The organism is Streptomyces sp. NBC_00557 (assembly GCF_036345995.1).
GTDB lineage: Bacteria > Actinomycetota > Actinomycetes > Streptomycetales > Streptomycetaceae > Streptomyces.
This window is the reverse complement of the sequence record NZ_CP107796.1, coordinates 573,803-629,169: the sequence shown is the minus strand read 5'-3', so window position 1 is coordinate 629,169 and position 55,367 is coordinate 573,803. Positions and strand designations below refer to the sequence as shown.

The following is a 55,367-nucleotide window of genomic DNA, read 5'->3' as shown; positions in this document are numbered from 1 at the left end:
CGACGTACTGCGCGTCTGGCGCGAGGCCGACGCGATCCCGCAGATCGAGCACGCGTGGCTGTTCGACCACCTCATGCCGATCTTCGGCGACCCGGACGGGCCGGTCCACGAGGGCTGGACACTGCTCTCCGCCCTCGCCGCGCACACCCGGCGACTGCGCCTCGGCGTGCTCGTGACCAGTAACCGGTTCCGGCCCCCCGCCCTGCTCGCGAAGATCGCCACGACCGTCGACATCGTCTCCGGCGGACGGCTCGACTTCGGCATCGGCGTCGGCTCACGCCCCGGCCATCCCCTGGCCCGGCGCGAGTACGAGGCACACGGCCTGCCCTTCCACGACTCCGCGCACGCCGTGGCGAGCCTCGCCGAAGCCTGCACGGTGATCCGGCGGTTGTGGACGGCGACCGAACCCTTCGACTTCCACGGCACCCACCACCAGCTGAGCGGAGCCTTCGGCAACCCCAAACCCGTGCAGCGCCCCCACCCGCCGATCCTCATCGGCGGCCGGTCCTCCGCGACGTTGCGCGTCGTCGCCGCACACGCCGACCTCTGGAACATCCCGGGAGGCGGCGAGATCGACGACCTGCTCAGCCGCAGCGCCCTGCTGGACCGGTACTGCGCCGAGATCGGCCGCGACCCCGCCGCCATCACCCGCTCGATCCATCTGCCCGTGTCCTACGACCGGCCCGGCGACACCCGGCACGCGATCCGCGAGGCGGTCGACGCCGGCTTCCGGCACGTCGTCCTCGGCTTGCCGGCGCCGTACCCGGCCAAGGTCGCGCAGTGGGCCGCCGACGAAGTCATCACGCCGTCGCTCTGACCGGCCCGACGGCACCGGCGGCCCCGGCCTCGATCCGGTCGTACCGCCGCGGGCCGATGGCGCGCCGTAGCAGGACCCACGGGCTCGTCGGCCAACTGCGCGAGCGGCAACACGCGTTGGATGACCCGGGGGGCGGGAGGCGGCGCCGGCGGGGTTCGGGCGGTCCCGCCCAGGAGACATCAGCCGGTGCCGATCTTTGCATGAGACGGATCCGCACTGCTCGCCTAGTGTTCGGCGCATGACAGAGCGACGTGCGGTCCTGAGCGGATCGACCTTCGAGGAGCAGATCGGTTACGCCCGTGCCGTGGTCCACGGCGAGTGGGTGCATGTGTCCGGCACCACCGGGTTCGACTACACGACCATGACGATCCCGGACGACGTGGTGGAGCAGGCCGAGCAGTGTCTGCGCAACATCGAGGCGGCGCTGGCCGAGGCGGAGTGCACCTTCGCGGATGTGGTGCGGGTGCGCTATCTGCTGCCCGACCGCGCGGACTTCGAGCCCTGCTGGCCGGTGCTGCGCCGCTGCTTCGGCGAGGTGCGCCCGGCCGCCACCATGATGGAGTGCGGTCTCGCCGACCCGCGCATGAAGATCGAGATCGAGGTGGACGCCCGTCGGCAGGCCCGCTGAGCCCGCCGCGGCACGGCCGGGCTCACGCCACAGGGACAACCGGGCGTTCACTGCTCGGTGGCATGTGCCGCCGGACGCAGGAACTCGTTCCAGCCGCCCTGAGGCTTCTGGCCGACCTCGAGGGTGCGCAGCTTCGCGAGGATCGCGGGATCCTGGGCGTCGAGCCAGTCGACGAACTGCCGGAAGGAGACCAGCCGGACGTCTTTCCAGGCGGCGATCTGCTTCAGGGCCTCCTCGGCGGCGTCCATGTAGATGCCGCCGTTCCACTGCTCGAAGTGGTTGCCGATGAACAGCGGAGCCCGGTTGGTCTGGTACGCCCGCTCGAACCCGGCCAGGTACGACTGCGTCGCCTGGGCCCGCCAGTAGGGGTAGTGGGAGGAGGGCGCCCGCGTCGAGTTCTTGGACTGGTTCGCCAGCATGTTGTAGTCCATGGACAGCACCTCGAAGGTGTGCCCCGGAAAGGGGATGCTCTGCAGCGGCAGGTCCCAGATGCCGTTCCGCTTCCGCGGCCACCGCTGCAGTCCGCCCGGCGACGAGGCGTCGTAGCGCCAGCCGAGTTCCCGCGCGACCGGCAGCAGGTTCGTCTGGCCGAGCAGGCAGGGGGTGCGGCCGCCCACGAGTTCCTTGTCGTAGTCGAAGGGCAGCGACGGTTCGTCGTGCCAGCCGGTGTTGGTGCGCCACGTCGTGACGAAGGCCCGCGCCTGCTCGATCTCCGAACGCCACTGCGCCGGGGTCCAGTTGGCCACCGATCCCGGTCCGCTGCAGAAGTGGCCGTTGAAGTGCGTGCCGATCTCGTGGCCCTCCAGCCAGGCCTGACGGACGTAGGCCAGGGTCGTCTTGAGGTGGCCGTCGGTGAGGTAGCCGATGTCGGAGGCGCCGACCGGGTTGTTCGGCGGGTCGTAGAGCCGCTTCCTCTCCTCGGGCAGCAGGTACAGGCCGGACAGGAAGAAGGTCATGTGTGCGCCGTGGTCGCGGGCGAGCTGCAGGAAGCGCGGGAACAGTCCGGCGCCCAGCTCGCCGGCGCCGTCCCAGGAGAACACCACGAACTGCGGCGGGGTCTCACCGGGTTCGAGGGGCAGGGGCGAGGCCGGCTGATGCGGCTGGCGTCCTGTGTACGCCGTCGAGCCGTCCCCGATGAGCCGGATCACCCGCGGTGCGCCCTGCTGGTGCGGGCTTCCGGGCGAGCCGTTCTCGTCGTCCTGCCCTCCGCACCCGGCGAGCGAGGCGGCGGCCATGCCGATGCCCGCGCCGAGGCCGAGGCGTGCCACACTCCGGCGGCTGATTCCCGTCATCGCCATCCCAACCCGCGCCCCTGCCCTGACGCGTTGTGCGGCCCCCTCGATGTCCTTTCTGGCATCTCGCACAATAGATGCGATAAATGTACAAGCTGGCTAATTTGGGGTGGTGCCGCGGGCAAAGGAGCCGTCAGGGATCCTTTCGCCACCCGTTCGGCCGACTGGCGAGCCGTGCCCCGCTCACCGGGCCGTCCGGCGTGTCGGCGCGGCGCAGTCTCGGGCGGGTGCAGCGCAGACGGCGATCGTTGATCAGGGGATGGCCGTCAGCGCCGACGGCGGGGGAGGGGCGGCGGGCGGGAGCACCGCTCACGCTCGACCCGCGTGTACGTGCCCGCGGGGCGCTCGACGCGTGCGGCTCACGTCTCGGCGTGTCGCTGCTTCGGTGCGGCCGGTACCACGGCGATGTGCTGGACGGCCCGGCTGAGCACCAGCACGCCCGCGACGATCAGCAGGCCGCCGCACACCTCCGGTACGAGCCACCAGCCGGTGCGGATGCGCTCCCCGAACAGGGCGATGCCGAGGGTCAGGCTCACCACCGCGTCGCCGATGGTCAGGGCCGGCTGCGCGGCGGCCAGCGGACCGGCCTGGAGCGCGTTCTCCAGCAGGACCACGGCGGCGACACCGGTGAGCGCGAAGGCGTACGTCTGCCAGGCGGTCAGGAACGCCATGAATCCGTGGTCGGCGAAGGTGCCGCTGGCCGTCTTCAGCAGGGCGGCGGTCAGCGCGTTGCCCGTCGCGGAGGCGGCCGCCAGCAGCGCGGCGCGCCGGGCAGGCGGGCCGCTCCTGCCTGCCAGCAGCACGGCCGCGGCCATCGCGCCGAGGCACAGACACAGGGCCGGCGCCCAGCGGGTGAGCGGGGCATGAGCGCCGGCGCCGTGCGGGGCCGCGGCGATGAGCAGGACCGCGAGGCCCGCCACGCAGCCGCCGACGCCCCACCAGCCCGAGCGCGGCAACCGCTTGTGCATCAGCGGGGCGGCGACGAGCAGCGCGAACGGCAGCTCCAGGACGAACAGCGGCTGGACCAGCGCGAGCGGGCCGTTGACCAGGGCCAGGCTCTGGAACAGGGCCGCGCCGATCACACCGCACATGCCGATCATCCAGAAGGGCCGGCGCACCAGCTCCGCGAGCAGCCGGAACCCGCCACGGCTGCTCGTCGAGGCGGCCCTGCGCTGAAAGGCGGTACCCACGGCGTTGCTCGCCGCGCCGGCGACGGCGAACACCGCGGCCAGTTCGATCACGACCGTCTCCTGCCTGCGGGGAGGCCTCCAGGAGGAGGTTCGGGCCCTCTCAGCCTACGAAAGGCGACGCCCGTGCGCCGGACGCGGCCCCGGACAGGAGTCCGGCCGGGCGCTGATCATTCCTTCGTACGGGCGAAGGCGAGCCGGTGGCGCCCTGTGGGACGGACGGGTTGTCGGACGGCGCCGGGACCCCGCCCGTTGATCACTGAGTGGTCTGGACCAAACCGGGGTCAAGTCGAACAGCGGGACGGTCAAGAGCGTTGAGGGCAGGGCCCGGAGTCGGATCTGGGCGCGACCAGGCAGTCTCCCGGCCGGCCCTGCCCTCCGAGTGGCCGCTCAGGTGGCGCGGGTGCCGCCTCCCCGGCGGATGCGGCCCAGCAGGTCCCGGTGGTAGGCGGCGAGTTGCCCGGCGGGCACGGGCGCGGGACTGCCGGCGAGGGTGTACCAGGTGTCGCCGCCGGTGTGCTGGATGGCGACGCGCACGCTGTGGCCGTCGGACAGCAGGATGGTGGCGACGGTCAGGTCGCCGGTGATGACGCCGACCTCGTCGGTCATCGCTCCGCCGGGACCGGCCGTGACGCGGTCGACGTAACTGTTGATGCTCGGTGGGGTGTGCATGGGGCGCAGGGTCGCAAAAACCCGGGCGGCGCGTCCCGCACCGCGCAGGAGTCGCCCGCCCGTGTCCCCGTGTTGGGCGTGTCGGGCGGTGCCGGGAGCGGCTCAGCCGAACAGCGGGAAGCGGTCGGCCGCCGCGCCCAGCGCCGCGCGTTCGGCGTCGGTGAGCCGCGCCCTGCCCGTGCCCACGCGCGCGTAGTGCTCGTCGCTCCACTCCGCAAGCCCCGGCCGGCCGAGCAGACCGTCCAGGGTGGCGCGGACCGCGGCCAGCCCCTCGGGCGCCGGTCCCGGGGCGTGCGGCAGCCGGACGGTCAGGTCCAGGTGGTGGACCGTCGCCTCCACCGCGAGGGTGGTCATCAGGTCCCCGGCCGTCAGGACGTGCCCCTGCGTGCCGACGTGCTGCGCGGGATCGGCCGTCTCCGCCGCGTGCGCGGCCGCCGCCACCGTCTCCAGGTACAGGCCCTGCAGCTGGCGGAAGTCGAGGAACATGCTCCCGTTCACCCGCACCCAGCGCCGGCCGTTCGCCGCACCGGTGGTGTGCGGCTCCCAGTCCTGCCAGTACGTCACGGCGTCCCGGTCCACCGGCCTCGGCGAGGGCGTGTGCAGGGCCACCAGCGCGCGCTGGGCGTCGCTCACGCAGTGGAAGACGAGGTCGCGCACCGCCCAGCCGGTGCAGCCGGTCGGCAGCCACGACTCCTCGTCGCCCAGAGCGGCGACGACCGCCGAGGCCGCCTCGTACGACGCGCGCACCGCCCGCGCCGGGCCGGCGGCGTTTCCTGTGTTCACGCCTCCCCCTTTCCTCCGCCTACAGGGTGTCAGACCCGGCTCGAGGTCGCCGTGTCGGCGGACAGTCGCTGGGCGACGTAGATCGGGATCACCGACAGCAGGACCAGCACCGCGGCCACCACGTTCACCACAGGCGCCTGCTGGGGCCGTGTCATGTTGTCGAAGATCCAGATCGGGAGGGTCTCGATGCCGGGGCCCGCGGTGAACGTGGTGACCACGATCTCGTCGAAGGACAGGGCGAAGGCGAGCAGGCCGCCGGCCAGCAGCGCGGAGCGGACCAGGGGGAAGGTGACGTCAGCGAAGGCCCGGAAGGTGCTCGCGCCGAGATCCATGGCCGCCTCCTCGTACGAGGCCGCCGTACGGCGCAGCCGGGCCACCACGTTGTTGAAGACGATGACGATGCAGAACGTGGCATGGCCGACGATGACCGTGAACAGGCCAAGCCCCACGCCGAGCGGCTCGAGCACCGTGCCGAAGGCGGAGTTGAGGGCGATGCCGGTGACGATGCCGGGCAGCGCGATCGGCAGGACCACGATGAACGACACCGTGTCACGGCCGAAGAAGCGGTGCCGGGCCACCGCGAACGCGATGAGCGTGCCGAGGACCAGCGCGATCGCGGTCGCCCCCAGCCCCGCCTTCACCGAGACCCACAGCGCCTGCCGGGCCCCCGCGTTGTGCGCGGCCACCGACCACCAGTGCCAGGTCAGCCCCGGCGGCGGCCAGCTCGCGCTGCGGTCGGGGTTGAGCGAGTTGACGAGGACCAGCAGCAGCGGGACGTAGATCACCGCGAAACCGAGCCCGGCGCCGATGCGCAGGGCGATGCGCGCGGTGCGGCTGAGATGCATGGCGCTGTTCTCCTCCAGGTCCTACAGGCTGTTCAGGGCGCCGGTGCGGCGGATCGCCAGCAGATACAGGACGATCACGACCACCGGCACGGTGCCCAGCGCGGCGGCCATGGGCAGGTTCAGCTCGATGTTGGAGTACACGAGATTGCCGATCAGCTGCGTCTTGCCGCCGACGATCTGCACGGTGATGTAGTCGCCGAGGCTCAGCGAGAACGTGAACACCGAGCCGGCCGCGACCGAGGGCAGCACCATCGGCAGGACCACCGAGCGGAACGTCCGCCCGGCCCGCGCCCCGAGATCGGCCGAGGCGTCGAGCAGGTTCGCCGGCAGCTGCTCCAGGGCCGTGTGGATCGGCAGGATCATGTACGGCAGCCACAGGTACGTCAGGGTGAGCACGGTGGCCGGCAGGCCGAAGCCGGGGCCGCTCAGCCCGAACGGCGCCAGCATCCAGTCGGCGAGGCCGCCCTCGGACAGGATCAGCCGCCAGGCGTACACCTTGACCAGGTAACTCGCCCACAGCGGGGTGAGGATGGCCACCACGAGCAGCGGACGCCACTTCGGCCGGGCGACCCGCGCCGTGTAGAAGGCGACCGGAAAGGCGATCACGGCGCACAGCACGGTCACCGCGAGCGCGACCCCCACGCTGCGCAGGATCACCTGGCGGAAGACGGGCGTGGTGAACAGCTCGCGGAAGTTGTCCGTCGACCAGACCTTCACCACCTCGGAGGTGAAGGAGTTCGTGGTCCAGAACGCGGAGAGGAACAGGACCGTCAGCGAGCCGAGGTAGAGCACGGCCAGCCAGAGCAGCGGGGCGGTGAGCAACAGCGTCAGCCGCAGCCGGGGCCTGCGGTGCAGGCTTCCGGCGAGCCGCCGGACGGTTCCCCGGCCGGCGGCGGTCGTCGCTTGGGTGGTCACGGTTCAGCCCTTGATCTCGGTCCAGGCCTGCACCCACTTGGCGTACGGCACGCACTTCACGTCCTTGCGGCCGTCCAGGCACTGCTCGATGGGCGTGTTCCAGAAGGCGATCTTCTTCCAGTAGTTCTCGTCGGCCGCGTGGTAGACCGTGCAGAAGTTCTTGTCACTGGTCTGCGCGCACGCCTTGGAGTTGGCCGGCGCCTCGCCGAAGTACTCGGCGACCTCGGCGTTGACCTTGGGCGAGACGATCCAGTTCAGCCACTTGTAGGCGCAGTTGGGGTGCTTGGCCTTGCTGTACACCATCCAGGTGTCGGACCAGCCGGTCGAACCCTCCTTCGGCACCAGCGCCTTGACCTTGGCGCCCTCGGAGGAGGCGAGGTTGGCGATGACCTGCCAGGTGGTGCCGACCACCGAGTCTCCGCTCTTGAAGGCGGAGACCTCCTTCAGGTAGTCGCTCCAGTACTCGCCGACGTTCTTGTTCTGCTGCTTGAGCAGCGCCACCGCCGCGTCGAACTGCTTCTGGTCCAGCGCGTACGGGTCCTTGATCTTCAACTCCGGCTTGGTGGCCTTGAGATAGAGGGCGGCGTCGGCGATGTAGATCGGCGAGTCGTACGCGGTGACGTGCCCCCTGTACCGCGCGGCGTCGTCGAAGACGGCGGACCAGGAGGTGGGCGCGGGCCTGACCTTCTCGGTGTTGTACATCAGCAGGTTGGCGCCCCGGCCGTGCGGGATGCCGTACATCTGCCCCTTCACGGAGTTCCAGGGGCCGTTCTTGAGCCCGGCGAAGACATCCTTGTAGTTGGGCACCAGGGAGGTGTTGACGGGAGCCGCGTCGCCGGCGGCGATCAGGCGCAGGGAGGCGTCGCCGGAGGCGGAGACGGCGTCGTACTCGCCGGTCTTCATCAGCTTGACCATCTCGTCCGAGCTGGCGGCGACCTTGGAGTGGACCTGGCAGCCGGTCTGCTTCTCGAAGGGGTGGACCCAGTCGGTCTTGGGGTCGGTCGAGCCGTCCTCCACATAGCCGGCCCAGGCGATCAGATTGACCTGGCCCTCCGTCTTTCCCAGCTTCGTGGGGGCCTTGAGGTCGGGCGGGTTGAGCCCGGTCGCGGACGAACTGCCCGACCCGGAGGAGTCGCAGGCGGCGGCGAGCAGGAGCGCGGCGGCACAGGCGGCGGCGCGCAGGGTACGGGTGGGACGCACGGTGTTCTCCAGGGGACGTAAGGACGGGAAAGAGGTCAGGAGGGCAGCCGGACGGCGTGCCGGCGGTGCCAGGTCAGGCGCACCCGGCTGCCGCGCAGCGCGGCGACGTCCTCGGAGGAGGTCTCCAGGTTCTGCTGCAGCGCGGTGAGCCGGCCACCGCCGTCGAGGTCGACCAGGAAGCGCGTCGCGTCGCCCAGATAGACGACTTCGGCGACCGTGCCGACGGCGCTGGTGTGCTCGGGCTCGTCCGCGTCGGCGGACTCCTTCAGGACGCGGATCTTCTCCGGCCGGATGTTGTAGGTGCCCGGGGTGCCGACGATCCGGTGGGCCGCCTCGCCGTCGAGCAGGTTCGAGGTGCCGACGAAGGAGGCGACGAAGGGCGTCGCGGGGCGCTCGTATATCTCGGCGGGCGTGCCGACCTGGGCGATGCGGCCCTGGTCGAAGACGGCGATGCGGTCGCTCATCGTCAGGGCCTCCTCCTGGTCGTGGGTGACGAAGACGAAGGTGATGCCCACCTCCCGCTGGATCGCCTTCAGTTCGACCTGCATCTGCTGGCGCAGTTTCAGGTCGAGGGCGCCGAGGGGCTCGTCCAGCAGCAGCACCCGGGGCCGGCCGACGAGCGCGCGGGCGAGGGCGACGCGCTGGCGCTGCCCGCCGGAGAGCTGGGCCGGGCGCCGCTGACCGTAGCCCTCGAGGCGGACCTCGGCGAGGGCCTTGCGGGCGCGCACGAGCCGTTCGGCCTTCGGCACCTTGCGGACCTTCAGCCCGTAGGCGACGTTCTGCTCGACCGTCATGTGCGGGAACAGGGCGTAGTCCTGGAACACCGTGTGCACGTCCCGCTCGAACGGGGCGAGGCCGGTGACCTCCTGGCCGGCGAGTTCGATCCGGCCCTGGTCCGGTGTCTCGAACCCGGCGACCAGCCGGAGGACCGTCGTCTTGCCGGACCCGGACGGGCCGAGCATGGAGAAGAACTCCCCGTCCCGGATCTCCAGGTCGACCCCGGCCACGGCGGTCGTCTCACCGAAGGACTTCCGCAGGTCCTGCAGCCGGACCGCAATTCCCTGCATAGGGGAACCTTTCTGGCGCGCTGTTGCGTTGAACGCTTGACGGTAAAAATATGAAGTCATAGTTCTAAGCTCAAGAGGCCCTCAGGGTAAAGCTTGCGTCAATGCACGAGGTGGTGGCCATGAGGCAGGACGAGATCGAGGGCGGTGCCCGCCGGGCCGTCTTCAGCCCGGTGGACAACCGGGCCCGCGTGGACGCGGTCGTGCGCCGCATCGGCGACGCCATCGAGCTGGGCCTCCTCGCCGACGGCGAGCAGCTGCCCGGCGAGACCGAGCTGGCCGGCCAGCTCGGCGTCTCCACCGTCACCCTGCGCGAGGCGCTCATGGCCCTGCGGCAGCAGGGCCTGGTCACCACCCGCCGGGGACGCGGCGGCGGCAGCTTCGTCTCCCTGCCCGAAGTCCCCGCCGACGACCGGCTCAAGGCCCGCCTGCGCGGCTGGAGCACTGAGGAACTGCGCGACCTCGGCGACCACTGGGCCGCCCTGTCCGGCGCCGCCGCACGGCTCGCGGCGCAGCGCACCGAACCCGAGGACCTTTCCCCACTGCGCCGCACGGCCGAGGAGCTGAGCCGGGCCGGGGACGCGGCGGCACGCAGCCGGCTGTACGGCCGCTTCCACGTCGAACTTGCGGCGGCCGCCCAGTCCGCCCGGCTCACCCGCGAACAGGTCGCCCTGCAGAGCGAGATCGGCGCCCTGCTGTGCCTGGTCCTGACCGACGACACATATCGTGAAGAAGTTGCGGACCGTCACCGCTCCGTAATCTCCGCCGTGCAAGATGGGGCCCACGAAACGGCCGGCACGCTGGCCGAGCGGTGCGTCAGGGAGTCGACGGCGCGGCTCGTCGCCGTACGGCTCACCCTCTGAACGCGCCGCGTCAGGTGCCCCGTCCGCTGGAGGACAGCATGGGCTGGAGCCCCGGGCTCGCCACCCTCGACCCGGACACGGAGACGTGGGTGGCCGCACAGGTCGGCGGTGCGCTGGAGGCCGTCTTCGAGACGGTCGCCGCCACCCGCGCCCAGACCGAGGCCCTGCTCGGCCGGGTGTCCGCCGAGGGCCGGCGGCCGGCCAGCGCCGACCTCGCCGCGCTCCGCCCCGGACTGCATGTGCACCTGACCCGCGAGGAACTCGTCTCCGGCGTCGGCTTCGTCGCGGCCCCCGGCCTGCTGACGGACGTGCCCGTCTGGCTGGAGTGGTGGCAGTCCGGCGCCGACGGCGATGTGCGCCCGCTGCTGCTCGACCTCGATCCCGGCCAGTCGGCGTACTCCGACTACACGCACTGGGACTGGTTCGCGCTGCCGCGCGACACCGGACGCCGGGCGGTGGCCGGACCGTACGTCGACTACCTCTGCTCCGACGAGTACAGCCTCACCCTGTCCGAACCCGTGCTGGTCCAGGGCCGGTTCGCGGGCGTCGCCGCCGCCGACGTCTACCTGCGGCACTTCGAGACCGCCGTCCTGCCCCTCCTGCGGCGCCTGCCCCGCCCCGCCCGCCTCGTCAACGCCCGCGGCCGGGTCGCCGCCTCCGCCGACCCCGCACACCTGGCCGGCTCCCTCACCAAGGGCCCGGACTTCGGCGAACTCCTCAGCACGGCCCGCCCCGGCACGCACGAGGGCATGCGCCTGGTGCCGTGCCAAGGCGTGCCCCTGGTGCTGGTGCTCGCCTGATCCCGGGTCCTCGAAGGCGGCCGGCCCGGTCCCGGGCGCCGTCCCGGTACGCCGCGCCCCGCGGGAAGCCGGCCGTCGTCGCGCCGGCGCCCGGCCGGTGGGCGGGGATCGCGGCGGTGGGACCGGCCTCGGTGGGGGCGACGCGAAAGGGGCTCCGCCGCCGGAGCGCAGGACGGCGGTGATCCCCCCGAAGCCGCTCGGGAGCGAGGACCGAGCGGTCGACCCGGATCAGGGCGGCGCTTCGACTGGCCGCCGCTGTCCGGGCGTTCGCCGTGACCTGCCGCCCCGCGGACCCGCCGAGGAATGCGCCGCCCGGTCACATCATGCGCTCGGCGGTGGCCGCGCGGGCGCGCAGCGCCGCGGCTTCCCGGTGCGCTCCGCGCCGGTCCAGGATGCGCGCCCGGTACTCCATGGCGTAGGCGTCGCCCAGTTCCTCGGCGCGCAGGTACGCGTGCACGGCCTCCTCCTCGCGGCCCTCGGCCTCGAAGGCGACGCCCAGCGCGGTGATGGGGAACGCCTGCCGCTGGGCGAGGACGGAGGGGGCCCAGCGGTCCACCGTGGCCTCGTCGCCGCGCTCCAGCGCCTGTCTGACCAGGCCGAGCATGGCGTCGGGATCGCCGAGCGCCGCCGCCCGCTCCCACATCACCTGGGCGCGGTTGGTGTCGCCCTCCAGGTCGTGCAGCGTGCCCAGGTTGAACGCGGCCGTGACGTTCCCGGCTTCCCAGGCCCGGGTCCACCAGTGCAGCGCGCCGGCCCGGTCGTGCCGCTGGAAGAGGACGGCTCCCCACGTGGTCATGGCATCGACGTCACCGCGTTCGGCCGCCTTTTCGACCCGTGCCACCGAGCCTTGGCCGACCCGGCTCTCCGCATCGAACGCCGACACCGTCCGCCGCCGGAACCAACGACGTATCACGCACACTCCAGTCGAGACGGCCCAGGGCAGGGCTTGGAACACCGCGGTCGGCCACGGGGGACGATGATGCCGAAGGCGCCACCGCGGGTCACGGGCGGGTGCGGTCACGCCGGACCGGAGTATGCCCTACCGTGACCGGCATGGACACGTCGGGACGCAGCGGTCGCAGGTATCGGTATGTCGGTCCCGAGGAGTTCAAGGCCGCGATCCGGCCGGGAGGCACCGGCGCCGACATCCGTACCGCGAGCGAGTTCGCGGAGTGGGCCGCGGGCCGGTCCCGCGAGGAACTGGCCGAACCGTTCACCTTCGTCGTCCGCGGGGAGGGTGTCCTGCGGCTGGCGCCGCGCAGGTCCGAACACGTCGCCTGCGCGGGCGGGGAGCCGGTGCTGAGCGCGGGCGAGATCGGCTTTCGCTGGGACGCCGGGCGCTGGGCGGTGCGGGAGGTGAGCAACCAGTCGACGGGCTACTGCCCGGACACCGGCTCGTGGCCGGCGGTGGCCGTCGCCCTCGACCGCGCCGGGCTCGGCCATCCCGGCCGCTTCACCCATGAGGTCGTCTTCCGCCGGTGTGTCACCTGCGGGCAGCACAACATCGTCCGGGACGGCCATTTCGTCTGCGTGTTCTGCGACGCGGACCTTCCCGAGCGATGGAACATCGACCCCTGAGCGGGCGTCCGGCGACGCGGAGCGAGGGTCACCGGCCGGCCAACGGGCGTACCGTCAGGAGCTGTTCGGCCCGGCCGACCGGGCCGTGGACGTCGTGGAGCACGCTGCTGGTGAGGCCCTGCCCGGTCGGTCCGAAGGTGACCGCGGTGTCCAGGCCCAGCCGGCGGCCCTCCGGCTGCCGGTGCAGATGGATCGTGAGGTCGACGTTGGGGAACATCCACTCGGTCGGCGAGCGGCGTACGGCGATGCCGTTGGCGGTGTCGACGAGGGCGACGTAGGAGGCGAGGGAGCTGCTCGGTTCGCCGGCGACGAGGTCGAGGTCCGTGGATACCCAGACGGCGGCGCGGCCCGGCCGGGAGGGGGTGACCGGGCGCACGTCGACGGACGCGCAGTGACCGCCGGGCCAGACGGCGCCCAGCGACTGACCGGCGAGCCCGTCCGGCGGTGCGAGGCGCGCGTCGGCGCCGCCGGCCACGGCGCCGGTGTCCACCGCGGTCAGCAGCCAGGCCCGGGCCCGTACCACCGGCCGGTCCGCGGTGCGCACGACCGCTTCGAGCAGCTCGATGGTGCGGCCGGGCCGGATCGACTCCACCAGGATCTCGCACTCGTCCAGGGCGATCCTTCCGAGGATGTCGAAGCTGATCCTGGACAGCAGCAGTCCGCTCGGCGGGCGCTCGGCGCGGTACCGGTCGATCGCGTGGACCACGAGTCCGCCGAGCGGGCTGAAGTGCATCTCGTCGGTGTCCCAGGCGCCGCTCGCGTGGGCGGTGGGCTTGTAGCGATGCCGGTCCGTGCGCTCGAAGTAGCTGGCGGCCAACGGGTGCCTCTCCTCACGGTGTCCGAGCGCGCGGGGTGACGCGCAGGTCGTTGTACGGTACATCCGCAACGGGGGGCGGGTCAGGGGGCAGGGTTTCGGCGGTGCGAAGCCGATGTCCAGGCCGCAGCGTCGCGGGACCGCCGACCGGCGTGACCGGCACCCGCAGACGTGCCGCGGCCCGGGCGCCGCGCGGAGGCGGCGCCCGGGCCGGAACGGGACGGCTCAGGCCGCGAGGCGCGCGGCGAGCTGCTTGGCCTTCTCGGCGGCCTCCTCGAAGGCGCGGTCACGGGAGGCCTCGTACAGCGGGACCAGTTCGGCCATCGCCGGGTTCTGCGGGGCCATGGTCAGCTCCGGGACGATGAAGTCGACGTCCAGGCCGAGACCGTCGCCGAGTATGGCCTTGAGGTAGTTCTGCACGTACTCGTACCCCTCGCGCGGGGTGCCCGGCCCGTACGCCCCGCCCCGGCTGGCGACGACGGTCACCGGGGTGCCCTTGGCGGACTGGGTCTCGCCCGCGGTGCGGCCGATGAGGACGACGTTGTCCAGCCAGGCCTTGAGGGTCGAGGGGATCGAGAAGTTGTACATCGGGGCGCCGATCAGCACGGCGTCGGCCTGCTCCAGCTCCTCTATCAGCTTGACGCGCTCGGCGAAGGCCGCGGCCTGCTCCGGCGTGTGCGAGGCGGGGTCGGCGAAGCCGGCGGTGTGCGCGGCGGCCGTGATGTGCGGGACGGGCTGCGCCGCGAGATCGCGGTAGACGACCGTGCCCGCGGGGTGCTGCTCCTGCCAGTGCGTGCGGAAGGCCTCCGTCACGGCACGCGAGGCCGAGGCCTCGGCGGGGAACACGGACGAGTCGATGTGCAGCAGCGTTGCCATGGAGACTCCAAGGAGTGAGCTGAGATTCAGTACTCGACTATATCTAACACAGGAGCTTACTTTTTTTCATCCCCCTACGCCGAGGTAGTACCCTGATCACATGACGGCGGACGTGACCCACGACAGCGCGGCGTGCAAACGGGTGGACGAGGGCATCACCCGTGTCTTCCAGCTGCTCGGAAAGCGCTGGAGCGGGCCGATCGTGGCCGTCCTGGTGGAGCAGCCCGCACACTTCGCCGACCTGCGCCGGGCCATTCCCGGCATCAGCGAGCGCATGCTGTCCGACCGGCTCGCCGAACTCGGCGCGGCGGGCCTCGTGCTCCGAGAGGTGGACGAGGGCCCGCCGCTGCGCGTGTCCTACCGGCTGACCGAGGCGGGGGCCGCCCTGGAGCCGGCGCTGCGGGAACTGGCCGCATGGGCGAAGGCCCACCTTCCGGACGCGCCGCCGTGCCCCGGCGCGGAGCGCGAGCGGTCGGCGGGGTCTGCGGTGTAGGACCGGGCGGGCAGACTCCGGCGGGAGCCGCGAGCCCGTCTTCGGGCGCGCCGTGGAAGGGCTGAGCGGATGCGGGTGCGGGCGCGGGTGAGCCGGGCGCCGGGTCAGTCCACCGGCCAGGTGTGGACCGGCGCGTTGAGGTGCATGTAGTCGATGTACAACTGCGTCATCTGCCGCAGGGACTCGTGGCGGCCGGCGTGCGTCGTGGCCTCCAGGCGGTGGAACATCTCCTTCTGCCACAGGGCGCCGTTGCGTGCTGCCACACAGCGCTGCTCGATGATGCCGAGCAGCGGCTCCCGCCACGCGTCGTCCATGCCGGAGTGCTCAAGACCCCGGTGCGCGAGGGGCAGCAGCCTGCGCAGGACCAGTTCGGACGCGGGCACTTCACCCATCCCCGGCCAGTACAGCAGGGCGTCGATGCCGTGCCGGGCGGCGGTGTGCAGATTGTCCTCGGCGGCCGCGAACGACATCCGCGACCACACCGGCCGGTCCTCCTCCACCAGGGCGCGGGTCAGGCCGTAGTAGAACGCGCCGTTGGCGAGGGTGTCGGCGACAGTCGGGCCGGCGGGCAGCACCCGGTTCTCCACCCGGATGTGCGGGACGTCGTGCGAGACGGCGTACACCGGGCGGTTCCAGCGGTAGATCGTGCCGTTGTGCAGCGTCAGCTCTCCGAGTTCCGGGATGTCGCCGCGGTCCAGCGTCTCCCTCGGGTCCTGCTCGTCGCACAGCGGCAGCAGGGCGGGGAAATACCGCAGGTTCTCCTCGAACAGGTCGAAGACACTGGTGATCCACCGCTCGCCGAACCACACCCGGGGCCGTACGCCCTGCACCTTGATCTCCTCCGGGCGGGTGTCCGTGGCCTGTTCGAACAGCGGGATACGGGTCTCGTGCCACAGCTCCTTGCCGAACAGGAACGGCGCGTTGGCCGCCAGCGCCACCTGGACCCCGGCGATCGCCTGCGCCGCGTTCCAGTAGGGCGCGAACTCCTCCGGGGACACCTGGAGATGGAACTGGGTGCTGGTGCAGGCGGCCTCCGGGGTGATGGTGTCCGCGTAGGTGCGCAGCCGGTCCACGCCGTCCACCTCGATGCGCAGGTCCTCGCCGCGGGCCGCGAAGATCTGGTCGTTGAGGAGCTGGTAGCGCGGGTTCTCCGACAGGGTCTCCCCGCCGATGTCCTCCTGGCGCAGGGTGGGCAGGATACCGATCATGATCAGCCGGGTGCCGATCGACCTGGCCCGCTCGTCGGCGTGGTTGAGCGCGGCGCGGATCTCCGACTCCCACGCGTCGGGGCCGCCCGCCGTGAGCCGCCTGGGCGGCACGTTGATCTCCAGGTTGAACCGGCCCAGTTCCGTGGACCAGGCGGGATCGGAGATCGCCTTCAGCGCCTCGGTGTTGCGCATCGCCGGCTCGGCGTCGTCGCCGACGAGGTTCAGCTCGATCTCCAGGCCGACCTGCGGCCGTTCGGACTCGAACCGTGACTCGCACAGCATCTGCGCCAGCGCCTCCAGGCACGCCTGCATCTTGATCCGGTACCGGCGGCGGTCCTCGCGGGTGAAGACGAGCGCCGGGACGTCGCGTCCCATGGGCCCTCCAGGATGCCCCTCGTCGCAGCCCTCATCCCCAGCGTCGCACCAACCCGCGACCCCCACCAAGCCGGCCCGGCGCGGGCCGCGCGCCCCTCCGGCTCGGGGGCGGCCGGAAGGGGGTGGTTCGGGTACGCGGCGACGGGGAGCTGGACGGCTCGGGCGGAGACGCGGCCGGGAGCGGAGTGCCGGGCACGGCGAGTGGAGCGCCGGCGCCCACCCGCGTGCGGAGGCCTGTGCCGGAGTGCCGGATCAGGCCGTCTTGCGGCCCACTCCGCCGTAGAAGCCGATCTCCTCGGAACCCGCCGGAGGCGTGGCGTCCGGGCGCCAGAACGGAACCTGTACCAGCCCCGGCTCGACCAGTTCGAAGCCGTCGAAGAACCGTTCGACCTGGTGGCGAGAGCGCAGGTTCATGCTGGCGGACGCGTTGTCGTAGACGGCCTCGGCCTCGCTGCGGTCGTCGGCGAAGTCGCCCGTGGCGTGCGAGAGCACCAGGAAGCTGCCGGGCGGCAGTGCGTCGCGCAGGGTGGCCACGACGTGCTCGGGCCCGTCCGTGTCGCGGAGGAAGTGGAGCACGGCGACGAGGAACAGGGCGACCGGCCGGCCGAAGTCGATGACCCGGCGTACCTCGGGGTGGTCGACGATGGACTGCGGCTCGCGCAGGTCCGCCAGGACGATGCTCGTCGTCCCGGCCCGGTTGAGCAGCGCGTCGCCGTGCGCCTTCACGATCGGGTCGTTGTCGACGTACGCGACGCGCACGTCCGGCGCCAGCTCCTGGGCGACCTCGTGCACGTTCGGGGAGGTGGGCAGCCCGGTGCCGACGTCCAGGATCTGACGGACACCGCTGCCGACGACGTACCGGACCGCACGCTGCAGGAACGCGCGGTTGGCCCGAACGGAGATCCACACCTCGGGCGCCGCCGCGGCCAGTTGGCCGGCCGCCACCTGGTCCACCTCGTAGTTGTCCTTGCCGCCCAGGAGGTAGTCGTAGATCCGTGCGGGATGCGGCTTGCTGGTGTCGATGTGCACGGACTGGCCGCCGTCCTGAGTCACGCTGAACTCCTCTCCACGACCGTCACGGCTTGGTTCCGCAGACGGTTGGCCAAAGCTTCGCATATCAACTACCGGGCGTGCGTCACGAGTTCCGGGTCCTGGCGCGGGTGACGACGCCTGTCCGGGCGCGGCGGCACCGGAGCGAGCCGGTCACCACGGTGTCGGACACCCTCACCCGTGCGGCGGGCGCCACCCGAACGGCCCGTCCTGGCACGCCTGGCGTCGTTCCGTCACCCGGCCGGACCGGCTCCGGTGGACTGCGCGCCGCCGGCGTCGGATGGTCGGAACAAGATCGGTGAGTCGATTGCTTCGTCCGACCGGTCGCCGGGTCGTCCCTCCGTGTCCGTGACGAGGCGGGCCGACGCGCCGGGGGCGGGGAACGGTGAATCCATGCGCTCGGGTCGTTCCCCGCCCTTCCCGCCCGGGAAGGCCGGACCCGGTCCTTCGGGGCAGCCTGCGAAGGATCGGTCCAGGCGTGTACGAGCACCTCGTGCGAGCGGCACGAGGCGGCCGGACCGCAGCAGGGGCTGTACCCCGGAGACGACGACCGCCACCGCGGCAGCCCGCTGACACCTCCCCGGACCGATTCCGCGCCCGCCCCGCCCCGCGTGCTTGCGCAGGGGAAACCGATCGGTTTACCGTACGGAGGAGCCGATGGAAACCGATCGGTTTCCCGCCTGTCTGGAGATGCACATGACCTCGATCAAGGACACCGTCGCGCTGGTCACCGGCGGCAGCCGCGGCCTCGGCAAGGCGCTGGTGGAGGAGCTGTACGCGCGTGGGGCGGCGAAGGTGTACGCCACGGCCCGCGACCCGCGCACCGTGACCCACCCCGACGCCGTGCCGCTCGCGCTGGAGGTCACCGACCCCGCGTCGGTGGAGGCCGCGGCGGCGCAGGCCCAGGACGTCACTCTCGTGCTCAACAACGCCGGTGTCTCGGTCGGCGCGCACGCGTTCCTGGAAGCCCCCCTCGCCGACGTGCGGCGTGAGTTCGAGGTGAACTTCTTCGGCCCGCTGCTGGTCACCCGCGCCTTCGTCCCCGTCGTGGAGCGCAACGGCGGCGGACACCTCCTCAACGTCCACTCCGTGCTCTCCTGGCTCGGTGTCGCCGGTTCCTACAGCGCCACCAAGGCCGCGCTGTGGTCGCAGACCAACACCCTGCGTCTCGAACTGCGTTCACGCGGCATCGAGGTCACCGGACTGCACGTCGGCTACATCGACACCGACATGGTCTCCGGCGTCGACGCCCCGAAGTCGGCTCCCCGTGACGTCGCCGCGCTGGCACTGGACGGGGTGGAAGCCGGAGCGCACGAGGTCCTGGCGGACGACCTCACCCGCGACGTGAAGGCAAGGCTCTCGGGAGACCTGGCCGACCTGTACCCGCAGCTGGCCGACTAGGGCGCCCTTCGGGCCGTACCCGGTCACGAACCGGTGATGATCTGCCCGCGGCCGGGGGGAGGCGGGCAAAACCCACTGGTCACAGCCGTCACGACCACCGGCGTTTCGGCCACCGCCTTCCCTCACGGAAGCCCTGCGCCACGGCGGCCGTGCGTTCGACGCCGCGGAATCGCGGGGCCCGGCTTCGTCCAAAAACGCATGCGTTCGAATCGCCCGCGCCCTCGTTGAGTGAGGCACCGCCGGACCACCCAGGTGCGGTGCCGACCCCGAGGAGGGACGCAGGTGACCGTGACCGACGCCTCGACAGAAGACGCTCCACCGCCCCCTCCGCCGCCGGCCACGATCGGCTATGAGGGCAAGTTCGGCAAGAACCCGCTGGAAGAGGCCAGTTTCCGCAGGATGTGCGGGCGGCTGCCGTCCGTGCTGCGCAGCACCGCGGGCATGGCGTGGTCGGTCGACCGGACCGGTGTCGTCCTGCTCCTCGTCTGCCAGCTCCTCACCGGCGTCGCCGCCGCCGTGGTCCTGGGCTGCACCGCACGCGCCATGACGCACATCCTCGGAGCGGGCCCCGTGCCGGAGCGTCTGCACGCCGCCCTGCCCGCGCTCGCGGCCGTCACCGCCGCGGCGGGCGTCGGCCGGATCGCCAGGGCGCTGGCCTCCTACGCCGACGGACGGATCACCCCTCTGCTGATGACCGAGGCCGACGTCGCACTGGTCTCCGCGGTCTGCCGGGTGGAGGCCGCCGCATGCGACGAGGACGGCTTCACCGACCGGCAGGAGGCCGCCGAGGTCGGCGTCACCCGCACCACGACGATGGTCAAGGACGCGCAGCAGTTCCTGGCCTCGCTCATCCGCATGGTCGCCGCCGGCGGCGTCATCACCGCACTGCACTGGCTGATGCTCCCGCTGTTGCTGCTCGCCGTCCTGCCCGCGGGCCTGGGCGCCGTGCTCTCCGCCCGCGTCGACTACGAGACGCACTACGCCAACGTCGGCGACCGCAACGTACGCGGCATGATGCGCTGGTGGGCCACCTACTCGCGGCACGGCGACGAGGTGCGCGCGAACGGCATGACCGACTACCTCGTCTACTGGTACCGCGCGCTGTCCGAGCGCATCGACCGGCGCACCCTGACCGCGGCGCCCCGCATGCTCCGCATCGTCCTCGCGACCTCCGCGCTCGGCGGCGCGTTCCTGCTGCTCACGTGGAGCGCCCTCGCCTGGCTCGCCATCACGGGGCGGGTCGCCCTGCCCGTCGCCGCGACCGCGGTGGTCGCCGTGCAGACCACGCTCGCCGCGCTGTCCCAGTTCGTGCAGTACGGCGCCGCGATGTTCCACACTTCCCTCTACCTCGCCGACATGCGCTCCTTCCTCGACATGGCCGCCGAACGCGCCCCGAAACGCGGTGAGTCGACGATCCCGGAACACGTGGAGGAGATCCGGCTGGAGGAGGTCGTCCGCCACTACCCCGGCAAGGACGAGCCCGCGGTGGACGGTGTCTCCCTCACGCTGCGGCGCGGCGAGATCCTCGCGATCGTCGGCGAGAACGGCTCCGGCAAGTCCACGCTGACCAAGCTCATCACCGGCATCCTCCTCCCCGACAAGGGCCGTGTCCTGTGGGACGGCGTCGACCTCGCGCACGCCCGGCCCGACTCCGTGTGGAAACGCACCGCGCTCGTCCCGCAGAACTTCGCCTGCTGGCCCCTGCGCGCCCGGGAGAACATCACGCTCGGCCAGCCGCGCACCCATGACGACGGTCCCGTGTGGGAAGCCGTGGACGCGGTCGGCATGCGCGAGGCGGTCGAGGGGCTCGCGCACGGGCTCGACACCCTGCTCGCGCGGGAGATCTTCGGCGGCGCCGAGCTGTCCGGCGGACAGTGGCAGCGCCTGGCCTGCGCACGCGCGCTGTACCGCCGTACGCCCCTGCTCATCCTGGACGAGCCCACGTCCCAGATGGACCCGCGCGGTGAGCACCGGATCTTCCTGGAGATCAAGCGCATCGCCGCACAGTGCATCACGATCGTGGTCACCCACCAGCTGGAGAACACCCGGCTGGCGGACCGGATCGTCGTCCTGCGGAGCGGCCGCGTCGTCGAACAGGGCCGCTACGACGACCTCGTGCACGCCGGCGGCCTGTTCGCCGAACTCGTCGCCCTGGCCAAGGACCGGTGACCCCGGGCGCCCGCCCGTGCCGCCCCGTACGATCATGATCACGTTGACCGAGACGAGGGGAACCGAACCATGGACTACGTCAAGCTCGGCACGAGCGGCCTGGAGGTCTCCCGGCTGGCGCTGGGCTGCATGAGCTACGGCGTTCCCGACCGGGGGCCGCACCCGTGGACCCTGGACGAGGAGGCCGCACGCCCGCTCGTCCGCCAGGCCCTGGACGCGGGCATCACCTTCTTCGACACCGCCAACAGCTACTCCGCCGGCACCAGCGAGGAGATCGTCGGCAGGGCGCTCGGGGAGATGGCCCGACGCGAGGACGTCGTGATCGCCACCAAGGTCTACTTCGCGGTGGCGGACGGCGCGGCGCGCAGCGACCGCCCCAACCGGTCGGGGCTGTCCCGCAAGGCGATCATGACCGAGATCGACCACAGCCTGCGCCGTCTCGGCACCGACTACGTCGACCTCTACCAGATCCACCGCTTCGACCCGCACACCCCGGTCGAGGAGACGATGGAGGCCCTGCACGACGTCGTCAGGGCCGGCAAGGCCCGCTACATCGGGGCGAGTTCCATGTACGCCTGGCAGTTCGCCAAGCTGCAGCACACCGCCGAGCGGCACGGCTGGACGAAGTTCGTGTCCATGCAGAACCACTACAACCTTCTCTACCGCGAGGAGGAGCGGGAGATGCTGCCGCTCTGCGCCGACCAGGGCGTCGGGGTGCTTCCGTGGAGCCCGCTCGCCCGGGGCCGGCTCACCCGCGACTGGGACGCCACCAGCGTCCGCAGCGAGACGGACGCCTTTGGCCGCACCCTGTACCAGCCGGACGACAAGCGGATCGTCGACGCCGTCGCCGCGATCGCCGAACGCCGCGGCGTCCCGCGTGCCCAGGTGGCCCTGGCCTGGGTCGCCTCCCGCCCCGGCGTCACGGCCCCCATCGTCGGCGCCACCAAGCCCCACCACATCGAGGACGCGCTCGCCGCGCTCGACCTCCACCTCACCGAGGAGGAGATCGGGGAACTCGAGGAGCCCTACACCGCCCGGGGGATCAGCGGCCACTGAGCAGGCCGCACCCCTTCCCGGCTCAACCGCGCCCGTCTGTCCCTTCCCTGGACTGACGGGCGTGTCCTTTTCCCTGGACAGAGAGGCGCCGCTGTTCATAGAGTTCCTGTCCAGGATTGGAAAATCCGTCCAAGTCGTGTTCCGCGAGGCTCGGCACGCGGACCGCAGGAAGGGAAGAGGTGCCCGTCATGGCCGCCGCTCCACCCGTAACGTTCGACGACGTCCGTGCGGCCGCCGCACGCCTCGACGGGGTCGCGCACCGCACCCCGGTCGTCACCTCGCGCACCCTGAACGCCCTCGTCGGCGCCGAGGTGTTCGTCAAGTGTGAGAACTTCCAGCGCGTCGGCGCCTTCAAGTTCCGCGGCGCCTACAACGCGGCGGCCCAACTCCCCCCGGACCGGCTCGCGAAGGGCATCGCCGCCTACTCCTCCGGCAACCACGCCCAGGCCACCGCCCTGGCCGCCCGTGAACTCGGCACCAGCGCCGTCATCCTCATGCCCGAGGACGCTCCACGCCTCAAGCGGGAGGCGACCGCCGGATACGGCGCCGAGATCGTGACCTACGACCGCTACACCGAGGACCGCACCGCCCTCGGTACGGCACTGGCCGAGCACCGCGGCCTGGCCCTCATCCCGCCCTACGACCACCCGCACGTCATCGCCGGACAGGGCACGGCCACCCTCGAACTCCTCGACGAGACCGGCCCGCTCGGCGCCCTGATCGTCCCCGTGGGAGGCGGCGGACTCATCGCCGGCAGCGCCACCGCGGCCAAGGCCCTGCACCCCGGCATCCGGGTCATCGGCGTGGAGCCGGAGGAAGGGGACGACACCAAGCGCTCCCTGGAGAGCGGTGCCCGCGTCACCGTGCCCGTGCCCCGCACCATCGCCGACGGGCAGGCCCTGCCCACGCCCGGCGAGATCACCTTCGAGATCAACCGGCGCCTGGTCGACGCCATCGCCCTCGTCAGCGACGCGGAGATCGTCACCGCCATGCGCTTCGCCTTCGAACGGCTGAAGATCGTCCTGGAGCCCAGCGGCGCCACCGGCCTCGCCGCCCTCCTGGCCGGCCGCGTCGACCCCCTCCCGTCCCGCGTCGGCATCATCGCCTCCGGGGGCAACGTCGATCCGCGGAGTTTCGCCGAACTCCTCGGCCGGTGAAGGGCGGTACGACCCCGCACCCGGGAGTGTCCCGTGTGCCGGCCGGGCCGTGCCGCGGACCACGGGCCGGTCCGGTGGACCTCCGCCATCCACTGTGCGTGGCGGTGCCGGGCACCTACGACACGGCCGAGCAGTCATGGATCCCTGCTCACCGGAGCCGCCCTGATCGGTCGCTCCGCCCGGCATGCCGTGGCCGGCTACTTCGACCACCACGGTCTGCCACGTCGAAGCAGACCTCGGCCGCGCTGCCGCCGGGCAGTTCGGCGACGATCCGGCTGGGCTCACTGTGCCAGGCCACGGCGCGCTGAAGCCGCTGGTCAAGGCCCGTTGTCAGTGGTCGCTCGTACGGTTTGACCAGTGAGGACCTGCGGGAACGGCCGCGGGTCCGTCCTGGGGAGGGGTGTGCCATGACCACGGCGTCCGCGGTGTCGACGACGTATCTGGAGCTGTCGCAGGAGGGCGGGGGCGCCCACAAGTTCTACGAAGTGACCGTCGACGGCACGGTGGTGACGGTGCGGTACGGCAGGATCGGCGCCCCAGGGCAGACCCAGACCACGACCTTCCCCACCGCCGAGAAGGCCAGGGCGGCCGCCGCGAGGAAGGTGGGCGAGAAGGTCCGCAAGGGATACGCCCCGGCCGTCCAGGGGCAGCGCGCCCCGCGCCCGGTGACCCGGCGTCAGGTCAGTTCCGCCCCCTCCACCGCGCGAGCCGTGGCGCCCGTGCTGTGGCGCTTCCGCACCGGCTCCGCCGCCTTCGGCATCCACGTCGACGACGAGCACTGCTGGGTGGGCAACCAGGCGGGCGACGTCTACACCCTCGGCCACGACGGCGCCGTCCTCGCCCGGTTCAGCCTGCCGGACGGTGTGAAGTGCCTGGTCGCAGACGACTTCTGGATCTACGCGGGCTGCGACGACGGCAAGGTCTACGACCTGTCCTCCAAGCTCCCGTTCGCCGCGTACGACATCTCCGCCGACGTCGACATCTTCTGGCTGGACATCCACGAGGGCATCCTGCACGTCTCGGACCGCGCCGGCCGGCTCACCGTCATCGACCACGAGGACGAACACCAGTGGGCCCGCCGCAGCCAGGGCGAGCACGCCTGGATGGTCCGCGCCGACGACCGCGCCGTCTACCACGGCCACCAACGCGGTGTCACCGCCTACGCCCCCGATGGCAGCGGCGAGTTGTGGCACACCGCCACCAAGGGCAGCGTGCTGTTCGGCTGGCAGGAGGAGGACGCCGTCTACGCGGGCACCGGGCACCGCGTGGTCCAGCGGCTGTCGAAGACGACGGGCGCCATCGAGGCCACGTACGCCTGCGACAGCGCCGTGTACTCCTGTGCCACGTCCCCGGGCGGGAGGTTCGTGTTCGCGGGTGACGCCGCCTCCTCCGTCTACTGCTTCGACCAGGACGGCACGCGCCTGTGGAAACTCGGCACGGGCGGCGGCTCGGCGCTGTCCATGCAGTACCGCGACGAGCGGCTGTACCTGGTCACCACCGACGGCTCGCTGGTGTGCGTCGACGCGAGCGAGACGGCCATCGCCGCCGCCCAGCAGGGCACCGTGCCGGTGGCGCGGGACGTCAAGCCGGCCGCCGCCCTGCCCGCCTACGCCCCCGCCACCGCCGCCACCGCGGTGGCCACGGTCGCCCAGGCTCCGGCCGGAGCCGTGGTGGTCGAGTGCGTGCAGGAGGGCGGCCGGCTCCGGGTGCATGTGGTGTCCGAGGGCTACGACACCTCCTGGAACGTCCAGTTCCCGCGCGCGATACGCCAGCCGGGCGCCCGGTACGTCGTGGACGCCCTGCACCCCGCGGCGGGCGGTTTCTACCGCGTCCGCGGCGACATCCGCCGCCTGCTCTGACAGCCCGGGCCGCCCCACCCGCCCCGGCCTCAGGGCCGCACCACCGCCACGACAGCGACGGCCCCGCCGCCTGCTGTGAGCGACGCCCTCGCCGCCCCACCCGCCCGGGCCTCGGGGCCGCGCGGCCGTCGCCTCGGCGGTGGCGCCCCGCGGCGGCATCCGCCGCCGGGCTGTGACACCCCTGGTCGCCCCCACCCGCCCCGGACTCAGGGCCGCACGGCCGTCGCCTCCGCCAGCACCTCCCGCGCCGTGGGAAGTGCCTCGGCGCGGTCCTCAGGGACCAGGCCGATGCGGGTACGGCGGTCCAGGAGGTCCGACTCGTCCAGGGCGCCCTCGTGCCGGACGGCCCACAGCAGTTCGGCGCGGGTCACCGGGTGGCCGGGCAGCACGGGCCGGGCCAGGGCGGGGTCCTCGGCGGCGAGCGCGTGGACGGCCTCGGCCTCGGTGCCGTAGCGGCGCACCAGGCGGCGGGGCGCGGACAGGGTGCGCAGCCGGGCGGGGGCCGCGGCGCCGACCAGCGGCAGCGAGGCCGTGGGGGAGGGGGGAGCCGGGAGACCGCGGGCTGCGGTCGCGGCGTCCACGGCATCCTGGGCCATCCGCCGGTAGGTGGTGAGCTTGCCGCCGACGACCGTCGTGATGCCGTCGGGGGACGTCAGCACCGCGTGCCGGCGGGAGATGTCGGAGGTGCGGGCGGGCGCCCCGCCGGAGCCGTCGTGGCCGGAGGTGTCCAGCAGGGGGCGCAGTCCGGCGAAGGCGCCGACCACCTCGTCCCGGGCCACCGGTGCGTCCAGGACCGAGCCGAGCACGTCGAGCAGGAAGCCGACGTCGCTCTCGGGCACCTCCGGGACGTCCGGGATGCCGCCCTCGACGGGCTCGTCGGTGAGGCCGACGTACACCCGGCCGTCGCCCTGGGGCAGGACCAGGACGAAGCGGTTGGTCTCGCCGGGGACGGGGATGTGCAGGCCGGCCGGCAGGGTGCCGAGCCGTTCCGAGCGCAGGACCAGGTGGGTGCCGCGGGAGGGCCGGATCCGGATGCCCTCGACGAGGTCGCCGGCCCACACCCCGGCGGCGTTGATGACCGCGCGGGCCCTGATCTCGCCCTCCCCGCCGCTGAGTTCGTCCCGGATCCGGGCGCCGCTGCCGGTCAGCTCCAGCACCCTGACCCGGGTCAGCACCCGCGCCCCGCGCGCCGCGGCCGTGCGGGCCAGGGCGGTGACCAGCCGGGCGTCGTCGGTCACCTTGCCGTCCCAGGACAGCAGTCCGCCGCGCAGCCCGGCCGCGCGTACCGAGGGCGCAAGGTGCCGGGCCTCCGTCGCCGACAGCCGGCGCGGGGCGGGCAGGATCTGGCGCGGGGTCCGGGCGGCCAGCCGCAGCATGTCCCCGGCCCGGAAGCCGGCCCACGCCAGCGAGGCCTGGGCCCTGGACACGAGCGGGGTGAGCGGCAGCACGAAGGGCTGCGCGGCGACCAGGTGCGGGGCGGTCCGGGTCATCAGCACGCCCCGCTCGACGGCGCTCTCGTGCGCGACGTCGAACTGCGCGGAGGCCAGGTAGCGCAGCCCGCCGTGGATGAGCTTCGAGCTCCAGCGGGAGGTGCCGAAGGCGAGGTCGTGGGCGTCCACCGCGACGACGTCGAGACCGCGGGCCGCCGCGTCCAGCGCGACTCCGGCCCCGGTGGCGCCGAGCCCGACGACCAGGACGTCGGCCACCCTGCCGTCGGCGGCCTCGGCGAGTTCCCGGCGGCGGCGGTGCGCGCTGAGGGACGAGCCGGAGTCGGCCCGGGTGTGGCTCATGGCGTGAGGGTCCTCTCCAGAAGGGTCCGCAACTCGCCGAGGAAGGCGGCGGAGTCCAGCTCCGGATCGTCCTCGTCGGTCATCGTGCGCAGGGACAGGGTGAAGGACTGCACGGTCAGCAGCAGGGCGCGGGCCTGCCGTTCGACATGCCCGCGGCGCACGGAGCCGTCCGCGTGGCCGTCGCGCAGCCCGTCGGCCAGCAGCGCCAGCAGCGCCTCCTGGCTGGCTCCGCGCCGGTCGAGCACATAGGGCAGCAGCAGCTCGGGATCGACGTCGACGATCTTGCGGAACAGCGGGTGGGCCCGGAAGGCCTCGACGCCCGCCACCAGTCCGTCCACGATCCGGGTGCGGGTGTCCGTGCCGGCCGTGGGCTCGGGGATCGCCCGGGTGGCGACCTCGATCCACTCACGGGTCATCAGATCGCCGACCAGGGTCCGCAGATCCGGCCAGCGCCGGTACAGGGTCATCCGTGAGACGCCGGCGCGGCGGGCCACGTCGGCGAGGGTGGTGCGGCGGACCCCGACGGCCAGCACACAGTCGCGCACCGCGTCGAGCACGTGATCGTTGTCCGAACCGTTGTGACGAATAGGCGTCATGTGTCACAGTGTAACGCCCCGGGGGTCGGGCGGAGCAGCCGCCGTCCCCCCGGACCCGGCCGCCGGCCAGGCGCGCAACCGAGCACCACCGAGCACACCGAACCGTGAGGACGACCGTTCAATGGACATGCTGTGGAACGGCTGGGGCGACCCGGCCAAGGCGGCGCCCCTGCCCGAGGCGGTGACCGGACTGCTGCGCGACCTGCTCGGCGTCAAGCCCCGCAGCACCCCCGCCCTCCGCCTCGAGGACATCGACCTGCCCGCCCCCGCGGCCCGCCCCGACGCGCTCGCGGCGCTCGCCGAAGCCGTGGGCGGCGAGGACCACGTCCGCACCGACACCGAGAGCCGCGTCCGCCACACCCGCGGCAAGTCCACCCCGGACCTGCTGCGCATCCGCGGCGGGGACTTCTCCGACGTGCCGCAGGCCGTGGTCCTGCCCGGCTCCCACGACGAGGTCCTCGCCGTCCTGCGCACCTGCGCCGCGCACGGCCTCGCCGTCGTCCCCTTCGGCGGCGGCACCTCGGTCGTCGGCGGACTCGCCCCGAAACGCAGCGTGTTCATCGCCCTGGACCTGCGCCGTATGAACGGCCTGCTCGACCTGGACCCCGTCTCGCGCACCGCCGTGCTCCAGCCCGGACTGCGCGCCCCGGAGGCCGAGGCGCTCCTCGCCGGACACGGCTTCACCCTCGGCCACTTCCCGCAGTCCTTCGAGTGGGCCACCATCGGCGGCTTCGCCGCGGCCCGCTCCAGCGGCCAGGCGTCCGCCGGATACGGCCGCTTCGACGAGATGGTCCTCGGCCTGACCCTCGCCACCCCCGAGGGCACCCTCGAGACCGGCCGCGCCCCGCGTTCCGCCGCAGGACCCGACCTGCGGCAGCTCATCCTCGGCTCCGAGGGCGCCTTCGGCGTCATCACCTCGGTCACCGTACGGATCCGCCCGCTGCCGCAGACACGGATCTACGAGGGCTGGCGGTTCGCCTCCTTCGAAGAGGGCGCCGCCGCGCTGCGCAGGCTCACCCAGGACGGCCCCCGGCCGACCGTGCTGCGCCTGTCCGACGAGACCGAGACCCTGATCGGCCTCACCCAGCCCGACGCCATCGGCGGCGACCTGTCCCAGAGCGGCGCCGGCTGCCTGGCCATCACCGGCTACGAGGGCACACCCGAGGACACCGCACAGCGCCGCGCACAGGGGGCGGCCGTCCTCACCGCCTGCGGCGGCACCCTCCTCGGCGCCGAACCCGGCGAACGCTGGGCGCACGGCCGCTACTCGGCGCCGTACCTGCGCGACGCCCTGCTCGACGTCGGCGCCTTCGCGGAAACCCTGGAGACCGCCGCCTTCTGGTCGCGCGTCCCCGAGCTGTACAGGGCCGTGCGCACGGCGCTCACCGACACCCTCACCCAGGCCGGCACCCCGCCCCTGGTGATGTGCCACATCTCCCACGTGTACGAGAACGGCGCCTCGCTGTACTTCACGGTCGTCAGCGCCCAGGGCGAGGACCCGGTGGCCCACTGGACGCCCGCCAAGCACGCGGCCAACGAGGCCGTGCTCGCGGCCGGCGGCACCATCTCCCACCACCACGGAGTCGGCACCGACCACCGCGACTGGTACGTCCGCGAGGCCGGACCGCTCGGCATCTCGGCGCTGCGGGCCGTCAAGCGCCGCCTGGACCCCGAGGGCCTGCTCAACCCCGGCGTCCTGCTCCCCGCCGACTGACCCCGCGCCGTACGACCGGCAGCACCGCCGTACGCCGGCCCGCCAGGCCCGGCCGACCCACCCGATCCGCCTGCTTCGGAGGCACACCGATGCGCCAGTTCACCGCCGTCGTCAACCCCACCGCGGGCGGCTCCACCGGGGCGGCGACCCTGCTGCACCTGGCCCGGCTGCTGCGCGAGGCCGGAGCCGAGCTGGAGACGGAGTACAGCCACAGCCTCGCGCACGCCCAGGACATCGCCCGCCGCGCCGGAGAGCGCGGCCGGATCGTGCTGGCCGTCGGCGGCGACGGCATCGCCGGCGGCATCGGCGGCGCGCTCAGCGGCACCGGAACCGTCCTCGGCCTGGTGCCCGCCGGACGCGGCAACGACTTCGCCCGCGCCCTGAACCTGCCCGCCGACCCCACCGCACTCGCCGGCATCCTGCTGCACGCCGAGCCCCGGCCGGTCGACACCATCGAGGTGGAGTCGGCCGGCCGCCCGCCCACCGTGGTCCTGGGCAGCGTCTACGCCGGCGTGGACGCCGTGGCCAACCGGTACGCCAACCACGCCCGGCTGCTGCGCGGCTCCGCCTCCTACTACGCGGGCGGCCTGCGCGCCGTCGCCGCCTGGCGGCCGGCCGACTACCGCGTCACCGTCGACGGCGAGGAGCACACCCACCGCGGCTACACCGTGGTCGCCGCCAACTCCCCCTACTACGGCTCCGGCCGGCTCATCGCCCCCGACGCGCGGGTCGACGACGGACTGCTGGACGTGGTGATGATCCGCGAGGCGCCGCGCAGGCTGTTCTTCACCCTCATGAACGAACTGAAGACCGGCGGCCATGTGCACCGCCCCGAGGTGCGTGTGCTGCGCGGCAGGGACCTGCGCATCGAGGCGAACAGACCCGTCCCCTACGGCGCCGACGGCGAGGTCGACGCCACCCTGCCGGTCACGGCACGGGTACGGCCCGCGGACCTGCCGATGCTGTACTGACCACGCCCATGAACCAGCGGACCAACGAGGCAGCTCACCCCGGGAAGTGACACCGCGTCGGTGCAGGACCGGCCGGCCGTGGGTAGGGGAGGGGCACCCGGCCGAGTGCGCCGGGGGAGGGGTTGGTCGGTCATGACGCTGGAACCCGCCGCAGGCGCGGTGCAGGCGGTCGTGCTGTACGACGGACGGCTGCTGCTCGTGGACGACGGCGGCGGCTGGGCACTGCCGTCCGGCACGCCCGAGCCCGCCGAGTCGCCCGCCGCCACCGCGGCACGCGTCGTCTACGAACTCACCGGGTACCTCGTCGACGGCACCGAGGCGCTGACCCCGCAGGACGGCGCCCCGGCGGTGGTGTGCCAGCTGCTCAGCGAGACCCCGTCGGACGGGGCGAGCCTCGCGCCGGACCGGGTGCGCTGGGCACCGATACCCGAGACCGCCGGCGTGACACTCCCGGCAGCCGTCCACCAGTACCTGCAGGGACACACACCCGTGTGAGGGGCACCGGCCGGCGCTCCGCCGACGGGTGCGCCGGGCAACCGGGCGGCCGTCCGCCCAGTGGCCGCCTTCGGCGCGTCCGGCCGTCGCGCATTCCCGGCAACCGCCGGTCATCGTCGAGGAGTCGTCCGAGGGACCTCGAAGAGCGCCCGCTCGTTCGCCGACAAGCGGCGCCCCATCTGATAACCGACGCCTATCACCTCATCGAAAAAGCCGCTTTGACGTGCGCTGGGAAAGGGGCGGATGCTGCCCCGCAGTGGTCACGGGAGAAAGAGGCGCACCGGAACATGAGCGGTATCGAGGACCCCGGCGACGAGCTGACCGTCACCCCGCCCAAGCGCTGGGCGACCGGCGTCCCGGCGGTGACGCACGCGCTGGAGTACGCGCTGGGGCAGACGACCGTACGACGGACCGCGCTGACCCTGCTGAACATCAACCAGGCCAACGGGTTCGACTGCCCGGGATGCGCCTGGCCGGAGCCGGCACCGGACCAGCGGCACCGCAACGAATACTGCGAGAACGGCGCGAAGCACATCAGCGACGAAGCCACCTCGCGACGGGTGACCGCCGAGTTCTTCCGCCGGCACTCGATCGCCGAACTCGGCGCGAAGTCGGACTACTGGCTCAACCAGCAGGGCCGGCTGACCGAGCCCATGATCAAGCGGCCCGGCGCCGGCCACTACGAACCCGTCGGCTGGGACGAGGCGTTCGACGTGCTCGCCGGAGAACTCCGCCGCCTCGACTCCCCGGACGAGGCCCTCTTCTACACCTCCGGCCGGCTGAACAACGAGGCCGCCTTCCTGCTGCAGCTCTTCGCCCGCGCCTACGGCACCAACAACCTGCCGGACTGCTCCAACATGTGCCACGAGTCCAGCGGTTCCGCGCTGACGGAGACGCTCGGCATCGGCAAGGGCAGCGTCTCGCTCGACGACCTCCACACCGCCGACCTCGTCTTCGTCGTCGGACAGAACCCGGGCACCAACCATCCGCGCATGCTCACCGCGCTGGAGGAGACCAAGCGCAACGGCGGCGGGGTCATCGCCGTGAACCCGCTGCCGGAGGCCGGACTCATCCGCTTCAAGCACCCGCAGAAGGCACGCGGAGTGCTCGGCCGGGGCACCGCGATAGCCGACCAGTTCCTGCAGATCCGCCCCGGCGGCGACCTGGCCCTCTTCCAGGCCCTCAACCGGCTGCTGCTGGAGGCCGAGGACGAACGCCCGGGCACCGTGCTCGACCACGCCTTCATCGGCGCCCACACCACCGGCTTCACCGACTTCGCCGACCACGCCCGGAAGGTCCCCTGGGACGACATCCTCACCGCGACCGGGCTGACCCGCGAGGAGATCGAGCGCGTCCACGACCGGGTGCTGGAGAGCAGGAAGATCATCGTGTGCTGGGCGATGGGCCTCACCCAGCACAAGCACGGCGTCCCCACCATCCGCGAAGTCGTCAACTTCCTGCTGCTGCGCGGCAACATCGGCCGGCCGGGCGCGGGGGTGTGCCCCGTGCGCGGCCACAGCAACGTCCAGGGCGACCGGACCATGGGCATCTGGGAGCGCATGCCCCAGAGCTTCCTCGACGCCCTGGGCCGCGAGTTCGGCTTCACCCCGCCCGCGCGGCACGGACTGGACTCGGTCGACGGCATCCGGGCCATGCGCGACGGCAGGGCGAAGGTGTTCCTCGGCGTCGCCGGCAACTTCGTCCGGGCCACCCCCGACAGCCATGTCACCGAGGAGGCGATGCGGCGGTGCCGGCTCACCGCGCACATCTCCACCAAGCTCAACCGCTCCCACACGGTCTGCGGCGACATCGCCCTCATCCTGCCCACGCTCGGCCGCAGCGACCGTGACATCCAGGCGTCCGGCGAGCAGTTCGTCACCGTCGAGGACTCCATGAGCGAGGTGCACGCCTCCCGCGGACGCCTGGAGCCGGCCTCCCCGCACCTGCTCAGCGAGGTCGCCGTCATCAGCCGGCTGGCCCGCCGGACGCTCGGGCAGACACCGGACATCCCCTGGGAGGAGTTCGAGGCGGACTACGGCGCCGTCCGCGACCGCATCTCCCGCGTCGTACCGGGCTTCGAGGACTTCAACGCCCGGGTGTCCAGGCCCGGCGGCTTCCGGCTGCCCAACCCGGTCAACCGGCGTGTCTTCCGCACCCCGAGCGGCAAGGCCGTCTTCACCGTCAACGAGTTCACCATGCCGCACATCCCCGAGGGTCATCTGCTGCTGCAGACACTGCGCTCCCACGACCAGTGGAACACCGTCCCGTACGCCATGGACGACCGCTACCGCGGCATCCGCAACGCCCGCCGGGTCGTGCTCGTCAACCCCGACGACCTGGCCGCCCTCGGGTTCGCCGACCGAGACCGGGTGGACCTGGTGACCGTCTGGCACGACGGGCGGGAACGCCGGGCGGAGGACTTCCGTGTCGTCGCCTACCCCGCGAGCCGCGGCTCGGCGGCCGCCTACTACCCCGAGACCAACGTCCTCGTACCGCTGGACAGCGTCGCGGACATCAGCAACACCCCCACCTCCAAGGGCGTGTTGATCCGTCTGGAGCCCGCCCGGGCCGCCGGCCGGGCCGGCTGAGACACCAGGACGCACGGAGGGCGGAGAGGACCAGGACATGGGACGCGTGACGGTGCGCCGGAGGGTGCTGCGGATCCGCGACGGAGTGCCCTCGGGCCGGCCGGACACCCTGGCCGCCGAGGAACCGATGGAGATACGCGTCGGCGGGCGCCCCCTCACCGTGACCATGCGCACCCCGGGCGACGACTTCGACCTCGCGGCCGGCTTCCTCGCCGGCGAGGGCGTCGTCCACGGCGCCGGCGACATCACCGCGATCCGCTACTGCGCCGGCGCCACGGCGGACGGCGGCAACACCTACAACGTGGTGGACGTCGCCCTGGCCCCCGGCGTGGCCCTGCCCACCGCCTCACTGGAACGCAACTTCTACACCACTTCCTCCTGCGGCCTGTGCGGCAAGGCCGGCCTGGACGCGGTCCGCATGGCCTCCGCGTGGTCCGTGGCCGAGGACCCGCTGACGGTGGGCCCGGAGCTGCTGGCCCGTCTGCCCGAGCGGCTCCGCGCGGCACAGAAGGTCTTCGACAGCACCGGAGGCCTGCACGCGGCCGGACTGTTCACGGCCGACGGCGAGCTGCTGTGCCTGCGCGAGGACGTGGGCCGGCACAACGCCGTGGACAAGGTCGTCGGTCACGCCCTGCGGTCCGGTCTGCTGCCCCTGCGCGGCACGGTGCTGATGGTCAGCGGGCGTGCCTCCTTCGAGCTGGTGCAGAAGGCGGTACTCGCCGGGATCCCGCTGCTGGCCGCCGTCTCGGCCCCCTCCTCGCTGGCCGTGGACCTGGCCGCCGACAGCGGGCTGACCCTGGTCGGCTTTCTGCGGGGCACATCGATGAACGTGTACGCCGGCCAGGCACGGCTGCGGCCGCGGCCGGTATGCTGACGTCCCTCTGAACCCATCCCGCGTCCCCTACCGCCCCGGATCGCCGGGCACGCGTTCCAGGGCGGAGGCCACGTCCGTGGTGCGGGCGATGTCCGTCAGCGCCCTGGCCATCACCGACCCCGGCTCCCGGGCGGCGATCACCAGACCCACGGGGACCGACGCCTCGGGCTCGACCAGCGGCACGGTGCGCATGCCGTGCGGGACGCCGAACACATGGAGCCAGGCCTGCGGCACGACGGCCGCCCACCGCCCCGTGCGCACATGGGCGAACAGCGCCGCCACGGAGTCCGTCTCCAGCCGCGGCGAGGGCCGGGTCCCGGCCTGCGCGAAGAACTCGTCCAGCACGCGGCGGCCCTGCATCGCCGGGGTCAGCATGCACAGCGGCAGCCGCGACGCCTCCGCCCAGGTCGCGGTCGTACGCCGGGCCAGCCCGTCGGCGGCCGTCAGCAGCAGGACGTACCGCTCCTGGTAGAGCGGCACCGTGTGGAAGCCCTCCGCCACGTCCTCACGCAGATAGGTGACCCCGGCGTCGAGCTCGAAGTTCTGCAGCTGCCGCAGGATGTCCACGGACTGCATGTCCGCCGTGACCTCCACCGTGACCAGCGGATGCGCCGCGCAGAACGGGCCGGTCAGCTCCGCCACGGCACCGGACGCGGTCGGCACCGTACCGATCCGCATCCTGCCGCTCAGGCCGCTGCGCAGGACGTCCACCTCGTCCTTGAGGGCGTCGCGGTCGGCGAGGATCCGCTGCGCCCACACGACGATGCGCTCACCCTCGGGGGTGAGGCCCTCGAACTTGCGGCCGCGGCGCACCAGCGGTACGTCGAGTTCCTCCTCCAGCTTGCGCAGCGCCTCCGACAGGGCGGGCTGGGAGACGTAGCAGGCCTGGGCGGCACGGGCGAAGTGGCGCTCCCGGGAGAGTGCGACGAGGTATTCCAGCTGACGAAAGAGCACGGCACGGGTCTACCCGACGGTGTCCCGCAACGCCAGTTCCGGACCGCAGGACCACCCGGCAGCCCGACCGCCCGTGTCCCGCCGTAGCACGACGTCACCGCGACGTCGACTCCTGTCCTCCGTTTGCGGCGCCGTGCCCGCCGGGGTTCAGTGAGTACGGACCCCGGAACAACGATCCCCGCGGATCACCGGCCTGCCCCCGCGCCCAGGAGCTGTCATGTCGATGTCTTTCGGTGCACCGTTCGGTTCGTCGGATCCCTTCAGCGAGTTGTTCAACCGGTTCTTCGGGATGTCACCGGCGTCGTCGCCTCCGGCGGTGCAGCGGGTGCCCATCGGCCGGCTGCTGACGGAGTCCTCGCAGGAACTGCTCAACCTGGCCGCGCGGCGGGCCGTCGAGGACGGCACCTCCGACCTGGACACGGAACACCTGCTGTGGGCGTCTACCCAGGTCGAACCGTCCCGGCGGCTGCTCGCGCAGGTGGGCGTCGACCCCGACAGGCTCGCGGACGAGATCGCCGGGATCCTTCCCCGGGAGTCCGGCGAGCCCTCCTCGCAGCCGGGTCTCACCCCCGCCGCCAAGCGCACCCTCCAGGCCGCGTTCGCCCGGTCGCAGGCCGCCGGTGTGTCGTACATCGGCCCCGAGCACATCCTCGGCGCCCTGCTCGGCGACAGCGACACGGGCGCCGCCAAGCTGCTGCGCGCCGAGGGCCGCGACACACGGAAACTGTCGGACCTGACCGACCAGGCCGCCCACGGCAACGGCACTTCCGCCGAACGGAAGAAGGCGCCGGCGACGACGCTGGACGAGTACGGCCGGGACCTGACGGAGGAGGCCAGGGCGGGGAAGCTGGACCCGGTGGTGGGAAGGAGCGAGGAGATCGAGCAGACCGTCGAGATCCTCTCCCGGCGCTCGAAGAACAACCCGGTGCTGATCGGCGAGCCGGGCGTCGGCAAGACGGCGATCGTGGAGGGCCTGGCGCAGCGGATCGTGGCCGGGGAGGTGCCCGACACCCTCAAGGACAAGAGGGTCGTGGCCCTGGACCTGTCCGGGATGGTCGCGGGAGCGCAGTACCGGGGGCAGTTCGAGGAGCGGCTGAAGAAGGTCATCGAGGACGTCCAGGCGGCCCAGGGCCGGATCATCCTCTTCATCGACGAGTTGCACACCGTGGTGGGCGCGGGGGCGACGGGGGAGGGGTCGATGGACGCGGGCAACATGCTCAAGCCCGCCCTCGCCCGCGGTGAGCTCCGCGTCGTGGGCGCCACCACGATCGACGAGTACCGCAAGTACGTGGAGAAGGACGCGGCCCTCGAGCGCAGGTTCCAGCCGGTGATGGTGCCGGAGCCGACGGTGGAGGAAACGGTGCAGATCCTGGAGGGGCTGCGGGACTCCTACGAGGCGCACCATCAAGTCCGTTTCGACGACGCCGCGTTGGTGGCGGCGGCGGAGCTGTCCGACCGCTACATCACCGACCGGTTCCTGCCCGACAAGGCGATCGACGTGCTGGACCAGGCCGGTGCGCGGGTACGGCTGCGCAGCGCGGGCCGGTCCACGGAGGTGGTCAGCCGCGAGGACCGGATCGCGAAACTCCGCCGCGAACTCGAACAGGCCGTCTCCGTCGAGGACTTCGAGAAGGCGTCGGAACTGAAGCGGCAGATCGCCGAGGCGGAGGGCGAACTCGCGGGCATCGAGGAACGCCGCGAGGGCGTCGTGTCGGTGACGGCGGCGGACATCGCCGACGTCGTCTCGCGCCGTACGAAGATCCCGGTCTCCCAGCTCACCGCGAGCGAGAAGGAGAAGCTGCTCAGGCTCGAGGAGGAGATGCACGCCCGGATCGTCGGCCAGGACGAGGCCGTCACCGCGGTGTCGCAGGCGGTACGGCGCAACCGGGCCGGCATGGGCGACCCGAACCGGCCGGTGGGCTCCTTCCTCTTCCTCGGCCCGACCGGCGTCGGCAAGACCGAACTCGCCAAGACCCTCGCCGAGCTGCTGTTCGGCGAGGAGGACCGCATGATCCGCTTCGACATGAGCGAGTTCCAGGAGAAGCACACCGTCGCCCGCCTCGTCGGCGCCCCTCCCGGATACGTGGGCTACGAGGAAGCCGGCCAGCTGACGGAGAAGGTACGCCGCCAGCCGTACAGCGTCGTGCTGTTCGACGAGGTGGAGAAGGCGCATCCGGATGTGTTCAACACTCTGCTGCAGATCCTGGACGACGGCCGGCTGACCGACGCGCAGGGGCGCACCGTCGACTTCCGGCACTGCGTGATCATCATGACGTCCAACATCGGCGCACACCGGATCCTGGACCACAAGGGTGATGTGTCGGAACTGAAGGACGTGCTGATGGAGGACCTGCGGACCAGGTTCCTGCCGGAGTTCCTCAACCGGATCGACGACATCATCATCTTCCACGGCCTGACCGAGGAGGACCTCGGGAAGATCGTGGACCATCTGCTCGACCAGAGCAGACGCCGCGTCCACGCCCAGGGGATGCGCCTGGAGGTGACCGAGGCGGCCAAGAAGCTGCTCATCGCCCACGGCCACCAGCCGGAGTTCGGCGCCCGTCCGCTGCGCCGCACCATCCAGGCGGAACTCGACAACCGGATCGCCATGCTGCTGCTCAGCGGGGAGGCCGAACCCGGCGACACCATCGTCGCCGACGTCGAACACGACTCACTGCACTGCAGGGTCCGCAGGAGCGAGGGCTCCCCCGAGGAGGGCTGACCCCGCGCCGTTCATCCGTCCTGGTTCTGCTCCCCGATCGCCACCACGACCGCGCTCGACGGGCCGTCCGGTGTGTCGAAGCTGACCGAGTCACCGGCGCGGTGTCCGAGCAGGGCACGGCCGAGCGGGCTGCCGGAGGTGACCAGGGTCTGGTCCATGGCCTCGGCGAGCTCGCCGATCTGGACCGTCTCCACCGAGCCGTCCGGGAAGCGGACGGTGACCGTGCTGCCCACCCCGACCACGTCGGTGGGGGCGGGCCCGGCCACGTCGGCCTGGCGCAGCCGGTCGGTGATGGCCTCGATACGGCGGTCCAGGCGATCCAGCTGAGTGGCGCGCTGCAACTGCTCGGCCTGGTCCGCCTGGTCGCCCACGTCCGTCCGGTCCCGCAGGGTTCCTGCGACGAGCCGGCGCTCGTCGCGCAGGTCGGCCAGCTCTTGCTCCAGCGCGCTGCGGGCAGCGGCACTGATCGGCTGCGGGTCACCGGTCATTCCGGCTCCTCTGATTCAGGGGAGGAATCTTGATGAGACGGGCATTTTTCGCATCGTACCAACGGGGATCCGCGGTCGTGCTCCCTGACGCCTGCGGGCGGGTGGAGGCTGCGGTGGAGGTTCACCACATCCGGATATACGGTATTTGCAGTTGTCCTCCGCGCTGCTCTCCCTCCCCGTCCAGGAGGTTTCCATGTCCTCGAAGCGACGCCGGAAGAAGAAGTCCCGCCGCAACCACGCCGCCAACCACGGCAAACGCCCTCAGTGCTGAGTGTGCCGCTCAGGGATACAGCTTCTCCCGTGCGGCGAGCATGGCGACGAACTTCTCGATGCGTGCGGTCCGGGTCTGCGGCCGCTTGGCGTCCTGGATCCGGTAGAGGATCGAGTACCGGTTGCGGCTGTCCAGGGTGGCGAAGAAGTCCCGCGCCTCCGGCACGGCGTCCAGGGCGGCGCGCAGATCCTCCGGAACCGCCGCCGTGCTCTGCGCCTCGTACGCCGCCTCCCAGCGGCCGTCCGCCTTGGCCTTCTCCACTTCCCGCAGGCCGGCGGGCCGCATCCGGCCCGCCTCCATGAGCTCGGTGGCCTTCTGCCGGTTCACCCGCGACCACTTGCTGCGCGGCCTGCGCGGGGTGAAGCGCTGCAGCCAGTGCCGCTCGTCCAGCTTCTTCTTCTGCCCGTCGATCCAGCCGAAGCACAGCGCCGACTCCAGCGCCCCGGCGTAGTCGACACCGTCGATCCCGGAGTCCTTCTTCGGGATCTTCAGCCACACACCCCGTACGTCGGCGTGGTGCTCCTCCAGCCACTTCTCCCACGCCTCCCGCGTGGGAAAGGCCAGGACCGGATCGGCCCCGCTCGCTGCTCCGCCCGTCTGCGCGTCATCCGGCATGCGCCACATCAAAACCCCGCCCCCGGTGCCCGGTCAATCAGGTGGGGGGCGGGTGCCGGGGAGGCGGTGTTTCAGTCGGCCAGCTCCGGCTTGCCGAACAGGGCTGCGTAGCTGGACGGGAGCTGGCTGATGACCTGGTTCAGTTCGCCTCCGCTGACGCTGTCGGCGACGGTGCTCAGGACCGCGCCCGAGTCCCACTGGGCCGTACGCGGCCTGCCTCCGATCCGTTCGGCGACCCGCCGGTGGAACTCCTCGATACCGAAGCTCTCCGGCCGCTCATGCTTCGCCTCGGCCAGGCCGGGACCCAGCGGTCCGGGCAGCTGGGAGGCGAGGTCGTCGATCTCCCCGGGACTGATCCGCTCCGCCAGCACGCTCAGGACGGCCTCCGTGACCTCGGCCGCCTCCGCCTGGCTGTGGTACTCGCCGCGCTCGCGCACGCGGGCGAGGAACTCGTCGTACCTCATCACCGCAACCTCCGTGTCGGGGCCTCCCGCTCCCAGTACCCAGCCCGCCGGAGGATGCACGGCTCATGTCGTCCTCACGGGGTCCCGACGGAGTCGAGCCAGCGCAGCAGGCGGGCTCCTTCGCGGGTCATGACGTCCGGGTCGCGCAGGGCGTTGGCCAGGAGTGACATGCCCTGGTAGGCGCAGACGAGGGTGAGGGCCAGACCGTCCGGGTCCGGGGCGCCCAGCTCGCGGAACTGGCGTCCGGCCCAGTCCAGCAGCCGCCGGATCACCGCCCCTGCCTCGGCGTCGAGGACACCGTCGGCGCGCTTGTCGAGTTCGACGGCCAGGGTGCCGGTGGGGCAGCCGTGGCGCGCGGCGACGTCGCGCTGGTCGACCCAGGCGTCGACCAGCCCCTTCAGCCGGTCCCGCGGATCGTCCAACTGCTCCAGATGGTCGGTGAGTTCGTCCAGGTGTGCGCTGTGCTCGGCGAGCGCGGCCCGGACCAGCTCGTCCTTGGTCTTGAAGTAGTAGTAGACGTTCCCGACCGGGACGTCGGCCTCGCGGGCGATGTCGGCGAGGGTGGTGCGTTCGACCCCCTGCTCGTGCAGAACCCGCGCCGCCGCGGCCGTGAGCCGCCGGCGCTTCTGCGACGCCTGGGCGCGCCGATCCACTGAGTTGGTCACCCGACTGACTATAGACAGCCGCCGATGGGGACGTGCTACGGTCCTCTCAGTCAGTCAACTAACTAACAAGGGGGACGCGATGATCACGGTGACGGGCGCCACGGGCAACATCGGGCGGACGCTGGTCGACCTGCTGGCCGCGGCGGGCGAGGAGGTCGTGGCCGTGTCCCGGCAGCCCCGCACCGCCGGCACTCCGGCCGGTGTCCGATGGGCTCGGGCCGACACCGGGGAGGCCGCGAGCATGCGCCCCGCCCTCGAAGGCGCGCGAGCGTTGTTCCTCGTGCTGGGCGGCGAACTCAACCACCGGGGCGAGAGCCCGACGGCCCTGCTGGACGCGGCGACCCAGGCCGGGGTCGAGCGGACCGTCCTCGTGTCCTCACAGGTCAGCGCCACCCGCCCCGACGCGCCCTCGCACGCCCGGCTGCGGGAGTTCGAGGCCGCCGTGCGCGCCTGGGGCCGGGACTTCACCATCCTGCGGCCCTCCGGGTTCGCCTCCAACGCCTTCGCGTGGGCGGAGACGGTCCGCGCCGAGCGCACGGTCTTCGCGCCGTTCGGCGACGTGCCGCTGCCCGTCATCGACCCGGCGGACATCGCCGCGGTCGCCGCGGCCGCCCTGCGCGAGGACGGCCACGCCGGCCGTGTGTACGAGCTGACCGGCCCCGAGCCGATCAGCCCGCGCCGGCAGGCCGCGGACATCTCCGAGGCCCTGGGTGAGGACGTGACCTTCGTGGAACTGTCCCGCGCCGACGCCCAGGCCCGCATGGCACGGTTCATGCCGGACCAGGTCGCCGCCGGCACGCTCGACCTCCTCGGTGCCCCGCTCCCGGCCGAGCAGCGGATCAGCCCCGACGTGGAGGCGGTCCTCGGCCGCCCGGCCGGCCCCTTCGCCGGGTGGGTCGCCCGCAACCTTCCGGAATTCCGCTAGCAGGTCCTGCCCGGGTACGCGCGTACCCGGGCACCACCGGCCGTCATCGGACACGGGACGGATTCCGGCGCCCGGACGTCGTCTCCTTGCCGCCGCGTGCCTGTGCCGCCCCGCGCTCGAGACCAGAGGGACGACGGCCATGGCCGCCCCACCGACCACGCGCCGTCCCGGTGGACGCCGACGGACCGCGACGTTCCCGACCCGGCCGGGCGGGGCACACCGTCCGAGGGCTTGGCGCGTCCCGCTCCCTCAGGCCGTGTACCCGCCGTCCACCGCGAGTTCTGCCCCCGTCACATACACGGCGTCGGGTCCCGCGAGATAGGCCACGGCGGACGCCACCTCCTCGGTCGTGCCGAACCGGCCGAGAGACGTCATGGCCGCCTGGGCGTCGGCGAACGGGCCGTCCACCGGGTTCATGTCGGTGTCGGTCGGGCCCGGATGCACGACGTTCGCCGTGATCCCCCGCCCGCCCAACTCGCGGGCCAGCGCCTTCGTCAGTCCGACGACGGCCGACTTGCTCATCGCGTACAGGGTGCCGCCGGGACCCGGCGTGTGATGGGTCGTACAGCTTCCGACGGTGATGATCCGGCCGCCCGGTGTCATGAGTGCGGCGGCGGCCTGGGCGGCCAGGAACATGCCGCGGATGTTCACCGCGATCAGCCGGTCCACGTCGGCGACCGACAGGCTCTCCACCGGGCGCATCAGCCCGACGGCCGCGTTGTTCACCAGCACGTCCAGGCCGCCGAGCACCTCGGCCGCACGGCCCACCGCGCTCGCCGCCTCCTCGGCGTCCCCGGCGTCGGCGCGCAGGGCGACCGCCCGCCGCCCCAGGGCCTCGACGGCCCGCACCACGTCCTCGGCCGCCTCCTTGCCGTGCACATACGTCACCGCCACATCCGCGCCCTCGCGCGCCAGGCGCAGTGCCGCCGCCGCACCGATGCCACGGCTGCCGCCGGTGACCAGGGCCTTCTTGCCGTCAAGCGTTGCGTGTGAAGTCATGCCTCCATCTCAGCGGCGAGGCGCGAGGAACACCGGCGGCGAACGGACGTCGACCTGGCCGGGGCGGCAGCGAGGGGGGCGGCTCCGGGCATCGACGGAATTCGCCGGCGCGTACGACCGCTCGAAGTACGGCCTGCCGGTGGCGCCGTCGACGCGCGCCCTGGACCGCGGCGCGCCCCTGCATGCCCTGCCCCTTCCAGCTGGGCCAGGTTACGGTTCTCGGCTGACGGGCCGCCACGCGAGCAAGGCCCGGGGACCCCCTGATGGTCTGGACCCGGTGGTGCTGCACGTGCACTCCGGTGATGACGCGCACCGGCAGGAGCGCCCTGAGCCCGGCCGGTTACCGGTCCGAGGCCACCCCGGCCGAGCCCGCGCGGGCACGGCGGTGGGCCGCGACGCGTTCGCGGGTCGCGCAGCGCCGTGAGCAGTAGCGGCGCTCCGGGCCGGGGCCCTGCGTGATGAAGACGTTCCGGCAGGCGGCGGACGCACAGGTCCTGCCCGGCGGGAGCTGGCGGTCCCAGACGAGCACGGTCAGGGCCAGGCAGGACGAGGCGAGGAACCACTCGCCCCAGGGGGCGTCGTCGTCGCGGTCGAGATGGGGATGCCAGGGCGTGCCGCCGCCGTGCGAGGTGAGGCGGAGCGGCCCGGTGCGCGCGCCCAGCAGCCGGTTGAGGGCGACGGCGGCCTCGTCGGCGTCCTCCGCGGCGAAGACCTCCCGCAGCCGCATCGCTGCCTCGCGCATCTCGGTGACATCCCGGGCGGTCAGGTGCACGGCGCCCGACTCGCCGTACGCGCGGAGCACGTCCGCCACCCGGCCCGGATCCGGGCGCTCCTCGGTGAGGGCGTTGGCCAGGGCGGCGGTGCGGCGGGCCATGGCCAGGACGGAGTGCCGGGTGGACCAGTCGGCATCGCTGCTGGGGGACACCCGCGCACTGTAACGCATATTGTGCAGTTTTCAGTTACCTGCGTAACGTCGTGGCCGTGACAAGGCGTTACGCGATGGTGTGCTATTTCGCGGGGGCCGTGGTCGCCCGCGTCGGTGACGAGATGTCAGGACCGGCGCTGATGCTGGCGGGCTACGCCGTGGCCGGTTCGGCGGCCCGGGCGTCGGCGCTGCTGGCGGGCATCACGGCCGCCGCGGCGGCGGGCGGTCCGGTGCTCGGCGCGGTCCTCGACCGGCGACGGCGGCCCGGGCGGCTGCTGGCCGCGACGCTCGCCCTCTATGCCGCCGGGCTGGTGTCGGTCCTGGCGGGGCTGGGCCGGCTTCCGTTCACCGTGACCGTCGTCGTCGCCGTACTGACCGGACTGCTGGGCCCGGCACTGTCCGGGGGCTGGACGGGACAGTTGCCACGGGTGGTGCCCGGGGACCGGCTGCCCCGGGCCAACGCCTTCGACGCCATGACCTTCGGCCTGGCGAGCCTGACCGGTCCGGTCCTCGCCGGCGGCCTGGCCGAGGCGCTCGGGGCCTCGACCGCCGTCGTGGTGTCGGCGGCGCTGATCGGCTCGGCGGCACCCGCCGCCTGGACCCTGCCGGCCCGCCGCCCGCAGGAGCGGCGAGCGCGGCAGGGGCCGCTGATCGGCGACCTGGCCGCCGGAGTGCGGGTCATCGTGCACAACCCCCGGCTGGCGCGGGCGACCCTGACCTCGGTGGTGTGCTGTGCCGCGCAGGGCATGCTGACGGCCTGCCTCCCGCTCCTGGGCGAACGCGCCCTCGGCGCAGCCGGACGCGGCACGCTGCTGCTGTCGTGCGCCGCCGTCTCCGCGCTGGCGGCCAACGCCGTACTGGCGCGTTTCCCGCGGTCCGTCGCCCCCGACGCGCTCATCCGGGCCGGAGCGCTCATCCAGGCCGGCGCCTTCGCGCTGGCGGCGACGGCCCGTCCGGCCGCGCTCGTCCTGTCCCTGCTGCTGGCCGGGATCGGCGAAGGACCGCAGCTCACCGCCCTGTTCGCGGTACGGCACCGGGAGGCTCCGGACGATCTGCGCGGCCAGATCTTCACCATGGGCGCCAGCTTGAAGATCACCGCCTTCGCCTCGGGCGCGGCGCTCGCGGGCCCGCTCGCCACCTGGTCACTGCCCGGCGCCCTGGCCACGGCAGCGGGGGTGGCCGCCTTCGCACCGCTCGCCTGCCTCGCCGTACCGGACGCTCGCCTGCCTCGCCGTGCCCGGACCCGCATCACCCCTGACCGGCGACCGGCGAACCGGCAGCGGCGGTGACATCCGCGAGAGAGCGGACGTAGGTCAGGCCGGGGCGGCCGGACAGCGTCGTCTCGCCGACGACCGTGAACCCCGAGCGCGCCAGCACGGCCCGCGAGGCGGCGTTGTCGACCCTGGCCGCGGCACGCAGCTCCCTCAGCCCGTAACTGCGGGCTGCTCGGACGCAGATCTCCCGCACGGCCCAGGTGGCGAGTCCCCGGCCCGCGGCCCGCTCGGCGATCCGGTACCCGAGATCCGCGCCGCCGTCCGTGACGTCCACCAGATTGATCCGCCCCAGCACCTCGCCCTCGGCGCCGACCACCACATGGAAGTAACAGGCCCCGGTCTCCTGCTCGGCGAGCAGGGCGCGGTGCCGCTCGTCGAAACGGGCGAAGTAGTCGTCGCCCCGGTCCGGGACGGACGCCGCGAAATAGGCCCGGTTCTCCGTCTCGAAGGCGAGCAGCGCGGGAGCATGAGCCGGGCGGAGCAGCTGTATCTCGGGCATGACACGGAATATAGGCAAGTTGTACGTGTAAACCATAACGATCTCGGCCCAGCCCTTGTGCGCCCGCCGATTCCCTCTAGCCTCCGGGCATGGCATTTCTCTCCAGCCGCCGCAGAAGGGCCCGCCTCGCTCCTGAGCTGGACGACCAGGATCTGGGCAAGCTGCTGAAGTCCCTTGTGGCGACCACCAGGACCGGCACCATCGCGACCACCGAGCTGTGCGTGGCGCAGATGTCCCGCCTCCTGGAACAGGATCCGGGCGACTGGGACCGCCGCACGCACCGCCTGGACGTCCTGGCCGGATACCTCGCCGGATCGCATCTGCCGCGCTCGTGGGCCGCCCGTGAGCCCGGCAACGTGGACGCGCTCGTGCTGCAGGCCTGGACCCGGGTCGCTGAGGCCCGCGCCCAGGGGCGTACGGAGGACCCCGCCGGCACCGTCGAGATGTGTCTGCGCGCCGCCGAACTCGCCCCCGAAGACCCCACCCCCTGGGTGGCCCTCCTCGCTCTGGCGCGTCTGGAACGCCGCCGGCAGGCCGACGTCTTCGCGGTGTGGAACGAGGTGCTCGCGCGTGATCGCTGGAACCGCGAGGCCTATCTGAACATGCTGTCCTACCTCAGCCCGGACGAGGGGGGCTCGCGCATCCAGGTGCTGGAGTTCGTGGACACCCTGCGCGCCCGTGTGCCCGCCAACGCGCCCTGCGTGGCCACCGAACTCACCGCCCAGGTCGACCAGTACCACTCCATTCTCGACCGCGGCGGAGTCGAGGCGCTGGTCGCGCGGAACCACTGGTCCCACGTCACCGCCGCGCAGGCCCTCGACCGCGCCGCGCACTCCTGGATCCAGCCGGGGTTCCTCCGGCACGCCAAGGCGCTTGCCGATCTCAACCTCCTCGCCTACGCGTTGGTGGCCGCGGACCGGCGCGCAGAGGCGCGTGACGTGTTCGAGGCGATCGGCGGCGTGGTCACGGCCTGGCCGTGGCAGGCCGGCGGCGATCCGGTGACCGAGTTCGAGACGACGCGCCAGAAGGCCACCGCCGGGACCTGAGCGGGGCCCCCGTCCTGCTGACGGACTGTCAATTAGTCCCTGCCAGGCGGCAATAGCCCCAGGATCGCCCCGTCCGGAACCCCGTGACACTCGGTGCTGCGGGACGGGGCGATGCGGCGACGGCTCATCCGGCGGCGTCGGACGGGGACTTCTCCGTGTTCTCCGGCGCCGGCTCGGAGGCGCTGGTGACGGTGTAGAAGACGGACGAGCCCTGCTTGCTGCGCTGGGCGTTGTTGCGGGCCACCAGGTTCTCCAGCGTGGTGCGGATGACCTTGGTCTGGATCTCCCGGTCGGGATGCGCCTTGCCCAGCGCCTCGGCGACCTCCGCCGCGGACCGGGGCTCCTGCTGTTCGGCGAGATGGCGGCGGACGAGCTCGATGAGGGTGGGCTGAGCCGCCTGACCGGACGCCTTCTTCGCAGGCGCCTTCTTCGCCGCGGACTTCGTCGCCGCGGGCTTCTTGGCGGGCTGCTTCCTGCGCTCGGCCGGCTCGGGTGCGGACTTCTTGGGCGCGCGGCGCGGACCGGTGGCGGTGGTGGACTTCTTGCGAGGGGCCGGTACGACCGCTCCCTCGACCGGGGCCGTTGCCCCCGCCGAGGCCGCGACACCGAGGGCCTGCCGCATGTTCACCAGGATGGTCTGGTCGTGCTGCAGCGCGGCCAACTGCTCCTGCAGCGCCTGGATCTCGGCGGTGATGCGTTCCTGTTCCTTGACGTTGTGCTCGAGGTCGTTGGTCACCTGGCTGACGTACTGCGACGCCAACTCGGTGACGGGTGCGGTGGGTTCGGGCATCTGTGGCTCCAATCGCGACTCGGGTGCGCTCCGCTGCCTGCTGTCGCGGCGAGCGCGGAGCGGAAGCTGTCCTGCGGATCCCCCGACACATGGATGATACGGATGGTTTGGCGGTTTTCACTGCGTGAATCCTGTGCGTGGCGCGCAGGTGTGCCGTTCCGCTGCGCGGCCGCTCCCATGTGTCACCCGTCTCCGGTGCCATGCGCGAGAGCCACTACAGGGGTGAGATCGGGTTCTCCCGAAGCCAGTTCAGAACCTGCTGGGCGTGCTCGTGCGGCGGGAAGACCGGGTAGAAGACATGCTCGACCACACCGGCGCGGAGGACGAGCGTGAGGCGCTTGAACAGCCGCATCCCGTCGACCTCGAACGTGGGCAGACCGAGCGTGCCGGCCACTTCGAGTGCCGGGTCGGAGAGCATGTCGAAGGGCAGCCCGAGACGCTCCACGACCTCCCGCTGGTAGTCGGTGTCCTGGCTGGACAGCCCGTAGACGCGGCCGGCGCCGGCTTCCAGGAGGTCGTGGAAGTGGTCCCGGAAGCCGCATGACTCGGGGGTGCAACCGCTGGCGCCGGGGATGGATTTCCAGCCCTCGGGCAGGTCGGTGCCGGGGCGGCCGGTGAGCGGGTAGACGTAGACGACCGTGCGGCGGGGGCCGAGTGTGTCCAGGCGGACCCTGCGGCCCGCCGTGTCGGGCAGGGTGAGGCTCGGTGCCTTCGTGCCGGGAAGGTGGTCCGCCGCGCCGTCGTCCTCGGGCTCGGGCAGGTCCGCGGGCAGCGTCAGGTAATCCATGCCTCCGGTACCGCTCTTGGCGGGCGGTGCCACCCGGCTCCCGCGGTGGGCCGCGGCGTTCAGACTGGCGATCAGCATCGCGCGGCGGGCCGTCAGCGCCTCGATGCGCCCGGTCAGCTCGTCGATGGCCTCGCGGTACCCCGCGAGGGAGGCGGGACAGTCGTCCGCGTGTGCGCGCCCGGCCGCCAGGCACTCGAGGAAGGGGCGGGTGCGTTCGGCGGGGATACCGAGCCGGTGGAGCGTCCTGATCTCCCGCACGAGGCGTACGTCGTCCTCGCCGTAGTCCCGGTAGCCGTTGGTGAGACGCGCGGGCGTTATCAGCCCCAGCGACTCGTAGTACCGCACGGCCTTCGTCGTCACCCCGGCCAGACCCGCCAGCTCACCGATCCTCATTCCGATCACCTCGGCCACCACGCTAAACCCTGCCCACGGGGGCAAGGTCAAGGGTGGGCGGGGCGACGGGACGGCGGCCGCCACCCGGTCCCACGCCCGGCCGGAATCCCCGGCCGAGGCCGTCCGGTACCGCGAGGCGGGCGAGTGGCCGTCGGCGAACTGCCGTGGGCCGTAGGTGATCCAGGCCTGTTGCCGGCCGGATGTGCCGTCACTGGTGCGCCTCCCCCGGTGGTGAGGCGGCCGAGTCCAGGATGTGTCTGCGCAGCCCGCCCGGGTCCAGGGCAAGGGTGTTCGGCACGGTCTCGTTCCCCACCGGGGCTGTCCTGTCCACCGTGCCGGCGACAGCCTCGCGGAAGCCGTCGGCGGAACATCAGCAGACCGAGCGCGGCCACGGGGCGCAGGACCGAGCGGCCCCGGAGCGACACGACGACCTGTATCTCCCAGTGGTCCTCGTCGTGCCGAAGCGGTGCTCTGTCATCGCTCCACGATGGCCCCGGACCGCGCGTACGGGGAGGGCAGGTTCAGGAAGAGTCCTGCGCCAGTCGCCGCAGGATCTCCACGGCGTGCTCGGCGTCCTCGTAGGGCACGAAGAGGTGGTCGTGGTGGAAGCCGGCGACGACGTTGCAGCTCAGGCCGGCGTCGGCGAGGGCGCGGGAGACCGCGGCGGTCAGTCCCACGGCGGCGAGCGCCGAGTGGACCCGCAGGGTGATCCAGCCGGCCACATAGTCGTACGCCATGCCCGCCGCGTCCGCCTCCGCCTGCGGCACGACGAGGGTCAGCCCCTCCTGTTCGGCCACCGTCACCACCGGGGTGACACCGGAGGGCACCCCGCCCTCCGCCGTGGTGAAGACATAGCGGCCCGGATTCAGCTCCGGGCGCAGGTCGCGCAGCAGTGTCTGCAGTTCGGTCTCGCCGGTCACGGACCCACACTACGGTCCGTGCGGCCGCTCCCCGGGGAGGCGGGGTGGGAGGGTTCGCCGATATGCAGGACGGCGTCCACCGCTTCGAGTGTCGCCCGGTCGAGCGGGAAGTAGGCCTGCTCGGGACGAGTGTCCGTCCGGGTGCGGGCGTCCGGGGGAGCGGTGGCCGCCGCCAGACCCCAGGTGGGGATACGGCTCTGGAGCAGGCCCTCGTACGTGTCCGGGGCGGGATCCCCCAGTCCGAGGACCTCGCTGCGGCCCAGGCTGCCGGCGACGCAGACGTACCGTGGGCCCAGGAGCGCGCCCACGATGGCGCCGGCGCCGGACCACTCGACGGCCAGGTCTCCCTCCCCCCAGATGCTGGGGCTTCGCTTCAGATGGTGGTTGTGCGCGAAGACCAGCGTCGCCCCGCGCTCTTCCTCGATGCCGCGGATGTCGAGGAGGTTCTGGGCCATGAGCGCGTCCCGGACGGCTGCCAGACCGGCTATCCGGGCGCTTCGCCCGAGGGGCCTGGCCGACTGCCGGTGGTAGCGCAACAGGCCCAGGGCGGCGGTGAGATGGATCCTGGCCCTGAACCACTCGTCGCGCGAGGTCGCCGCGATCCGTTGCGGGGCGCGTGCGTAGAGCGTGGTGAGCATGTCGTCGGCGATCGACCGCAGCCGCTCGGCCTCGGGCGTGGCGCCGGGTGACATGGCGGCGTCCAGGACGGCCTCCGGTCGGCTCCATCGGGCGTCGTCGCCGGTGAGGCCCGCGATGTCGAGGCGGAGGCCCAGATAGTCGCGGGCGTGTTCCAGAAAGGTCCGGGGGCTCGGTGCGCTCATGGTCTCCATCGGCGCGTCGAAGCCGTGGAAGGCGAGCCGCTCTTCGGGCGGCCGGTGCCGGTTGTACTCGCGCATCCAGCCGACCAGCCGCCGGTTGGCCTCCTGGTCCCCGAAGCCGTGCGAGAAGCCCTCGCGCATGACCGCGTCGAGGTCCCCGGCTCCGCCCTGGACGTAGTCGTCGACGGCGAGCGCCGCCACGCGGTCGGTCTCCAGGGCGATCGACCGGAATCCGCACGCGGCCAGCCGGGGGAGCAGTTCGTTCCTGATCCGCCCGAAGGCCGGTTCCCGGTGGGTCGGCTCGCCCAGCGCCAAGAGGTCGCACGAGGGGGTCACGAAGTCTCGGATGTCCTGACTCATGGACCTCAAGCGTATCCTTGAAAGGACGGTTGAGACTTCGGGGCGCTACAGTGGCCGGATATGCCGCGCACGCGGCCAGAAGCTGCGACAAAGTCTCAACCGGTGATCTCCTTGCGACCGACCGATCTCGCGCGCGAGCACGGCATCTCGACGCAGGCCGTGCGCAATTACGAGCGGCACGGATTCATCCCGGCCGCCGAGCGCACCCGCAGCGGCTACCGGATCTACACCGAGGTGCACGCCGCCGCGCTCCGCGCCTACCTCTCGCTCGTACCGGCGTACGGATACGCGACGGCCGGCCAGATCATGAACGCGTTGCACCGCGACGCACTCGACGACGCCCTGACGCTCGTCGACCGCGGCCACGGCCAGCTGCTCCGCGACCGGGACACCCTCGCCGCGGTACGCACAGCGGTGACGCACCTGACGGCGGGATCGGCGCCCGCCCCCGCGCCCGCCCGCGACACCGGCACCCGCACGGTCGGCGAACTCGCCCACCAACTCGGCGTCACACCGGCCACGTTGCGCAACTGGGAGGACGCCGGCATCCTCACCCCGGACCGGGATCCGGCGACCGGGCACCGGGTCTTCCGCGCCGACGACGTCCGCGACGCCGAACTCGCGCACCTCCTGCGGCGCGGAGGCCAGCCGCTCGGACACATCGCCACCGTGATCGGCCAGATCCGTACGGCCGGGGGCACGGACGCACTCGCCGCCTCCCTGGAGACCTGGCAGCGCACGCTCACGGATCGAGGCCTGGCCATGCTGCACGCGGCCACCCGCCTGCACGCCTACCTGGCTCACCTCGACACCGGAAGCCGCACCCACGGTTCCTGAACCCGTCACCCGACGCCATCTTCACGGCGGGCTCGACTCGGCCTCCGAGCAGGGCGCAACGAAGGGGGGCGCGTCCGGCGTCGAGCGGGGCACGGCGAGTCCCCGTCAGGCGGCGTCGGCCGGGGCCCGGAAGTAGTGCCCCTTCTCGAGGTCCTCGAGAAGGCCCGGGTGAGCCGGCTTCCAGTCCAGCAGTTCGCGGGTCAGCGTGCTCGACGCCGCGAAGTCGAGGCCGACGACCCCGGCCAGCCAGCCGAAGTGCTCAGGCGCGTCCTCCGGCGCCACGGAGACCACCGGCACGTCGAGGTGCCGGCCGATCACCTCGGCGACATCGCGGATCGCGACGCCCTCCTCGGCGACCCCGTGCAGCACGGAACCCGCCGGGGCCCGCTCGACGGCCAGGCGGAACAGGTGCGCGGCGTCGAGTCGGTGGACGGCGGGCCAGCGGTTGGCGCCGTCGCCGATGTAGCCGGAGACACCCTTGGCGCGGGCGGTGGCGACCAGCGCCGCCATGAATCCGTTGTCCCCGTCGCCGTGGCAGGTCGGCGAGAGCCGGACCACGGAGGAACGGACACCGCGCTCGGCGAACGACAGCACCTGCTGTGCCGTCGCGGCGCGGATCGAGAAGTGTGAGCCGTCCACGGTGGGCATGTCCTGCTCGGTCGCCGTCCGCCCGGTCGCGAGGCCGGCCAGGCCGGAGGCCAGGACGAAGGGACGGTCGCTGCCTGCCAGCGCGGCGCCGAAGGCGTCGACGGCGCGGCGGTCGGCCTCGGCGGCGCCCTTGAAGTCGCCGCTGAAGGCGATGTCGTGCTTGAAGGCGAGGTGAATCACGGCGTCCGACGCGGCGGCCGTGTCCCGGAGCACGTCGAGATCGTCGACGGTGCCGCGCACGGGCTCCGCGCCCGCCGCGACGAGCGCGGCGGCGGAGGCCTCGGAGCGGGCGAGCCCGACGACCTGGTGGCCGGCGTCGAGGAGCTCGGGTACGAGGGCGGATCCGATCCAGCCGGAGGCGCCGGTGACGAAGATGCGCATGGAAGACCCCAGACACTCGATGTCAGTGACTGACATAGACGCTACACCTGATGTCAGTCGCTGTCATCCCGGTAGGATCGCGGCATGGGTAGATGGCAGCCGGACGCGCGCGGACGCTTGGCCAAGGCCGCACTGGAGCTGTACGCGGAGCACGGGTACGAGCAGACGACCGTGGCGGAGATCGCCAAGCGGGCCGGGCTCACGGAGCGCACGTTCTTCCGCCACTACGCCGACAAGCGGGAGGTGCTCTTCTCCGGCTCCGCCGATCTGGAGGCGCTCATCGTGCGGACGGTCGCCGACGCGCCGCCGTCCGCCGCACCGCTCGACGCGCTGGCCGCCGGACTGGACTCCGTCGCCGAGGTGTTCACCGACCGGCGTGAGCACGCGCGCCGGCGGCATGCCGTGATCACGGCGCACGCGGAACTGCGGGAGCGGGAGCTGATCAAACTCGCGTCGATGGCGTCCGCGCTCGCCGGCACCCTGCGCGGACGCGGCGTCGCCGAGCCGGCCGCGAGTCTGGCCGCCGAGGCGGGGGTCGCCGTGTTCAAGGTCGCCTTCGAACGGTGGATCGCGCCGGGCGAGGAACGCCCGATGCGGCAGCTGATCCGGGAGTCGCTGACCGAACTGAAGGCGGTGGCCTCGGAGTTGCGCGTTCCCGGCGCCCTTGCTTGACGTTCCGGTAACGATCCACCGGAGATCGACACGCGCTTACATGGAACGTACATACGATCCTTGGCATGAACAGAGCTGTGAAGATCGGCCTCGCCGGTACCTGCACCGCGCTGCTCGCCCTCGGGGGACTCGGTACCTACAACATCGTGCACGGCCTGACCTCGGGCTCTGCGGATGGCGGAGACTCCCAGGACGCGCGCGTTTTCGACTCGTCGGCCGTGTCGAGCACACCGCCCTCGGACGCCGAGGCGGTGAAGCGAGCCCGTGCCTTCCTGGACGACTGGTCCCGTCGGCACCTGGACGGCGCGGCGGGCGACACCGACGTACCCGCCACCGCCTCCCAGGCGCTGCGGGCGTACGCCGACGGACTGCACCTGAAGAAGCTGTCGTTCACCCACGTCGTGTCCGTGGGTCCCTCGTCGGTGACGCCGGGCGCCACCAAGGTCACCTTCGACGTCACCGCTCAGGTCGCGGGCGGCACCTGGAGCTACCCGAGCGCGGTGGCCGTGCTGAAGAGCACCAACGGCCGCTCGGCGGTCCACTGGAACAACTCGGTGCTCTACCCGGGCCTGGGTGACGACCAGTCGCTGACCGCGGGCACGCTGCCGTCCGACGCCACGCCCGCGAAGGTCGTCGCGAGCGACGGCAAGACCGATCTGTCCGGCTTCACCTCACTCAGGGACATCGCGGCCACGATCGGCGAGCACGCCGAGCCCACGGGCGGCAAGCCCGGCACGGGCGTGGCCGTGGTCGACGGCAGCGGCGCCGGCGTGAAGACGCTGAAGGTCTTCGTCAAGGGCCGCCCGGCGCTGGTGCGGACGACCATCGACGCCGGCCTGCAGACGGTGGCCGAGCGGGCGGTGAACGACGCCCACCTGCAGCAGAAGCCCGCCGGGACGGTCGCGCTCGACTGGCGCAACGGTCACATCCTCGCCCTCGCACACTCGGGCGACGACGGGGACATCGCCATCAACGGCATCAAGTCGCCCGGCTCCACGATGAAGATCATCACCTCGGCGGCCCTCTTCGACAAGGCCGGACTCACGCCCAACAGCCCGGCTCCCTGCACCGACTCGCTGACGGCCAACAGCCAGCTGTTCCACAACGACTCCGGAGTGCGGGCCAACCCCGGCTCCTCCCTGGCCCAGGCGTTCACGGTGTCGTGCAACACCTCCTTCATCAAGGACGGCTTCCACTACCTGGTGAACAACGGCGACGCCTCAGCCCTGCACGAGGAGGCGGCGAGCGTCTTCGGCATGGGCAACTGGTCCATCGGCGGCGGGGTCGCCACCACCGACCCGAGCATCCCGCCGGACGTCCAGGGCGGCGACCAGGCGGCCCAGTTCATCGGCCAGGGCAAGGTCACGGCCACGCCCCTGTTCATGGCGTCCGTGGCGGCCACCGTCCGGGGCGCCGGGTTCAAGCAGCCGATCATCCTGCCCGGGCAGCACCAGCAGACGGCGTCCCGGCCCATCTCCGCCCGCACGGCCGGGTATCTGCAGTCGATGATGCGCACCGTGGCCACCAGCGGTACGGCGGCTCCGCGACTGGGCGGACTGGCCGGCGTGGGCGCCAAGACCGGCACCGCGGAGGAGGGCGACCACACCAACGGCTGGCTGACCGCCTACAACGCGCGCATCTCGGTCGCGGCACTCGTCGAGGGCGGCAGCTCGGGCGTGGACTCCGCGGGCTATGTCGTACGCCGGCTGCTGACCGGCAGCTGACCCCCGGATCCCCTCGGTGCCGGCGGGCGTCCTCGTCCCGCCGGCCCACCCGGTGACCAGGGCGGGGGCGAAGCCGTCGTGGTCCCGGCGCCGAAACGCCGGACGGTCCGTCAACGGTCCGGCACCGGTACGCGGCACAGGTGCCGTACCGCGGGCGGAATGCCGGTGACGGCCCGCCCGTTGCCCCTGCATGACCATCGGTGTAGCGCTCCATCACCAGGACCCGATCGACACCGTCGTGGATCTCGCCCGCGAGGCCCACCGGGCCGGACTGCGCTCGGCGTGGTTCGGGCAGACCTTCTCGTACGACTCCCCGATGCTGGCGGCGATCGTCGGCCGCGACGTGCCCGGCCTGCAGGTCGGCACCGCCGCGATCCCCGTCTTCGGCCGGCACCCCCTGATCGTCGCCGGGCAGGCCCAGACGGCCCAGGCCGCCACCGCCGGCCGCTACCACCTCGGGCTCGCACTCGGCACCAAGCACCTCACCGAGACCGGCTTCGGGATCCCGTACGAACGCCCCGTCGCCCGGCTCCGCGAGTTCCTCACCGCCCTGCGTCCCTTGCTGGAGACCGGCAGCGCGGACTTCCACGGTGAGCTGCTGACCGCCACCACCCCGCTGCCCGCCTCCGTACCGGGCGACCAGCCGCCCGTGCCGGTCCTGGTCGCCGCCATGGGACCCCAGGCGCTGCGCGTGTCCGGCCAACTGGCCGACGGCATCCTGCCACTGCTGGCGGGACCGCGCGCCCTGGCCGACCACATCGTGCCCGCCGTCACCGCGGCGGCCGAGGCGGCGGGCCGGCCGGCGCCGCGGATCGTCGCCTTCGTGCCGGGCGTGGTCACCGCCGACGTCGAGGCGGTGCGACAGGCCGCGACCGAGACGCTCTCCTTCTACGAGAGGTTCCCGTCCTATCAGCGCGTGATCGAGCTGTCCGGCGGCACCCGGGCCGCCGACATCGCCGTCATCGGCGACGAGGACGCCGTCGCCGCCGAGGTACGCCGCTACCGCGAGGCCGGCGCGACGGAGGTGGTGTTCACGGCGACCGACCTGGGCGGCGACGCG

Annotated in this window: 52 protein-coding genes (2 of these 52 running past the window's edge); 24 read left to right on the top strand and 28 right to left on the bottom strand. The window is 72.4% G+C overall.

Annotated elements, in window-relative coordinates:
• On the top strand, positions 1–817 hold the 3' portion of the coding sequence (locus OG956_RS02185) for an LLM class flavin-dependent oxidoreductase (protein ID WP_330336203.1). Its footprint begins 62 nt before the window's first position; the window shows 817 of its 879 coding nt (coding positions 63–879); the start codon falls outside the window, past its left edge; it ends in the stop codon at positions 815–817.
• Positions 818–1,055: 238 nt separating this feature from the next.
• Entirely contained in the window at positions 1,056–1,445 is a 390-nt protein-coding gene (locus OG956_RS02180) for a RidA family protein (protein WP_330336202.1), read from the top strand.
• Positions 1,446–1,492: 47 nt separating this feature from the next.
• On the opposite strand, the gene OG956_RS02175 is transcribed toward OG956_RS02180, so the two are convergent.
• The 8 genes from OG956_RS02175 to OG956_RS02140 form a co-directional block, all read right to left on the bottom strand.
• Entirely contained in the window at positions 1,493–2,737 is a 1,245-nt protein-coding gene (locus OG956_RS02175) for a hypothetical protein (RefSeq protein WP_330336201.1), read from the bottom strand.
• Positions 2,738–3,096: 359 nt separating this feature from the next.
• Positions 3,097–3,978, bottom strand: coding sequence for a DMT family transporter (locus OG956_RS02170; protein WP_330336200.1), 882 nt, complete (start codon positions 3,976–3,978; stop codon positions 3,097–3,099).
• A gap of 336 nt (positions 3,979–4,314) precedes the next feature.
• Complete coding sequence (locus OG956_RS02165) at positions 4,315–4,596, bottom strand: hypothetical protein (RefSeq protein WP_330336199.1); 282 nt, start codon at positions 4,594–4,596, stop codon at positions 4,315–4,317.
• A gap of 102 nt (positions 4,597–4,698) precedes the next feature.
• A complete protein-coding gene (locus OG956_RS02160) occupies positions 4,699–5,379 on the bottom strand; it encodes a maleylpyruvate isomerase N-terminal domain-containing protein (protein WP_330336198.1) in 681 nt (226 codons plus the stop codon).
• Between the two features lie 29 nt (positions 5,380–5,408).
• Positions 5,409–6,224 carry an ABC transporter permease gene (locus OG956_RS02155; protein ID WP_330336197.1) on the bottom strand — a complete coding sequence of 272 codons (816 nt, stop codon included), beginning with the start codon at positions 6,222–6,224 and terminating at the stop codon, positions 5,409–5,411.
• 21 nt (positions 6,225–6,245) lie between these two features.
• Complete coding sequence (locus tag OG956_RS02150) at positions 6,246–7,139, bottom strand: ABC transporter permease (protein WP_330336196.1); 894 nt, start codon at positions 7,137–7,139, stop codon at positions 6,246–6,248.
• A 3-nt stretch (positions 7,140–7,142) separates the two neighbouring features.
• A complete protein-coding gene (locus tag OG956_RS02145; protein ID WP_330336195.1) occupies positions 7,143–8,339 on the bottom strand; it encodes an ABC transporter substrate-binding protein in 1,197 nt (398 codons plus the stop codon).
• 35 nt (positions 8,340–8,374) lie between these two features.
• Complete coding sequence (locus OG956_RS02140; protein WP_330336194.1) at positions 8,375–9,406, bottom strand: ABC transporter ATP-binding protein; 1,032 nt, start codon at positions 9,404–9,406, stop codon at positions 8,375–8,377.
• A 119-nt stretch (positions 9,407–9,525) separates the two neighbouring features.
• On the opposite strand from OG956_RS02140, the gene OG956_RS02135 reads away from it, so the two are divergent.
• Positions 9,526–10,266 (top strand): FadR/GntR family transcriptional regulator, encoded by a 741-nt coding sequence (locus tag OG956_RS02135; protein ID WP_330336193.1) that lies wholly within the window; start codon positions 9,526–9,528, stop codon positions 10,264–10,266.
• 38 nt (positions 10,267–10,304) lie between these two features.
• On the top strand, positions 10,305–11,066 hold the full coding sequence (locus OG956_RS02130; RefSeq protein ID WP_330336192.1) for a cache domain-containing protein: 762 nt from the start codon (positions 10,305–10,307) through the stop codon (positions 11,064–11,066).
• A 316-nt stretch (positions 11,067–11,382) separates the two neighbouring features.
• Here the strand turns inward: OG956_RS02130 and OG956_RS02125 are convergent, their stop codons facing one another.
• Positions 11,383–11,862, bottom strand: coding sequence for a hypothetical protein (locus OG956_RS02125; RefSeq protein WP_330336191.1), 480 nt, complete (start codon positions 11,860–11,862; stop codon positions 11,383–11,385).
• Positions 11,863–12,119: 257 nt separating this feature from the next.
• Here OG956_RS02125 and OG956_RS02120 point away from each other — a divergent pair, with 257 nt between their 5' ends.
• Positions 12,120–12,644: a hypothetical protein gene (locus OG956_RS02120; RefSeq protein WP_330336190.1), complete on the top strand. Its 525-nt coding sequence runs from the start codon at positions 12,120–12,122 to the stop codon at positions 12,642–12,644.
• 28 nt (positions 12,645–12,672) lie between these two features.
• On the opposite strand, the gene OG956_RS02115 is transcribed toward OG956_RS02120, so the two are convergent.
• Together OG956_RS02115 and OG956_RS02110 are read right to left on the bottom strand one after the other, a co-directional pair.
• Positions 12,673–13,524 (bottom strand): thioesterase family protein, encoded by an 852-nt coding sequence (locus OG956_RS02115; RefSeq protein ID WP_443065517.1) that lies wholly within the window; start codon positions 13,522–13,524, stop codon positions 12,673–12,675.
• Positions 13,525–13,683: 159 nt separating this feature from the next.
• Positions 13,684–14,334 (bottom strand): FMN-dependent NADH-azoreductase, encoded by a 651-nt coding sequence (locus tag OG956_RS02110; protein WP_330336188.1) that lies wholly within the window; start codon positions 14,332–14,334, stop codon positions 13,684–13,686.
• Between the two features lie 100 nt (positions 14,335–14,434).
• Between OG956_RS02110 and OG956_RS02105 the strand changes: the two genes are divergently transcribed.
• Positions 14,435–14,827: a winged helix-turn-helix transcriptional regulator gene (locus OG956_RS02105; RefSeq protein WP_330336187.1), complete on the top strand. Its 393-nt coding sequence runs from the start codon at positions 14,435–14,437 to the stop codon at positions 14,825–14,827.
• A gap of 104 nt (positions 14,828–14,931) precedes the next feature.
• Here the strand turns inward: OG956_RS02105 and OG956_RS02100 are convergent, their stop codons facing one another.
• Complete coding sequence (locus OG956_RS02100) at positions 14,932–16,410, bottom strand: glutamate--cysteine ligase (protein WP_330336186.1); 1,479 nt, start codon at positions 16,408–16,410, stop codon at positions 14,932–14,934.
• A gap of 252 nt (positions 16,411–16,662) precedes the next feature.
• Positions 16,663–17,463: an SAM-dependent methyltransferase gene (locus OG956_RS02095; protein ID WP_330336185.1), complete on the bottom strand. Its 801-nt coding sequence runs from the start codon at positions 17,461–17,463 to the stop codon at positions 16,663–16,665.
• Between the two features lie 693 nt (positions 17,464–18,156).
• Between OG956_RS02095 and OG956_RS02090 the strand changes: the two genes are divergently transcribed.
• The 5 genes from OG956_RS02090 to OG956_RS02070 all read left to right on the top strand — a co-directional run bounded on the left by OG956_RS02090 (position 18,157) and on the right by OG956_RS02070 (position 25,102).
• Positions 18,157–18,861 (top strand): SDR family oxidoreductase, encoded by a 705-nt coding sequence (locus OG956_RS02090; RefSeq protein WP_330342707.1) that lies wholly within the window; start codon positions 18,157–18,159, stop codon positions 18,859–18,861.
• 288 nt (positions 18,862–19,149) lie between these two features.
• Complete coding sequence (locus OG956_RS02085; RefSeq protein ID WP_330342706.1) at positions 19,150–21,030, top strand: ATP-binding cassette domain-containing protein; 1,881 nt, start codon at positions 19,150–19,152, stop codon at positions 21,028–21,030.
• 69 nt (positions 21,031–21,099) lie between these two features.
• Positions 21,100–22,086: an aldo/keto reductase gene (locus OG956_RS02080; RefSeq protein WP_330336184.1), complete on the top strand. Its 987-nt coding sequence runs from the start codon at positions 21,100–21,102 to the stop codon at positions 22,084–22,086.
• A 188-nt stretch (positions 22,087–22,274) separates the two neighbouring features.
• Positions 22,275–23,243 carry a threo-3-hydroxy-L-aspartate ammonia-lyase gene (locus OG956_RS02075; RefSeq protein WP_330336183.1) on the top strand — a complete coding sequence of 323 codons (969 nt, stop codon included), beginning with the start codon at positions 22,275–22,277 and terminating at the stop codon, positions 23,241–23,243.
• Between the two features lie 407 nt (positions 23,244–23,650).
• Positions 23,651–25,102: a WGR domain-containing protein gene (locus OG956_RS02070; protein ID WP_330336182.1), complete on the top strand. Its 1,452-nt coding sequence runs from the start codon at positions 23,651–23,653 to the stop codon at positions 25,100–25,102.
• 206 nt (positions 25,103–25,308) lie between these two features.
• Here OG956_RS02070 and OG956_RS02065 read toward each other — a convergent pair whose 3' ends face one another.
• Positions 25,309–26,892: a glycerol-3-phosphate dehydrogenase/oxidase gene (locus OG956_RS02065; protein ID WP_330336181.1), complete on the bottom strand. Its 1,584-nt coding sequence runs from the start codon at positions 26,890–26,892 to the stop codon at positions 25,309–25,311.
• The gene (locus tag OG956_RS02060) at positions 26,889–27,488 is read right to left on the bottom strand and encodes a TetR/AcrR family transcriptional regulator (protein WP_330336180.1); all 600 of its coding nucleotides are present in this window, start codon (positions 27,486–27,488) and stop codon (positions 26,889–26,891) included. The genes OG956_RS02065 and OG956_RS02060 overlap by 4 nt, the downstream gene beginning before the upstream one ends.
• Positions 27,489–27,609: 121 nt before the next feature.
• On the opposite strand from OG956_RS02060, the gene OG956_RS02055 reads away from it, so the two are divergent.
• The 5 genes from OG956_RS02055 to fdhD all read left to right on the top strand — a co-directional run bounded on the left by OG956_RS02055 (position 27,610) and on the right by fdhD (position 34,130).
• Positions 27,610–29,202, top strand: a complete 1,593-nt coding sequence (locus tag OG956_RS02055) for an FAD-binding oxidoreductase (RefSeq protein ID WP_330336179.1) — start codon at positions 27,610–27,612, stop codon at positions 29,200–29,202.
• 89 nt (positions 29,203–29,291) lie between these two features.
• Positions 29,292–30,173 (top strand): diacylglycerol kinase family protein, encoded by an 882-nt coding sequence (locus tag OG956_RS02050; protein WP_330336178.1) that lies wholly within the window; start codon positions 29,292–29,294, stop codon positions 30,171–30,173.
• Positions 30,174–30,305: 132 nt separating this feature from the next.
• The gene (locus OG956_RS02045; protein ID WP_330336177.1) at positions 30,306–30,668 is read left to right on the top strand and encodes an NUDIX hydrolase; all 363 of its coding nucleotides are present in this window, start codon (positions 30,306–30,308) and stop codon (positions 30,666–30,668) included.
• A gap of 287 nt (positions 30,669–30,955) precedes the next feature.
• Positions 30,956–33,256, top strand: coding sequence for an FdhF/YdeP family oxidoreductase (locus OG956_RS02040; RefSeq protein WP_330336176.1), 2,301 nt, complete (start codon positions 30,956–30,958; stop codon positions 33,254–33,256).
• A 37-nt stretch (positions 33,257–33,293) separates the two neighbouring features.
• Complete coding sequence (fdhD, locus tag OG956_RS02035) at positions 33,294–34,130, top strand: formate dehydrogenase accessory sulfurtransferase FdhD (protein WP_330336175.1); 837 nt, start codon at positions 33,294–33,296, stop codon at positions 34,128–34,130.
• Between the two features lie 27 nt (positions 34,131–34,157).
• Here the strand turns inward: fdhD and OG956_RS02030 are convergent, their stop codons facing one another.
• Positions 34,158–35,084: a LysR family transcriptional regulator gene (locus OG956_RS02030; RefSeq protein WP_330336174.1), complete on the bottom strand. Its 927-nt coding sequence runs from the start codon at positions 35,082–35,084 to the stop codon at positions 34,158–34,160.
• A gap of 217 nt (positions 35,085–35,301) precedes the next feature.
• On the opposite strand from OG956_RS02030, the gene OG956_RS02025 reads away from it, so the two are divergent.
• Positions 35,302–37,806, top strand: a complete 2,505-nt coding sequence (locus OG956_RS02025; RefSeq protein ID WP_330336173.1) for an ATP-dependent Clp protease ATP-binding subunit — start codon at positions 35,302–35,304, stop codon at positions 37,804–37,806.
• 11 nt (positions 37,807–37,817) lie between these two features.
• On the opposite strand, the gene OG956_RS02020 is transcribed toward OG956_RS02025, so the two are convergent.
• The 4 genes from OG956_RS02020 to OG956_RS02005 form a co-directional block, all read right to left on the bottom strand.
• A complete protein-coding gene (locus tag OG956_RS02020) occupies positions 37,818–38,294 on the bottom strand; it encodes a GreA/GreB family elongation factor (RefSeq protein WP_330336172.1) in 477 nt (158 codons plus the stop codon).
• Positions 38,295–38,574: 280 nt separating this feature from the next.
• Positions 38,575–39,180, bottom strand: coding sequence for a YdeI/OmpD-associated family protein (locus OG956_RS02015; protein WP_330336171.1), 606 nt, complete (start codon positions 39,178–39,180; stop codon positions 38,575–38,577).
• A 71-nt stretch (positions 39,181–39,251) separates the two neighbouring features.
• The gene (locus tag OG956_RS02010) at positions 39,252–39,644 is read right to left on the bottom strand and encodes a DUF2267 domain-containing protein (protein ID WP_330336170.1); all 393 of its coding nucleotides are present in this window, start codon (positions 39,642–39,644) and stop codon (positions 39,252–39,254) included.
• A gap of 74 nt (positions 39,645–39,718) precedes the next feature.
• Complete coding sequence (locus tag OG956_RS02005; protein ID WP_330336169.1) at positions 39,719–40,309, bottom strand: TetR/AcrR family transcriptional regulator; 591 nt, start codon at positions 40,307–40,309, stop codon at positions 39,719–39,721.
• A 79-nt stretch (positions 40,310–40,388) separates the two neighbouring features.
• On the opposite strand from OG956_RS02005, the gene OG956_RS02000 reads away from it, so the two are divergent.
• Positions 40,389–41,234: an NAD(P)H-binding protein gene (locus OG956_RS02000; RefSeq protein ID WP_330336168.1), complete on the top strand. Its 846-nt coding sequence runs from the start codon at positions 40,389–40,391 to the stop codon at positions 41,232–41,234.
• A gap of 249 nt (positions 41,235–41,483) precedes the next feature.
• On the opposite strand, the gene OG956_RS01995 is transcribed toward OG956_RS02000, so the two are convergent.
• On the bottom strand, positions 41,484–42,233 hold the full coding sequence (locus tag OG956_RS01995) for an SDR family oxidoreductase (RefSeq protein WP_330336167.1): 750 nt from the start codon (positions 42,231–42,233) through the stop codon (positions 41,484–41,486).
• 340 nt (positions 42,234–42,573) lie between these two features.
• Positions 42,574–43,176 carry a CGNR zinc finger domain-containing protein gene (locus OG956_RS01990; protein WP_330336166.1) on the bottom strand — a complete coding sequence of 201 codons (603 nt, stop codon included), beginning with the start codon at positions 43,174–43,176 and terminating at the stop codon, positions 42,574–42,576.
• 56 nt (positions 43,177–43,232) lie between these two features.
• Here OG956_RS01990 and OG956_RS01985 point away from each other — a divergent pair, with 56 nt between their 5' ends.
• Positions 43,233–44,447, top strand: coding sequence for an MFS transporter (locus OG956_RS01985; protein ID WP_330342705.1), 1,215 nt, complete (start codon positions 43,233–43,235; stop codon positions 44,445–44,447).
• On the opposite strand, the gene OG956_RS01980 is transcribed toward OG956_RS01985, so the two are convergent.
• The gene (locus tag OG956_RS01980; protein ID WP_330336165.1) at positions 44,407–44,931 is read right to left on the bottom strand and encodes a GNAT family N-acetyltransferase; all 525 of its coding nucleotides are present in this window, start codon (positions 44,929–44,931) and stop codon (positions 44,407–44,409) included. The two genes, OG956_RS01985 and OG956_RS01980, sit on opposite strands and share 41 nt — an antisense overlap.
• Positions 44,932–45,020: 89 nt before the next feature.
• Between OG956_RS01980 and OG956_RS01975 the strand changes: the two genes are divergently transcribed.
• Positions 45,021–45,977: a hypothetical protein gene (locus OG956_RS01975; RefSeq protein ID WP_330336164.1), complete on the top strand. Its 957-nt coding sequence runs from the start codon at positions 45,021–45,023 to the stop codon at positions 45,975–45,977.
• 124 nt (positions 45,978–46,101) lie between these two features.
• On the opposite strand, the gene OG956_RS01970 is transcribed toward OG956_RS01975, so the two are convergent.
• The 4 genes from OG956_RS01970 to OG956_RS01955 form a co-directional block, all read right to left on the bottom strand.
• Positions 46,102–46,767: a hypothetical protein gene (locus OG956_RS01970; RefSeq protein ID WP_330336163.1), complete on the bottom strand. Its 666-nt coding sequence runs from the start codon at positions 46,765–46,767 to the stop codon at positions 46,102–46,104.
• 214 nt (positions 46,768–46,981) lie between these two features.
• The gene (locus OG956_RS01965) at positions 46,982–47,947 is read right to left on the bottom strand and encodes a MerR family transcriptional regulator (RefSeq protein ID WP_330336162.1); all 966 of its coding nucleotides are present in this window, start codon (positions 47,945–47,947) and stop codon (positions 46,982–46,984) included.
• Between the two features lie 521 nt (positions 47,948–48,468).
• Positions 48,469–48,867 (bottom strand): ACT domain-containing protein, encoded by a 399-nt coding sequence (locus OG956_RS01960; RefSeq protein WP_330336161.1) that lies wholly within the window; start codon positions 48,865–48,867, stop codon positions 48,469–48,471.
• Positions 48,864–50,045 (bottom strand): erythromycin esterase family protein, encoded by a 1,182-nt coding sequence (locus OG956_RS01955; RefSeq protein ID WP_330336160.1) that lies wholly within the window; start codon positions 50,043–50,045, stop codon positions 48,864–48,866. Before OG956_RS01955 ends, OG956_RS01960 begins: the two co-directional genes overlap by 4 nt.
• A gap of 102 nt (positions 50,046–50,147) precedes the next feature.
• Here OG956_RS01955 and OG956_RS01950 point away from each other — a divergent pair, with 102 nt between their 5' ends.
• A complete protein-coding gene (locus tag OG956_RS01950) occupies positions 50,148–50,882 on the top strand; it encodes a TioE family transcriptional regulator (RefSeq protein WP_330336159.1) in 735 nt (244 codons plus the stop codon).
• A gap of 105 nt (positions 50,883–50,987) precedes the next feature.
• Here OG956_RS01950 and OG956_RS01945 read toward each other — a convergent pair whose 3' ends face one another.
• Positions 50,988–51,911: an SDR family oxidoreductase gene (locus OG956_RS01945; RefSeq protein WP_330336158.1), complete on the bottom strand. Its 924-nt coding sequence runs from the start codon at positions 51,909–51,911 to the stop codon at positions 50,988–50,990.
• Positions 51,912–51,995: 84 nt separating this feature from the next.
• On the opposite strand from OG956_RS01945, the gene OG956_RS01940 reads away from it, so the two are divergent.
• From OG956_RS01940 to OG956_RS01930, 3 genes are all read left to right on the top strand, one after another.
• On the top strand, positions 51,996–52,583 hold the full coding sequence (locus OG956_RS01940; protein WP_330336157.1) for a TetR/AcrR family transcriptional regulator: 588 nt from the start codon (positions 51,996–51,998) through the stop codon (positions 52,581–52,583).
• A 65-nt stretch (positions 52,584–52,648) separates the two neighbouring features.
• On the top strand, positions 52,649–54,307 hold the full coding sequence (locus OG956_RS01935; RefSeq protein WP_330336156.1) for a penicillin-binding transpeptidase domain-containing protein: 1,659 nt from the start codon (positions 52,649–52,651) through the stop codon (positions 54,305–54,307).
• A gap of 190 nt (positions 54,308–54,497) precedes the next feature.
• On the top strand, positions 54,498–55,367 hold the 5' portion of the coding sequence (locus tag OG956_RS01930) for a TIGR03564 family F420-dependent LLM class oxidoreductase (RefSeq protein WP_330336155.1). It continues 48 nt past the right edge of the window; only the first 870 of its 918 coding nucleotides appear in the window; its start codon is at positions 54,498–54,500; its stop codon lies beyond the right edge, outside the window.

Excerpts from the sequence above, each read along its gene's own strand:
- OG956_RS01945 (WP_330336158.1), bottom strand. The coding sequence starts at position 51,911 with ATGCGCATCTTCGTCACCGGCGCCTCCGGCTGGATCGGATCCGCCCTC.
- OG956_RS02135 (WP_330336193.1), top strand. The coding sequence starts at position 9,526 with ATGAGGCAGGACGAGATCGAGGGCGGTGCCCGCCGGGCCGTCTTCAGC.
- OG956_RS02180 (WP_330336202.1), top strand. The coding sequence starts at position 1,056 with ATGACAGAGCGACGTGCGGTCCTGAGCGGATCGACCTTCGAGGAGCAG.
- OG956_RS02055 (WP_330336179.1), top strand. The coding sequence starts at position 27,610 with ATGGACATGCTGTGGAACGGCTGGGGCGACCCGGCCAAGGCGGCGCCC.
- OG956_RS02070 (WP_330336182.1), top strand. The coding sequence starts at position 23,651 with ATGACCACGGCGTCCGCGGTGTCGACGACGTATCTGGAGCTGTCGCAG.
- OG956_RS02060 (WP_330336180.1), bottom strand. The coding sequence starts at position 27,488 with ATGACGCCTATTCGTCACAACGGTTCGGACAACGATCACGTGCTCGAC.
- OG956_RS01980 (WP_330336165.1), bottom strand. The coding sequence starts at position 44,931 with ATGCCCGAGATACAGCTGCTCCGCCCGGCTCATGCTCCCGCGCTGCTC.
- OG956_RS01970 (WP_330336163.1), bottom strand. The coding sequence starts at position 46,767 with ATGCCCGAACCCACCGCACCCGTCACCGAGTTGGCGTCGCAGTACGTC.
- OG956_RS02110 (WP_330336188.1), bottom strand. The coding sequence starts at position 14,334 with ATGGCAACGCTGCTGCACATCGACTCGTCCGTGTTCCCCGCCGAGGCC.
- OG956_RS02165 (WP_330336199.1), bottom strand. The coding sequence starts at position 4,596 with ATGCACACCCCACCGAGCATCAACAGTTACGTCGACCGCGTCACGGCC.
- OG956_RS01965 (WP_330336162.1), bottom strand. The coding sequence starts at position 47,947 with ATGAGGATCGGTGAGCTGGCGGGTCTGGCCGGGGTGACGACGAAGGCC.
- OG956_RS02175 (WP_330336201.1), bottom strand. The coding sequence starts at position 2,737 with ATGACGGGAATCAGCCGCCGGAGTGTGGCACGCCTCGGCCTCGGCGCG.
- OG956_RS01955 (WP_330336160.1), bottom strand. The coding sequence starts at position 50,045 with ATGAGTCAGGACATCCGAGACTTCGTGACCCCCTCGTGCGACCTCTTG.
- OG956_RS02140 (WP_330336194.1), bottom strand. The coding sequence starts at position 9,406 with ATGCAGGGAATTGCGGTCCGGCTGCAGGACCTGCGGAAGTCCTTCGGT.
- OG956_RS02065 (WP_330336181.1), bottom strand. The coding sequence starts at position 26,892 with ATGAGCCACACCCGGGCCGACTCCGGCTCGTCCCTCAGCGCGCACCGC.
- OG956_RS02100 (WP_330336186.1), bottom strand. The coding sequence starts at position 16,410 with ATGGGACGCGACGTCCCGGCGCTCGTCTTCACCCGCGAGGACCGCCGC.
- OG956_RS02040 (WP_330336176.1), top strand. The coding sequence starts at position 30,956 with ATGAGCGGTATCGAGGACCCCGGCGACGAGCTGACCGTCACCCCGCCC.
- OG956_RS02155 (WP_330336197.1), bottom strand. The coding sequence starts at position 6,224 with ATGCATCTCAGCCGCACCGCGCGCATCGCCCTGCGCATCGGCGCCGGG.
- OG956_RS02130 (WP_330336192.1), top strand. The coding sequence starts at position 10,305 with ATGGGCTGGAGCCCCGGGCTCGCCACCCTCGACCCGGACACGGAGACG.
- OG956_RS02025 (WP_330336173.1), top strand. The coding sequence starts at position 35,302 with ATGTCGATGTCTTTCGGTGCACCGTTCGGTTCGTCGGATCCCTTCAGC.
- OG956_RS02000 (WP_330336168.1), top strand. The coding sequence starts at position 40,389 with ATGATCACGGTGACGGGCGCCACGGGCAACATCGGGCGGACGCTGGTC.
- OG956_RS02115 (WP_443065517.1), bottom strand. The coding sequence starts at position 13,524 with ATGTACCGTACAACGACCTGCGCGTCACCCCGCGCGCTCGGACACCGT.
- OG956_RS01935 (WP_330336156.1), top strand. The coding sequence starts at position 52,649 with ATGAACAGAGCTGTGAAGATCGGCCTCGCCGGTACCTGCACCGCGCTG.
- OG956_RS01975 (WP_330336164.1), top strand. The coding sequence starts at position 45,021 with ATGGCATTTCTCTCCAGCCGCCGCAGAAGGGCCCGCCTCGCTCCTGAG.
- OG956_RS02090 (WP_330342707.1), top strand. The coding sequence starts at position 18,157 with ATGACCTCGATCAAGGACACCGTCGCGCTGGTCACCGGCGGCAGCCGC.
- OG956_RS02105 (WP_330336187.1), top strand. The coding sequence starts at position 14,435 with ATGACGGCGGACGTGACCCACGACAGCGCGGCGTGCAAACGGGTGGAC.
- OG956_RS02010 (WP_330336170.1), bottom strand. The coding sequence starts at position 39,644 with ATGAGGTACGACGAGTTCCTCGCCCGCGTGCGCGAGCGCGGCGAGTAC.
- OG956_RS02050 (WP_330336178.1), top strand. The coding sequence starts at position 29,292 with ATGCGCCAGTTCACCGCCGTCGTCAACCCCACCGCGGGCGGCTCCACC.
- OG956_RS02015 (WP_330336171.1), bottom strand. The coding sequence starts at position 39,180 with ATGCCGGATGACGCGCAGACGGGCGGAGCAGCGAGCGGGGCCGATCCG.
- OG956_RS01985 (WP_330342705.1), top strand. The coding sequence starts at position 43,233 with ATGGTGTGCTATTTCGCGGGGGCCGTGGTCGCCCGCGTCGGTGACGAG.
- OG956_RS02125 (WP_330336191.1), bottom strand. The coding sequence starts at position 11,862 with ATGACCACGTGGGGAGCCGTCCTCTTCCAGCGGCACGACCGGGCCGGC.
- fdhD (WP_330336175.1), top strand. The coding sequence starts at position 33,294 with ATGGGACGCGTGACGGTGCGCCGGAGGGTGCTGCGGATCCGCGACGGA.
- OG956_RS02080 (WP_330336184.1), top strand. The coding sequence starts at position 21,100 with ATGGACTACGTCAAGCTCGGCACGAGCGGCCTGGAGGTCTCCCGGCTG.
- OG956_RS02020 (WP_330336172.1), bottom strand. The coding sequence starts at position 38,294 with ATGACCGGTGACCCGCAGCCGATCAGTGCCGCTGCCCGCAGCGCGCTG.
- OG956_RS02075 (WP_330336183.1), top strand. The coding sequence starts at position 22,275 with ATGGCCGCCGCTCCACCCGTAACGTTCGACGACGTCCGTGCGGCCGCC.
- OG956_RS01940 (WP_330336157.1), top strand. The coding sequence starts at position 51,996 with ATGGGTAGATGGCAGCCGGACGCGCGCGGACGCTTGGCCAAGGCCGCA.
- OG956_RS01995 (WP_330336167.1), bottom strand. The coding sequence starts at position 42,233 with ATGACTTCACACGCAACGCTTGACGGCAAGAAGGCCCTGGTCACCGGC.
- OG956_RS02045 (WP_330336177.1), top strand. The coding sequence starts at position 30,306 with ATGACGCTGGAACCCGCCGCAGGCGCGGTGCAGGCGGTCGTGCTGTAC.
- OG956_RS01990 (WP_330336166.1), bottom strand. The coding sequence starts at position 43,176 with ATGCGTTACAGTGCGCGGGTGTCCCCCAGCAGCGATGCCGACTGGTCC.
- OG956_RS02120 (WP_330336190.1), top strand. The coding sequence starts at position 12,120 with ATGGACACGTCGGGACGCAGCGGTCGCAGGTATCGGTATGTCGGTCCC.